The sequence below is a fragment of the Pseudomonas sp. MWU13-2100 genome (genome assembly GCF_023242365.1).
Lineage (GTDB): Bacteria > Pseudomonadota > Gammaproteobacteria > Pseudomonadales > Pseudomonadaceae > Aquipseudomonas.
The window spans coordinates 1-57671 of sequence record NZ_JALLIX010000034.1 but is presented as its reverse complement, the minus strand read 5'-3'; the positions used below and the strand labels follow the sequence as shown (position 1 = coordinate 57671).

Here is a 57671-nt window from a genome sequence, read left to right as displayed (position 1 = left end):
GCACATTTCCAGACCGCCGCCCAGGGCGATGCCATTGATCGCGGCGACAGTCGGCACGGCCAGGTCTTCAAAATCGCTGAAAATCTTGTTGGCTTCGAGGTTCGCGGCCACCAACTCGGCATCCGGCAACTTGAAGTTGTCGACAAATTCGGTGATGTCGGCGCCGACGATAAAGACGTCCTTGCCGCTGCTGACGATAACGCCCTTGACGGACGCATCAGCCTTGAGGGTGTCCACGGCCTGGCGCAATTCGCTCAGGGTTAGACGGTTGAACTTGTTGACGGACTCACCCTTGAGGTCGAACTTCAGTTCGACGATGCCACTTTCAAGAGCCTTAACCGTGATGGCTTTACCTTCGTAAATCATCAACTGATCTCCACGATATGGAAGCTGAACAGTACACGTCGGACGCGGGCGGATGGTACGGCACTGACGTTACCGTCGATGCTACGCCAAGCCGCCTGGCACACCCGCCAACGCGATAGTCGGGATTCTGTTTGGAGCCGTCTGATCAGACAAACGCTCAATTCATACGCCCGTTTGATTTGGGTGTGGACACCTTCACGGAATTCTCAGCAATTGTCAATTGCCGAAAACGTTGCGAAAAAAACGACTTCCCGGTCATATTCCGGGCGCGAAAGCGCTTGGGCGCCGGGGTTTATGGCCGCCCATTCAGCGATTCAATAGTGTAGCGGCGCGCGGCCAATCCTGCGTCAGGCGAGAGCCTTGAGGACTGCCGCGATGGCGTGCAAGGCTTGGGCATCGCCGCGCTCGCCCCAATACACGGCGATCATCTGCTTGTCCGCCTCGATCTTGTAGGCGTTATCCGGCAACGTGCGCAAATGCACCAGCAGTTTGTCGTCGGTCAAGATTTCCCGCCATTGGTTGGCCCAGACTCCGGGGGCGGTTTGCCAATAACACCAGCACGGACTGTCGGCGCGCAGACGTGGCCGATGGTATTGCGCACAGGGGCTAGGCGGCTCATGAGGCAGCCAGTGCGGCCACTCCTGGGGCGCCAACTGCATCCCCAGGCCTATGCGTCGCGCCTCCATGCGCACGGCCATCATCCCGCTCTGGCGGCGCGAAGGACGCAACCAGGCCAGAGGGCTCAACACCAGTGCCAGGATTGACACCACTATCCATACCGTCATATCTCTAACTCTCTCGATACTTGATGAGCGATTGGCTCGCCGATGAACCAATCCGCTTGAAACCAGCCATACTTAACGCTATTGCGATCTTCAGGAGTGCCTTTCATGAGCTACGAACACATTCTGGTAGCTGTCGACCTGACAGAAGAATGCGACCCGGTCATCAAGCGCGCACGCGAACTGTCGGTCAGCAGCGAAGCCAAGCTATCACTGGTGCATATCGTCGAACCCATGGCCATGGCCTTCGGTGGCGACGTCCCCATGGACCTTTCGCAATTGCAACAACAGCAATTCGACCAGGCCAAGGAGCGCCTCGACCGCCTGATCGTCAAGTACCCGGAACTCTCGAAAGACAGTTGCCACCTGACCTACGGCCAGCCGCGCCAGGAAATCCACCATCTGGCCAAGGAGCAGCATTGCGACCTGATCGTGGTCGGCAGTCATGGCCGGCACGGTTTGGCGCTACTGCTGGGCTCCACGGCCAATGACGTGCTGCACGGCGCGCCCTGCGATGTGCTGGCGGTGCACCTGGTCAAACGCCCGACTTGATCCTCGAATACGGGCCGACTGACCTTGGAATACCAACTGTAGGAGCCGGCTTGCTGGCGATGAGGCCCTTGAGTCGTGCATTGATCTCACTGACGCCATTGCCAGCAAGCCGGCTCCTACAGGTTTGTACAGACCACAGAATATCGGCACTGCCTCAAGGGATCGTTGCCACCAATGAAAAGCCCGGCCCCCACACAAGTTGGGGCCGGGCTTTTCGTTACTCGGCGATCGCTCAGGCGTCCAGCTCGGCCCAACGTTCCACCATCACTTCCAGCTCGGCCTGGAGTTTTTCCAGCCCGGCGATGACCGCGGCGGTCTCCGCCGCCGGACGCTGATAGAACCCCGCTTCGGCCATTTCGGCTTCAACAGCGGCAATCTGCTGTTCCTTGGCGTCAATTTCACCCGGCAACGCTTCCAGCTCGCGCTGCAACTTGTAGCTGAGCTTTTTCTTCGCCGCCGGCTGCTCGACAGCTGCCGCCGATGCCGGTGCAGCCGTCACCACCGCGGAATTGAGTTCGGCCTTGCCGGACTTGTTCTCCGTCACCCCCAGCAAACGCGGCGAGCCGCCCTGACGCAACCAGTCCTGGTAACCACCGACGTACTCGCGCACCTTGCCCTCGCCTTCGAAGACCAGGGTGCTGGTGACCACGTTGTCGAGGAAAGCCCGGTCGTGGCTGACCATCAGCACGGTGCCGCTGAAGGTCAGCAACACTTCTTCCAGCAACTCGAGGGTTTCCACATCGAGGTCGTTGGTCGGTTCGTCGAGTACCAGCAGGTTGGAAGGCTTGCTGAACAACTTGGCCAGCAGCAGGCGCGCACGCTCACCACCAGACAAGGCCTTGACCGGCGTACGCGCGCGCTGCGGGCTGAACAGGAAATCGCCCAGGTAGCTCAGCACGTGACGGCTCTGGCCGTCGATGTCGATAAAGTCGCGACCTTCGGCGACGTTGTCGATCACGGTTTTTTCCAGGTCCAACTGATGGCGCAACTGGTCGAAGTAGGCCACATCGATCCGCGTACCCTCTTCCACCGTACCACTGGTCGGCTGCAGGCCATTGAGCATCAGCTTGAGCAGAGTGGTCTTGCCGGTACCGTTGGCCCCGAGCAGGCCGATCCGGTCGCCACGTTGCAGGACCATGGAGAAATCCTTGATCAGGAACGGGCCGCCCGGGTGCGCGAAGCTGACGTTTTCCAGCACCATCACCTGCTTGCCGGATTTGTCGGCGGTGTCGAGCAGGATATTCGCCTTGCCAGTACGCTCGCGACGCTCGCTACGCTCCACGCGCAGGGCTTTCAACGCCCGCACGCGACCTTCGTTACGGGTGCGGCGGGCCTTGATGCCCTGGCGGATCCAGACCTCTTCCTGGGCCAGACGCTTGTCGAACAGCGCGTTGGCGGTTTCCTCGGCGGCCAGCGTGGCTTCCTTGTGCACCAGGAAGCTGGCGTAGTCGCCGTTCCAGTCGATCAGGCCACCGCGATCCAGTTCCAGGATGCGTGTGGCCAGATTCTGCAGGAAAGAGCGGTCGTGGGTGATGAACAGCACCGCGCCCTGGAAATCCTTCAAGGCTTCTTCCAGCCAGGCGATCGCACCGATGTCCAGGTGGTTGGTCGGTTCGTCGAGCAGCAGCAGGTCCGGTTCCGAGACCAGCGCCTGGGCCAGCAGGACGCGTCGACGCCAGCCGCCGGACAACTCGGCAAGGGTCTTGTCGGCCGGCAGTTGCAGGCGGCTCAGGGTGCTGTCGACCAGGGTCTGCAAGCGCCAGCCATCGCGGGCCTCGAGGTCATGCTGGACATGCATGAGCTTGTCCAGGTCGGCATCGGTGACGATGTTCTGGCTCAGGTGGTGGTACTCGGCGAGCAATGCGCCAACACCGTCCAGGCCCTCGGCAACCACATCGAACACGGTGCGGTCGTCGGCCAGCGGCAACTCTTGCGGCAACTCGCCGATCTTGAGGCCAGGCGCACGCCAGACGGAGCCGTCATCGGGCTTTTGCACGCCCTTGACCAGCTTCAACATGCTGGACTTTCCTGTGCCGTTGCGGCCGATGATGCACACCCGCTCACCACGGGCGATCTGCCACGACACCTTGTCTAACAACGGCATGGCGCCGAAGGCAAGGGACACATCGCTGAATTTGAGCAGGGTCATGAGCTTCTCCAAAAACCGGGGGCGCATTCTACCTGACTTGAGCCAGGAGGCGGCCGGCATTTTTATCGGCACCTCGGTTCAAGATGACAATTGGTATCAAGTTACGTACGGCAACCGGTAAAACGTTCTCCCACGGATAGCAAACAGCTAAGCTATTAGTAATCAGCCGCGGAACTTTCCACGGTTTGTCAGGTTTTATTTTCTCGGAACTCCCATGCGCAGCCGTCTGTTCAATTTTCTATCGTGTCTGCTTCTTTCTACCTGCGCCGTCCAAGCCGCCCAGGCTGTAGAGCTCTCCCAGCAACGCCAGTTTTACGATGAGGCCAAGCGCGCGCTCGCCAACGGCGACTCGGGCCCCTACTTCCGTTACCAGGACGCCCTCCGGGACTACCCGCTGGAGCCCTACCTGGCCTACGACGAGTTGACTGCGCGCCTGAAAACCGCGAGCAATAGCGAGATCGAACAATTCCTCGCCGCACATGGCGATCTGCCCCAGGCCAACTGGATGAAGCTGCGCTGGTTGCGCTGGCTGGCCGAACGCGGCGACTGGCAACCCTTCGTCAAGTACTACGACCCCAAACTGAACTTCACCGAACTGGACTGCCTCAACGGCCAGTACCAGCTCAGCCATAATCTGCGCGTCGAGGGCTATGCCACGGCGGAAAAGCTCTGGATGACCGGCAAGACCCAACCGAGCGCCTGCGACGCCTTGTTCGGCAGCTGGGCCGCCGATGGCCAGTTGACCGAACAGAAACGCTGGCAGCGCCTGAAACTGGCCGCCGATGCACGCAACTATGGCCTGGCCAGCAGCCTGGTCAGCGGACTGACCACCCTTGCCCCCCAGGGACGCCTGCTGATCGACGTGGCGCAGAAGCCGGAACTGCTGAGCCAACCCTCGCGCTTCCTTCCAGCGGACGAGGCCATGTCCGATGTCGTCGGCCTCGGCCTGCGCCGCCTGGCCCGCCAGGACCCGGACAAGGCCATGCCCCTGCTCGACAGCTATGCCGCGAGCATGCACTTCTCCCGTGACGAAAAGGTTGCGATCGCCCGCGAAATCGGCCTGACCCTGGCTCGCCGCTACGACAGCCGCGCACTGGAGATCATGACCCGGTACGACCCCGAGTTGCGCGACAACACCGTGACGGAATGGCGCCTGCGCCTGCTGCTGCGCCTGGGCCGCTGGGAAGACGCCTACCAACTGACCCGCCGCCTGCCGCAGGACCTGGCGACCACCAATCGCTGGCGCTACTGGCAAGCCCGCAGCCTGGAGTTGGCGGAGCCGGAAAATCCGCAAGCCCTGGTACTGCTGAAGAATGTCGCCCGCGAGCGCGACTTCTATGGATTCCTGGCCGCGGACCGCTCACAGACGCCTTACCAACTGACCAACCACCCCCTGCTACTCAGCCCGCAGGTAATGAACAAGGTCCGCAATACACCGGGCATACTCCGCGCGCTGGAGTTGCATGCCCGCGGCCAGGTCGTCGACGGACGCCGCGAGTGGTACCACGTCAGCCGCCTGTTCAACCGTGACGAAATGGTCGCCCAGGCCAAACTGGCCTATGACCTGAAATGGTATTTCCCGGCCATTCGCACCATCAGCCAGGCGCAATACTGGGACGATCTGGATATCCGTTTCCCCATGGCCCACCGCGACACCCTGGTACGTGAAGCCAGGGCACGCGGACTGCACTCGAGTTGGGTATTCGCCATCACCCGCCAGGAAAGCGCCTTCATGGATGACGCCCGTTCCGGCGTGGGCGCCAGCGGCCTGATGCAACTGATGCCGGGGACAGCCAAGGAAACCGCACGCAAGTTCAGTATTCCGCTGGCTTCGCCTCAGCAGGTCCTGGACCCGGACAAGAACATCCAGCTGGGAGCCGCCTACCTGAGCCAGGTGCATGGACAGTTCAACGGCAACCGCGTGCTCGCGACGGCCGCCTACAACGCCGGCCCCGGTCGCGTCAGGCAGTGGCTAAAAGGCGCCAACCACCTGGGCTTCGACGTATGGGTGGAAAGCATTCCGTTCGACGAAACCCGGCAGTACGTGCAGAACGTCTTGTCATACTCGGTGATCTACGGTCAGAAGCTCAATGTGCCGCAACCGCTGGTGGACTGGCATGAGCGGTATTTTGACGACCAATGATTGGTTTTTGCAGGAGCCGGCTTGCCGGCGATGGCGTACGCGAGATCAATGCAAGACTCCAGAGCCCCATCGCCGGCAAGCCGGCTCCCACAGTGAGCGAATTATAAGGTCAAGACCGTGAAGCCCTGCTATTCAAGCACCGTCACCGGCATCCCGACCTCTAGCAGCCCCTGACCATCATTGACCAGGTTCTGCCCGAACATCACGTCACCACCCCGCTCGCGATAGGTCTTGAGGGTCGTCAACGGCTCACGATCGGCGCTGCGCTCACCGGTCTGCGGATCGAGGGTGGTCAGGATGCAGCGTGAGCAGGGTTTCACCACTCGAAACTCGACCTCGCCGATACGGATGCGCTTCCAGCCGTCTTCGGCAAAGGCGGGACTGCCCTCGATCACCAGGTTTGGCCGGAAACGCAACATTTCCAGCTCACGCCCGACCTTCTGCGAAAGGTCATCCAGGGAAGACTGGCCGATCAGCAGCAGAGGGAAACCATCGGCAAACGCCACCCGATCCTCTTCCTTGCCGTAACCGGCTTCGGTGAGGCGGGCCCGTTCCAGTGGCACATGCACCAGACGGGTCGGCTTGCCGATAAACCCGCTCAACCAGGACGCCGCCTCATCGCCGGCATCCGGTACACGCAAGGTGTCGCTCCAGATGGTCACGCCGCGCAAGGTGTCGTCCTTGCCGGGCAACGCCACATCCAGCGCCGAATGGCCGGGAGCACTCAGGGTCAGGCCACCGGCGGTATTCCACAGCGCCGACAACTGGCTCATCTTGCCCACCGCGCGCTGGGTCAGAAAGCGCCCGCTGGCCTCGTCCACCAGCATCCAGCGCCGATCCCCGGCCAGGCCCAATTCATCCAGCGGGCTCTGGCGCAAGGCCTCACCCCTGGCGGACTTCAACGGATATCGATACAGCGCGCTCAGACGCAACATGCCCAGCTCCTGGAGAGACAAAACAGCGATTCTACAGGAGGGTGGGCACGACGGCATTTTTGCGCTGGAACGCGATTTTGTGGGAGCTGGCTTGCCGGCGATAGCGTCCGCCAGTTCAACGCAAGGCCTACGGGCCTTATCGCCAGCAATCCGGCTCCTACAAGGGGGGATCAGGCGTTATCCAGCATCAACCGCTGGCGCACCACATCCACCAACTTGTCCGGCTGGAACTTGGAGAGGAAGTTGTCACAACCGACCTTCTTCACCATGGCATCGTTGAAGCTGCCGGACAACGAGGTGTGCAGGACCACATACAGCCCACGCAAGCGAGGGTCGTTACGAATTTCGGTGGTCAGGCGGTAACCGTCCATTTCCGGCATTTCCGCATCGGTGAAGACCATCAGCAGCTTGTCGGTCATCACCGCCCCCCCATCCGCCCACCCCTTGAGCATGTTCAAGGCCTTCAAGCCGTCACTGGCGATATGCATTTTCACCCCCAGTTGCCCAAGGGTATCGCGCAACTGGGACAAGGCCACGTTCGAATCATCGACCAGCAACACTTCGCGGCCACGGGCCTGCTCCATGATCGGGTCGTCGAGTTTTTCACGGGATACCTTGGCGTTGTACGGCACAATCTCGGCCAGAACCTTTTCCACGTCGATGATTTCCACCAACTGGTCATCCACCTTGCTGATGGCGGTCAGGTAATGCTGGCGACCGGCGCTGGTCGGTGGCGGCAGGATCGCTTCCCAGTTCATGTTGACGATGCGGTCCACGCCACCGACCAGGAACGCCTGCACCGAACGGTTGTACTCGGTGACGATGATGGTGCTGTCGGGCCCGGGCACCAGCGGACGCATGCCGATCGCCTGGGAAAGATCGATCACCGGCAGGGTCTGGCCGCGCAGGTTGACCACGCCGCAGACGAACGGATGACGCTGGGGCATCAAGGTCAACTTGGGCAGTTGCAGCACCTCCTGAACCTTGAACACGTTAATCGCGAACAACTGGCGCCCCGCCAGGCGAAACATGAGAATTTCCAGCCGGTTCTCACCCACCAGTTGCGTACGTTGATCTACTGTGTCGAGAATGCCGGCCATTAATGACTCCTGGGCTTGCTGCTGAAAGTGACATTGAATAGGTTATCGGCGGAGAACATCGGAGCTTGACCCTCCGACCAAATACCTGTCAAAAGCATTGATGTCACATTAGCATCATGCTTTACTGAGTTCATCCCCCTCCGTCGCCATCGGCGACCGCAAATGCCAACTATAGTTCCTCATGCTAGGGGAATCCCCTAGCGACAATCAGGTCCAACCTGATATTCGCGATATCCAATAGCCATTAATGTGACGCCATTCTCATTGCATGAATGGAGTCAGGCTTTTGCTTTCGATTGCAGGACCTCGGCCAGACAGCCCGATGAACACCCTCACTGATCGTGCTCAAGCCCTCTGGACCGCCGTTTCCGCGGAATGTCTGCGAGCCTGCCCGCGGGGCTTTTGGGTGCCCGCCAGCCTGCACCTGAGAACAAAATGCAATAACCGCAATTCGAAACAATCAGAAACAGACTACAGACACACACGGCCCGTCGGCATTAACTTTAAAACCGTTCGCCCCGCGCGACCTTCTATCGCCTGCCTATGCAATCAAGGAGATAAAGCATGCTGAACGGTAAAGAGCGGCAAGCCAGCCTGCCGGAATTTCTAGTGGAAGCCCAAGCCCTGCAAACGAAGATGCAGGAGTGCTGCCAGCACCTGGAACTGATCCGCAACGACAAGGACGCCATTGACTGCCTCGTCATCTCGCTGCACACCCTGGCCAATTGTGCGCAAGGCCTGGGCGTGCGCTGCATGGCCCGGTTCTCGCGACAGATCCACGCCCTCTTGAGCCAGCCCCAGGACCCGCTCAACCTCCATGAAGACGCCTTGCTGGCCTTGCGCAACTGCCTGACGCTGCTGGCCTGGCAGGTTGAACTGATCGATCCGCAAACCGGCCAACTGGGCCTGGACGACGACGAAGAGTCCGAACTGATCACTGCCCTCGCAATCCAGACCGGCCAATACGGATCAGCCGCTACCGAGCCAAGGACCTTCACCCTGATCACCTTCCCTGAACGGTCCGCTTGAACAACCCGCCGCCCTCGCAGCTTCGACCCGCCTTCTTCCTATCCAAAAACGACACTAGCAACTCACCTCGGACTTTCCGGTTCCAGGCGCTGCCTTTTAATGCAAAAAAGAATAACTAGTGTCTACGCGACTAAAGTATCGGAACAGCATTCCGACTTCAGTTAAAGTAGGCTGGCTTAACAGCACCTTGTGGAACAATCGTACTAAAAAAGTTGACCGTTCAGACATATATCAACCGACAGCGACCGCCCCCGGATGGCGTGGTACTATGCCTTTGATTCGCATATGTACTTGTACGGCTTAGTAATTTTACCAATAGATATCAAAATGACATCATTGCGCAAAGTTTCTCACCCTGACACTGTTTCACGACGAACACACACCTTTAAAGCGTACCTGTTTTTCAAACTTGGCCTGTCGGTTGTCCTGACGGTCTACCCGTAGCGAACATTCATTGGCTCCATACGCTATGTACGCCAGCCTCAAGTCATTCAAGCCTTGGCTACCCTCTCGCAAAAATGCCCGCCGGCTGACAGCCGCGCTGTGCATCAGCTCGGCCATTGCCAGCCTGCTTATCTTCAGCACCGGCGCCCACTTCCCCTCGGGGTTACTGATCCTCAACCTGGCCGCGCTGGCCAGCGTCTGGCTCCAGCACCGCAACGCCGGCACCTCCATCCAGTTCCAGCCGCAGGAGCTGGCCGATCGCCTGCTCCAGGTGCAGGAAAACGAACGACATCGCCTCAGCCGCGAGCTGCATGACGATATCGGCCAGTTGCTCACGGCAGCCAAGCTCCAGGCCCAGTGGTTGCAACGGCGCTTGCCCGACGACCTGCAAAGCCACTTCGAGACCCTGGACCACACTCTGGACGAAACCCTGGCCAAGGTCCGCGACGTCTCGGCCATTCTCAATCCCCGCCAGTTGACCAGCCTCGGTCTGGAAGCCAGCCTGCGCGCGCACTTGCTCAAGACCCTGGAAAACACCAGCGTGCTCTGGAGCCTGGAGTGCCACCAGCGGCTGACCGGTATCCCCGAGGAGATGGCACTGACCGCGTTCCGCGTGACCCAGGAAGCCATCACCAACATGCTGCGCCATGCCCAGGCGCGTAACCTGCTGGTGCGTATCAAGCGCTTGCCCGAAGGTCTGTCCCTGCATATCGCTGACGACGGCCTGGGCTTTTCGCCGGTCCGCAATCCCGGCGAGGCAGGCCAGCGTGGCATGGCCGGCATGGCCGAACGCGTCGAACAGGCGGGCGGAACATTGACAGTCACCAGCGGACCCGGCAAAGGTACGCAGATCGAAGCACTGCTGCCCTGGGCGCCACGCGCCCTGGAACGCGCCAGCAAGAATAAGGCTCCATGACCTGCACTCTACTTCTGGTGGATGACCACTCACTGATCCGGGCCGGTGTTCGCGCCCTGGTACTGGATATCCCGGGCTACACCGTGATCGGCGAAGCCAGCGATGGCGCGCAGTTGCTCGACGCCGTGGAACGGCTGAACCCGGACATCATCCTGCTCGACCTGTCCATGCGTGAAACCGGTGGCCTGGATGCCCTGCGCAAGCTCAAGGCGGTGCGACCCCAGAGCAAGGTACTGATCCTGTCGATGCACACTGACCCGCAGTTGATCATGCAGGCCCTGGAAATCGGCGCCCACGGCTACCTGCTCAAGGACACCACTGCCACCGAACTGGCCCAGGCCCTCGACGCGCTGCGCAGCAACGAACGCTACCTGAGCCCGGCCATCGCCCACACGGTGATCAACCAGGCCCTGACCCAGGTCCAGCGCAACCTGCCGGCCGAACGAGCGGTCAACCACAACCTGACCGGGCGCCAGCTGGAGATCCTGCGATTGATCGTGCGCGGCAAGTCGACCCGGGAAATCGCCAATGGCCTGGGCCTGAGCATCAAGACCGTGGAAACCCACCGCTCGCAGATCATGAAGCGGCTGCAGATCTTCGACGTCGCCGGCCTGGTGCTGTTCGCGGTGCGCGAGCAGATCATCAGCCTCGACGACTGAGCGGCGGCGACCCCTCCGGCAGGTGCACCCGCAGGGCTGCCGACCGTTGCCGATGCCCAACGCCAGCAGATCGCCCTTCCAATGGAAGTCCGGCCCCTGCAGCTCGCCATAGGCGGCATGCAGTTCACTGAAACGACCAAGGCCAGTGAACAGGGCAAGCAAAAAACCCCACAATCCGTAAAATCTATCTGAACTCCATGTAGTCACAATACGAAAGAACTAGTCGGATTTTTTTTACAACAAATTATCGTTTGGTTAGCATCCTGATGCTTCATGGGCTTTACTCAAGCCCATGCCACCGTACCAGAGAGGCAACCTGAAGCACCAAACCGATGAAAATCCAAAAACGACTAGAAAAAGGATTCACTTGGTTTGACAGTCCTGAACCCGCATTATGATCGGCCACCAGGGATGGGCTTAGCGCCAATAAAACCCAGGCTTTTCAACAAGACAACTGCCACGATGTTTCGTAATTACCATTTCGTGATGGTATGACGGGAGGGGGTTTATGCGCCTGCAGCCGGTTGACAGCCTGTTCCTGACCCGACCCAGCATGGTCGAGTACTTTCTGTTCGGCATCCGCCTGGTCCATGGCCTGACCGCGATGCTGCCTGGCTTGCTGCTGCTGGTGTACCTGCGCGAGCAAGACCCTGTCGTCGTCAAGAGCTACCTCACCCTGCTGCTGTTCTTCGGTTTCATCAGCGTTCTGATCTTCCAGGCGTTGGGGGTGTATGCCGAGACCATCTTCAGTAACCTGCTGCGTTTCCAGCTCACCCTCTTCGCCTGGTCGTCGGCGTTCTGCCTGCTGCTGTTCATGCACCACGGCTTGTCACTGTTCAACTTCCTGACCAACACCGAACTGTTTATCTGGTTTGTCTCCAGCCTGGTGCTGTTCGGTATCGAGCGCCTGGTGCTGCTGACCCTGTTCCGACAACTGATGCGGCGGGGCTTTTTCCTGCAGCACGCGGTCATCCTCGGCGCCACTGAAAACGGCCAGCGTCTGGCCGAATACCTGGCCCAGCATCAGGACATCCGCTCAGGGGTCATCGGCTTTATCGACGACCGCATCGGCCGCCTGCCCAAAACCCTGGTCAACCTGTCGCTGCTGGGCAACTCCTGTGACCTGGAACGCCTGATCCGCGAAGAAAAGGTCACCCAGGTCCTGGTCGCCCTGCCCTGGTCGGCGGAAAACCGCATGGACTACATCATCCGCGAACTGCGCCGCCTGCCGGTCAACGTACTGCTGGTGCCGGACATGGTTGCGTTCCGGCACGCCCACAACCGCATCACCGAAGTCGCCAACCTGCCGATGTTCAACGCCTCCGAGGTCCCTCTGCGTGGCTGGTCGCCGATGTTCAAGCGCCTGGAAGACATGATCCTGTCGACCCTCGCGCTGACCCTCTTGTCGCCGATCATGCTGCTGACGGCCCTGGCGATCAAAATCGACTCGCCGGGCCCGGTACTGTTCCGCCAGAAGCGCTACGGCTACAACAACCGCCTGATTGAAGTCTTCAAGTTCCGCTCGATGCACCAGCACCAGAGCGATGCTAACGCCGAAACACAAACCACCCGCGGCGACCCACGGATCACCCGGGTCGGACGTTTTATCCGCAAGACCAGCCTCGACGAGCTGCCGCAATTGTTCAATGTCTTCATCGGCAGCATGTCGATGGTCGGCCCGCGCCCCCACGCCACGGCCACCAAGGCGGCGGGCATCCTGTTCGAGGAAGCGGTCAAGGAATACACCTCGCGACACCGGGTCAAGCCAGGCATCACCGGACTCGCCCAGATCAATGGCTACCGCGGTGAAACCGACACTCTGGAAAAAATCGAAAAACGTGTCGAGTTCGATCTGGAGTACATCGAAAACTGGTCGATCTGGTTCGACCTCTACATCCTGTTCCGCACTGTCCCGGCAGTGCTCATGACCCGCGAGGCCTACTGAATGGGCGCACTCATTCCCTGCATCATCGCCGGTGGCGCCGGCACCCGCCTATGGCCGGTCTCCCGCGAGGCCATGCCGAAACCCTTCATGCGCCTGCCCGATGGCGAAAGCCTGTTGCAGAAGACCTTTCTCCGGGCCACCGGGCTGGCCGACGTCCAGCGGATACTGACGGTGACCAACCGCGAGGTGTTCTTCCGTACCCTGGATGACTACCGCCTGCTGAACAAGGGCGATGCGGCGCTGGACTTCATCCTCGAACCCTTTGGTCGCAACACCGCCCCGGCCATCGCCGCAGCGGCCTTGCATGTGGCCAGCCTCTACGGCGACGACGCACAACTGCTGGTGCTGCCGGCCGATCACCTGATCAAGGACCTGGATGCCTTCGCCAAGGCGGTCGATAGCGCTCGACTACTGGCCGAGCAAGGCTGGCTGGTGACCTTCGGCCTGGTACCGACCCAACCCGAGACCGGCTTCGGCTATATCGAAAAAGGCCAGGCCTTGGGCGACAAGGCGTTCCAGGTCGCGCGCTTCGTCGAGAAGCCCGATGCGAAGACGGCGCAGCAGTACCTCGATGGCGGCCGGCATCTGTGGAATGCCGGCATGTTCTGCCTGCGGGCCGACGTCGTGCTGCGCGAACTGCGCGAACATGCCCCTGATGTCCTCGATGCCATGACCGAGTGCCTGGCCCTCAGCCACAGCCGCGAAGGCAGCCAGGAACTTCAGCTGGAACTGGATGGCAAGAGCCTGGCCAGGGCGCCGGACATTTCCATCGACTACGCGCTGATGGAGCGCTCGCGCAAAGTCGCGGTGGTGCCCTGCCAGCTCGGCTGGAGCGATATCGGCTCGTGGCAGGCGGTACGTGATCTGACACCGGCCGATGCCCAGGGTAACCAGTGCAACGGCGAGACGGTACTGCATGACGTCAGCAACTGCTACATCGATTCGCCCAAGCGTCTGGTGGGCGGCGTCGGGCTCAAGGACCTGATCATCATAGACACCCCCGATGCCCTGCTGATCGCCGACGGCAAACGCAGCCAGGATGTCCGGTTGATCGCCCAGGAGCTCAAGCGCCAGGGGCACGACGCCTATCGCCTGCACCGTACCGTGACCCGCCCATGGGGCACCTATACCGTGCTGGAGGAAGGCAAGCGCTTCAAGATCAAGCGCATCGTGGTCAAACCCAACGCTTCGCTGTCGCTGCAGATGCACCACCACCGCAGCGAACACTGGATCGTGGTCAGCGGCATGGCACGGGTCACCAACGGCGACAACGAATTCATGCTCGATACCAATGAGTCGACCTTTATCAAGCCGGGCAAACAACACCGGCTGGTCAACCCGGGGGTGATCGATCTGGTGATGATCGAAGTACAGAGCGGCGAATACCTCGGCGAAGACGACATCGTGCGTTTCACCGACGTTTATGGGCGGGTTCCCGTCGAAACCAGCAAGACCTGACACATCTGAAACACCTGAAACAGTAGGAGCGCCCGCCTGCACGGACCCAGGTCCGTCAGGGGGTAACCATGCACAAAGGGAAGACTGATCAATGAACAAACTCCTGCTGATCCTCAGCGTTTTATTAATCAGCGCGTGCAGTATCCCGGCCAAGGTGGCATTGCCGGACAACGACGTTCTGCGCGAAGGTCACCGGGCCGGCGACTCCCTGGCCGGCAAGCCACTGCCGGACCAGCGCATCCGCGCCGGCGACACCTTGCGTATCGTGCGCAATACCGGCGAAGCGCCGTCCATTTCGGCCTTCACCGCCAACTCGATCTACGAGCTGACGCTGTTCGTCGTGATGAACGACGGCAGCTTTTCCTACCCCTATGTCGGCAACATCAAGGCCGCCGGCCTGACACCGCAACAGCTGACCCTGATCCTCGAAGACAAGTTGAAGAACATCTACCAGGATTCGGCCCTGACGGTGAATATCTCCCAGGCACCGAGCAACACCGTGTTCGTCGGTGGCTCGGTCCGCACGCCGGCCAGCCTGCCGGTAACCACCGCCACCACCCTGGAACAGGCCCTGATCGGTGCCGGCGGCCTGTTGCCGGTGGGCGACAGCCGCAACGTCGCCCTGCTGCGCCAGGATGATGACGGCCGCTACAAAACCTACTTCTTCGACTATCGCGACACCATGCTCGCCGGCGCCAGCAACCGCGCCCCGGTGCTGCTGCAACGCGGCGACGTGGTGTTCGTGCCCAAGTCCCATGTGGGCAACGGCATCGAGTGGGTCGACTTGTATCTGAACCAATTGATTCCATTCCAGAAATCCATTGGTATCGGCGCCAACTACAACTTGAACAACTCCACCAGCACTGGCAACTGATCGTTAAGGACAACAGACATGATCAATATCCGCTCCTTCCGCGATTTGTTGCGCCTATTCTTCATTTTCAAGCGCGAAGTGAAAATCACCGTGCTGGTGACCTTCGTCGTCATCCTGCTCGGTGCCTTCCTGTTGCCCAACCGCTACGAGTCCACCGCCCTGCTGCTGGTCAAGCCGGGCCGGGATACCAGCACCTTGCCGATCGAGATCTCCGACCGCCAGGCGACCATTATCCCCAGCGCCCAGCGCGACCCGATCATCGATGAGGAACGCATCCTCACCGGGCGTCCGATTGCCCGGCTGGTGGCCGAACAATACCTCGACGAACTGTCCCGGGTACCGCCCCAGGAGGGCTTCATCGCCACCCTCAAGACCCTGGTCAAGAGCACCGTACAGGGCCTGTTGGATGTCGGCCGCGGCCTGTTGCAACTGCTCGGCCTGGTGGAGAAGCAGACGCCGGTCGAACGCCTCACGGACCAGCTGACGAAGAACTTCAGCGTGACCCACGCCGCGGGCTCCTCAGTGATGGAAATCAGCTTTACCTGGAACGACCCCCAGGTGGCCCAGACCATCGTCAAGAGCTGGATCGAGCAGTATGAGCAGGAACGCACCCGCACCCTGGGACGCAAAAGCCTGTACACCTTCTACGAAGGCGAAAGCACCGCGACCACCAAACGCATCCTCGACTACAAGAAACAGATCGAGGCCCACCTCAACGAACTGGGGGCGGTGAGCATCGGTGAACGCCTGAACGATATCTCGCGCAACCTCAACAACCTGCGCGGCGAACACCTGAACACCACCCGCGCGGTGGCCTCGACCAAGAGCGGGCTGGACCGGATCAAGGCCCAGCTCGACAGCATGAAGAAAGAAATCAGCATCGGCCGACAGATGAGCATCAACCCGGACCGCCAGGACCTGCAACAGCGGATCAACGCCAAGCAGATCGAGCGCCAGGAAATGCTCCGCACGTTCAAGGAAGGCGCACCGCCAGTGAAGGCCATGGACAAGGCGATTGCCAACCTGGAAGACCTGCTCAAGTCGCAGAACGCAGTGGTCCAGCGCACGGATAACCTGGCGCCGAATCCGGTCTACACCCGCCTGCAGAACAGCTTCGCCGACCAGCAGGCCAGCCTCAGCCGCTTGCAGACCCAGGCCAGCCAGCAGGAAACCCAGCTCAACCAGTTGGAACAGGACCGCCGTCAGGCCCTGGCCCTGGAGCCGGAAATGGCCCGTCTGCAACGTGAACTCGATGCCGCGGAAAAGAACTTCGCCCTGTACAGCACCAGTACCGAGAAAGCGCGGATCGACCGCGAACTGGACAAGAGTCAGATCAGCAACATCGCGGTGATCGAACAGGCCACCCTCAACGAAAGCCGGGTCTTCCCGAAAAGCCTGACCATGCTGTTGCTGGCCATTCCGCTGAGCCTGGGGGTCGGTCTGCTGGCCCTGTATTTCTTCTATCTGCTGGACCAGCGCATCCACGACGGCGACAAGATCGAGTCGCGCTTCGGGGTCAAGATCTGGACCAGCCTGCAAGACATCAGCGATGGCAGCACCCAGCGCCGCACCGCGTTCACCGCCAGCATGTACCGGCTCTACGGGGTCCTGCCACTGGAGCAGGTCGCCGAACACGGCCTGGCCATCGGCCTGACCTCGGCCCGGCGTGGCGAAGGGGTCAGCTTCGTCATCGAGCACCTGGCCAACCTGCTGCGCGAGCGCGGCCATCGGGTTCGTGTCGACGGCCACGGTCCGGCCCATCCGGGGGAAATCCTGCTGCTCAACGCTGGCGCGTTCTTCTCCAATCAGGAAGCCTTCGTGACCCTGCGCCAGGCCGACCTGATCGCGCTGATCATCGAAGCGGAAGCCACCACCGTACCGATCCTGGAAAATGCCCTGTCGACACTCAATACCGCGTTCAAGCGCGTCGACGGCATCATCCTCAATCGGCGGCGCTTCGAAATCCCCGACCGCGTACTCAACACCCTGGCCCGCATCCGGAGCCATGTCTGATGCATATCGCCCTGATAGCGCCCCTGCCACCGGAACAGAATGGCATCGCCGACTACGCCGGGCACCTGAAGACGGCGCTGGAAAACCTCGGGGTGCGCGTCAGCACGCCCCTGGCGGGACTGGGCAACGACCCGCAACGGGCCAGGGCGCTGGTGGCCCAAGCGTCGTGGGAAGGCATCGATCTGGTCCACGCCGAAATCGGTGGCGGGCGCCTGGCCGAGTTCCACGCCTTGAAGGCCCTGCGCGAACGTTTCCCGGCGCTGCCGCTGACCGCGACCTTGCATGACCCCGAACGCCTGGTCTGGCGCCGCGAGCGCTTGCCCTGGCCGCTCTCGCTGGCCGCACGCCTGCCTTCACCGCTGCCACAGATGGCTACGGTGCTGGCCGATCCGCTGTGCCTGTACGAAGAGCGGCAACTGGCCCGCAGCCTGACCCGCCTGGTGACACTGACCCATTCGGGCGGCCATTGCCTGCGCCAGCGCATGGGGCTGCGCAACGAACAGATGGCGGTGATTCCCCACGGTAACCTGGCCATCGCGGCCAAGCCGCTGCCCGCGCTGGAACCGCTGCGACTGCTGTACTTCGGTTTCATCTATCGCGGCAAGGGCATCGAAGACCTGCTCGACGCCCTGGCCATCACCTTCGCCCAGCAGCCGGACTTGCGCACCCGCTTGCGCCTGACCCTGGCCGGGGGCAGCGAGCCGGAGATGGCCTTCGGCCCTTCGGGCAGCTACCTCGATCAACTGCGCCGGCATATCCAGAGCCTCGGCCTGCAAGACAGCGTCGACTGGCAACTGGACCTGCCGGCTGCCGATATCCCCACGGTGATCCAGGCCCACCATGTCATGGTGCTGCCATACCGCGAGTCGAGCAAACTCAAACTGCTGGGCAGTCTGCGTGGCACCAGCGGCGCACTGTCCTGGGCCGTTGCCTGCGGGCGTGGCGCTATCACCTCGGACGCGCGCTCGTTTGCCGAGGAAGTGGCCCAGGGTAATGGGGTGATTTTCCCCCAGGGCAACGTCGCGGCCCTGGCGGCGCAGTTGAGTCACTTGTGTGCCAAGCCGGAACTGGCCATCCGCTGGGCCGAGCATGCCAGCGTGATCGGCGAACAGCGGCTCTGGAGCCACACCGCCGAGCGCTTCCTGCAGCTGTTCCAGCAAGCCTGCGGAGGGTATGAAGATGTGGCGTAAAGCCTTTTTATGGCTGCCGGCCCTGTTGCTGATGGCGGTCGCCGTCGGCCTGATCCCCTGGAGCCCCAAGGTCGCTGCCCAGACCACGCTCAAGGCGCCCCGCGCGGTGGAGTGGAAAAACTTTCTCGGGGTCAACGCACAGTTCCAGTATTTCGATCCGGACACCTACCAGAAACAGATGACGCAGCTTGATGCGCTGGGCCTGAACTGGGTGCGCCTGACCCTCCACTGGTTCATCATCGAACCCGAACAGGGGGCTTTCCAGCTCAACGAACTCGATGCGGCCATGGCGGCGATGAAGAGCCATGGCTATAACACCGTCGCCTACCTGGTCGGCTCACCGCCGTTCGCCAGCAGCGCCCCGGCCGGCACGCCGAGCAGCGACCAGTATCCGCCGACCGACTTCAAGCTGTTCGCCTCGCGCATGGTCACCCTGGCCCAGCGTTACCCCCAGGTAAACACCTGGCAGGTGTGGAACGAGCCGAACATCATCTGGCGGCCCAAGGAAGACCCCGCGGCCTACTACCAGTTGCTGACCACCACGGCCGATGCCATCCGCACCCAGGTGCCGGGCAAAGCCATCGCCAGCGCCGGCGTCGCTTATTTCGGCCAGATGCACAGCACCCCCGGGCTGATGCTCGACGCCCTGGTGAACCAGGGCCTGGCCGGCCAGAACATCATCGCCGCCTATCACCCCTATACCCAGTTTCCTGAAGGCGACAACGCCGCGGCCCAGGACTTCCTGATCAGAGGCAATGCCATGAACAGCAACCTGCACGGCAAGGGCGTCACCCAGGTATGGGCAACCGAATGGGGCTGGTCAAGCTATGCCGGCCCCAAGGAAATGCAGGCACTGATCGGCGTCGACGGGCAGGCCGACTACACCCTGCGGCGCCTGGCCCTGATGAGCGCCATGGACTACCAGCGGATCTTCCTGTTCAACCTCAGCGACCTGGATCAGCGGGCGACCCCGCGCGACCAGTATTACGGGCTGCTCGACCTCAGCGGCAAGCCGAAGCCGGTGTATAACGCCCTGAAGAACTTCCTCACGGTCACCGGCCCGGTGCTCCAGCCGGCCGATGCCCCGGCGTCGAACAATGCGCCCGCCGATCTCTACAACATCACCTGGACCCGCAACGACGGCGCCCACGTCTGGATGTTCTGGAGTGCCAGCGGCCAGAGCCTGCAGTTGCCCGGCGTGACCCAGGCGACGCTGTTCGACCCGCTGGCCGGCACCCAGACGAACCTGAGCGACAGCACAGCCATTACCGTGCCGCTGAAAACCAGCCTGCAGCTATTGGTGTGGACGCCATGAAAATCCTCTGGACCCTGCCCTACCTGCCCTGGCCCACGACCAGCGGCGGCAAGACCCGGCAATTTCACCTGCTGCGCAGCCTGGCGGCACGCGGACATCGGATCACCCTGCTGGTGCAATCGAAAAACGATATCGACGAAGCCACGCGCCATGCCCTCGCGCCGATTGTCGAGCGGCTGATCGTGGTCCCGCGACGCTCGTTGCGCAGCCTGAAAACCCTGCTCGGCGTACTGCTGGCGCCCTACCCGATGCTGGCCACGATCAACGGCCTGGCGCCACAGTTGCAGGCACAATTACGCACCTTGCTGGAAGAAGACTGGGACGTGATCCAGATCGAACACAGCTATAGCTTCCAACCTTTCGAACAACCGCTGCTCGACGCCGGCAAGCCTTTCATTCTTACCGAGCACAATGTCGAATCGGCCCTCGGCGCCGCCAGTTATGACCGCCTGCCGGGCTGGATGAAACCCTTCACGCAGTATGACCAGCGACGTTATCGACGCTGGGAAAGCCGGGTGTTTCGCCAGGCCAGCGAACTGGTCGCCGTGACCCGCGAGGACGCCACGGTATTGCGCCAGCAGACCGGCAAGCCCGTGGCGGTGGTGGTCAACGGTGTCGACACCGACCTCTATGCTGGCGTCCAGCCCGACCTGCATGCCCGGCGCCTGCTGTTTATCGGCAACTACGAATACAGCCCGAACCTGGATGCCGTCGAATGGGCCCTGGAGGAAATTCTCCCGGCCCTGTGGCAGCTCAATCCGGGGGTGCGTTTCGCCATTGCCGGATTCGGCTTGCCGGATGCCTGGCGCTCGCGCTGGACCGATCCGCGGATCGAATGGCAAGGTTTCGTTCCCGATCTGCGCACCCTGCAAAGCCAAGCGTCGGTGTTCTTCGCACCGCTACGCCAGGGCGGCGGCTCCAAGCTCAAAGTACTCGAAGCCATGGCCGCCGGCCTGCCGGTGGTCACCACCGGCCAGGGCGTGTCGGGACTGCGGGTCGAAAACGGCCGGCACTATCTGGGCAGCGAAGACCCGCAAGCCCTGGCCCGGATGCTCGCCGAACTCCTCGAACACCCGTCACGCCTGCGGCAGATCGCCGAAGCCGGCCGAGCCTACGTCAAGGCCGAGCACGATTGGTCCGTGGCCGCCGCACAACTGGAAGCGGTCTATAACCGCCTCCCCCACCTCAAGGAAGCACAATCCGTATGCGCATAGGTCTGGATTATCGCCCGGCAGCGGGTTACACCCACAGCGGCATCGGCCGCCAGAACCTGGCCCTGGAGCAGGCGCTGCGCGCCCATCCCGAGGTGAGCCTGCAACTGTTCGGGGTGGCCCCGGAGGATCATCCGATCCGTCGTCGCGTCCACTGTCCGAGATGGGGCTCGCCCTTGTTCGGCGTGCACCGCCTGCCGATACGCCTGCGCTTCGAGGCCGGTTTCCTGCCCGGTGCGTTGCGCGAAGCCGGGATCGAGGTCTACCTCTGCAACTTCAACATGGGCCTGCCACCAGGGCGCAAGCCCGCCGGCATGCGTTATGTGCTGCAACTGCACGACCTGTTCCAGCTGACCCTGCAAAACAGCCACGGCTCGAAACTCAAGGAACGCGTCTACCGCGCCACCGACCGCCTCTCCATCGGTCATTCGGTGAAGGTCGCCGACAGAGTCTGGACACCCTCGCAATACACCGCCGACGAACTGCTCAAGCTGTTTCCCGAGGCCCGCGACAAAGTCCGCGTATTGCCCAATCTGGTCACCGGCTTCGTCGGCGAAGCCGCCGACATCAGCGACCTGCAAGTCCCCGAGCGCTACTGGCTGGCCGTCGGCACCCGTGAACCGCGCAAAAACATTCCCTGGTTCGTCAGCGCCTGGCAGGCTGCCCGCCAGCAATCGCCACAGGTGCCGGAGCTGGTGCTGATCGGCGTCCCCGAGGACCTGCCCGCATCGCTGCAACACCTGCCGGGCCTGCATTACCTGAGCGGCCTCAGCGATGCCCAACTCCACGGGGTATACCAACAGGCCGAGCGTTTGTGGCAACCGTCCTATGCCGAAGGCTTCGGCCTGCCGGTGATCGAAGCCCTCAGCGTCGGTACCCCGGTGGCCGTCGCCAGCGGCTCGGCGCTGGACGAAATCACCCCACCACACAGCCCGCGCTTCTCGCCCACCGACGGTCCGGCCCTCAGCGCACTGATGATCGGCCTGGCCGATGCCCCCGCCGAGGATCCCGAGGCACTCCGGACCTGGGCCGCGGGTTATGGCACGGCGGCCTACCAGGAGCGCTTCAACCGCCTGATCGAGGAGCTGAAATAATGCCCTTGGCGTTGCCCATCGCCGTGTTGTCCGGGCTGCTCTTCGGCATCCTCGCCTGGCTGCTGCCGCCGTTCAAGGTGGCGGTCGTGCTGGTTGCCATCGGCGGCGTGGTGACCATCATCCGCCACCCGCTCTGGGGCCTGCTGCTGTTCAGCGTGCTCGCCACCTTCCTGCCCTACTCGACGATCCAGGTCGGCCTGCGCACCACGGTGTCCGAGGCCCTGATCCTGCTGGTCTGGGGCAGCGTGCTGGTGCAAAGCCTGTTCAACAATCTGCCGCAAAAGCCGCCTCTCCTGCGCACTGAACGTTGGCTGGTGGCCTTGATGCTGTTCAGCGCGCTTCCGTTTGTCGCCGGACAATTGATGGTCAACGCCGAAGGCAATGGCCCGGTGAACTGGATACGCTGGCTGCTCAACCTGTCGGTGCTGTTCCTGGTACCTCGTCTGCTGGACCAGCAAAAGGCCCGCGAACAAGTGGTCACCGGCCTGCTGCTCGGTACCCTGCTGCTGTTACTGCTGTCGATCCCGGTGTTCCTCAAGAACGGCAGCGCCACCGGCATGACCCCGATCCTCGCCGCGCTCGGCTACGGCAGCATCCAGGTGCTGGGCGACAGTCTGTCGGCGCTGTCCAATCGCATGGGCTCGCCCTGGATGCACCCCAACGCCCTGGGCGGTGCCATGACCCTGCTGTTGCCGTTGGCGTTCTGCTACGGGTTTGCCCGCCAAGGCTGGAGGCGCGCCCTGGGCCTCGCAGTGGCGAGCCTGGGCGTAATCGGCCTGCTGCTCTCAGGTTCGCGCGGAGCGCTGGTCAGCCTGCTGGTCGTCCTGCTCTGGATGGCCCGCAAGCGCGTGCCCTACACCGGCCAGGTGATCCTGGCCGGCCTGGTGTTCGGCAGCTTGCTGCTGATGTTCTACCCGCCACTGCAGGACCGTCTGCTGGGGCTCTTCTCCAGCCACGACGCCAGTACCAACGTGCGTTTCGACGAATACTCACACTTCCCCAACGCGGTGGCCATGTTCCCCTTCGGCATCGGCTTCAAGGTCGAGCCGCCCGTGCCCGGCACCGGCCTGTGGGGTATCTCCAACCTGTGGCTGAACTTCATCTACAAGCTCGGCGTGCCGGGCCTGATACTGTTTGCCGCGGTGATCTGGAGTTGGTGGAATGAAACCCGCTCCTCCCTGGTCACCCTCCAACTGAACGAAGACAACGCGATCTGGCTCGGCACCACCTGCGGCTTGATGGCAGCGCTGCTCAGCGGCTTCTTCGACCACTATTTCAGCTTTACCAATGTGCTGATCGCCCTGTTCTGGCTGATGCTCGGCCTGAACCTGCACGAAACACGGCGTCTCAAGCTCAAGGCCACCCCCCTGCCAGGAATCCACCCATGAAACACCGCATATTCCACTCGTTGAACCTGAGACAGGCCCTGCCCGAATACGCCGAGAAGATGGGCGTCAGCCTGGAGGAACTGGAGAGCAGCTACCAGTGGATGCTGGAAAACGACGTGTGTTTCGAGCAGCCGCTCAAGGGCAATATGCTGTGTTTCATCAGCTACCTGAACATCGAAACGCGAATCGAACCGCCCCTGGCACGACGCTTCTATGCCTTGCTCGGCCGCGAGGTCAAGGGCACGCTGATCCCCTTGTACGGGATCAACTGGCCGACCCTGCGCGACCGCATGCTGCGCGGCTGGGAACTGGCCTACAACATACTTATCTGCAAGATTCCCAGCCACACGCTGAGGCTGCTCTGGCTGCGCGCGGGCGGGGCGAAGATCGGCAAGGGCTCGACGGTCTGGCGCAACACCGAGGTGCTGGGGGTGGACAACCTGCGCATCGGCAACGACAGCACCGTCGGCTGGCATTGCCAACTGGATGCCCGGGGCGGGCTGATCATCGGCGACCATGTGACCATCGCTTCACACGTACTGATCATTGCCGGCGGTCATGATGTCCAGGCCCCGGAGTTCTGGGCGGTCGGCGGGCCGATCCATATCCGCGACTACGCCTGGATCGCCAGCCGCGCCTTGCTCTCGTTCGGTGCGGACATCGGCGAAGGCGCGGTGGTCGGCGGCCAGTGCGTGGTCTCCAAACCGGTTCCGGCCTATGCCATCGTCGGCGGGCCGGATGCGGCGATCAAGGGCGAACGTTGCCGCGGCTTGAACTACAAAGTGGGCGGCAAAGGCCTGTTCACTTTGTTCCATTGAGCCGCAGGCATGCCTGACTCGAAACTGCTCGGTTCCACCCTGTGGCTGACCCTGGCGACCCTCACCGGCCTCGTCGCCGGGTTCGCCCGCGAGTGGCTGCTGGTCGCCGCCTGGGGCGCCGGCGGGCGTAGCGACAGCTTCCTGGTGGCGCTGTTCCTGCCCGAAGCCCTGCGCATGGCCCTCGCGGCCGGCCTGCTCAGCGCCGCGGCGCTACCGCTCTACCAGCAACGCACGGCCACCGAACAAACCGCCTGGCTCGGCGCGATGGCGCCCCGACTGCTGCTCTGCGGCCTGCTGCTGGCGCTGGTGCTGGGCGCAGGTTCGCCGCTGTGGGTCCGGCTGATCGGACCAGGGCTCGACAACCAGGGTTACGCACTGGCCGGGGCCAGCCTGCACTGGCTGGCTTGGTGCGCCCCCGGCTTTATCCTGCATGCCTTGTTCTGTGTACCCTTGCAGGCCCGTTCACGCTTTGTCCTGGCCGGGCTCGGTTCACTGCTGTTCAACCTGCCGCCGGTGTTGTACCTGGCCATCCTGCGCCAGGCCGCGACCCCCACCGGCCTGGCCAGCGCCTGCGTACTGGGCAGCCTGCTGATGCCCACGCTGCTGTTGCCAGCCTTGTACCGTAGCGGTTGGAAACCCTGGCAACTCGGCCACGCCCCCGGCGCCGTGAAAGAGTTGCTGCAACGCATCGGCCCGCTGCTCAGCAGCAACCTGGCCAGTCAGGGCCTGGCCCTGCTCGAGCGCATGGTCGCGTCATTGCTCGGCGAAGGTGCCGTGACCTGGATCAACCTGGCGCGCAAACTGATCAACCTGCCGCTGATCGCCCTGATGAGCCTGAACCAGGTGCTCCTCGGCCTGATGAGCGGCAGCCAGGGCCGCGAACGCCTGGGCCTGCTGCGCAAGGGCCTGGCCAGCGCCAGCCTGCTGACCCTGCCCGCCGTGGTCGGGCTGATCGGTGCCGCCGGGGCGCTGGTCAGTCTGCTGTTGCCCCACCAGGCGGCCGACAGCCCGCTGCCGGAACTGCTGGCCTGGTTCTCGATCCCCCTGGTCTTCGGCGCCTGGAACGCCCTGCTCGCCCGCTATGCCTACGCCGCCGGCGACACCCGCCTGCCACTCACCTGCGAACTGAGCGGCAGCCTGCTCAATGCCCTGCTGCTGGCGCTGCTACCGTACTTCCTCGGGTTGATCGGCATCGCCCTGGCCGCCATCTGCGGGGTGATACTCACCGGCCTGCTGCTGATCCGCCGCCAACAGTTGCAGGCCCAGGTGCCGTGGCGCAGCCATGGGCTACTGGGGTTGGCGGTGATGGTCATAGCCGCGCTGGCCCTGCATCCGCTGCACGGCATCTGGCTGCAATTGGGCCTGAGCAGCTTGTGCAGCCTGATCCTGCTGATTGCCCTGGCGGCATGGCTGCGCCCCTGGCGCGCCCTGCCCGGCTGAACCTGGAGAGCAAACGATGTCGACCCCTCAAGTGGCCGTAGTGATTCCAACCTACAATGGACGCCGTGACCTGGAACGCCTGCTTGACTCCCTGGCGACCCAGACCGCGACGTTCGACACCCTGATCGTCGACTCCAGTTCCAGCGACGGTACCTTCGAGCTGGCCTGCGCGCGCTGCCCGCGGGTGCAACGCATCGACAGCAAGGACTTCAACCATGGCGGCACCCGCCAATGGATGGTCGAGCACAACCCCGGCTACGAGCTCTACGTGTTCATGACCCAGGATGCCTACCTGGACGACTCCGAAGGCATTGCCAACATCGTCCGGCCGTTTGCCGACCAGCAGGTCGGCGCCGTCTGTGGCCGGCAGTTGCCGCACCTGGACGCCACGCCTCTGGCCGAGCACGCCAGATTGTTCAACTACCCCCCGGGCTCCCAGGTCAAGAGCCTGGCCGATGCCCCCCGGCTGGGGATCAAGACCGCCTTCATCTCCAATTCCTTTTCCGCCTATCGGCGCCAGGCCCTGATGCAGGTCGGCGGATTCCCCCAGCATGTCATCTTGTCGGAAGACATGTACGTCGCCGCGAAAATGCTCCAGGCCGGATGGACGGTCGCCTACGAAGGCAGTGCGCGTTGCAGGCACTCCCATAACTACAGTCTCGGTGAAGAGTTCCGACGCTACTTCGATATCGGGGTCTTCCACGCCCGTGAGCCGTGGATTCGCCAGCAGTTCGGCGGGGCCGGCGGCGAGGGCCTGCGCTACGTGATCTCTGAGCTGAAGTTCCTCGGCCCCGCCCGCTGCCTGGCCTGGCCTGGCTCACTGTGGCGCAACGCGGTGAAACTGCTCGCCTACAAACTGAGCCAGCAGGAACGACATTTGCCCAGACGGCTGAAAAAGAACCTGGGCATGTACAAGCGCTACTGGGACAGCCCGCACGCCTGAATTGGAGAACCTTCAAACGATGAGGAATTTTCCGATAATCACCAGCGAACAACCTCAATTGACCCAGAAGCGAAATAAGGCGAACTTCTTCAAGCTCTTTTTATCGAGCGAATAACACTCTGGATCTGAACCATCGAGGAAGCATATTCACATGGAAGTCGAGCTACAGCACTGCGCGGCACCGCACTTGAGCGCTTCGGCCCACGAGCCGGGCCATCACGACGCCAAACCGCAATTCCCGCCCCGCCATGACAAGGCCAAGACGACCCGTACCCCTGGAGGCGATGCTATGGAACCCCGAATCACAGAGCTGGAAACCCGCTTCGAATACATCCACCGCGACCTGAATGAGGTACGCAACGATGTCAAATCCATCAAGAACCGACTGACCTACATGGCCGGTGCCGCCGCAGTCATCGGCGCCCCCCTGGCCTGGATTGCCAACAATCGCATGGACCAGATCCTGCAATTGCTGACCTCCTGAGCCCACCCTGTTGCTGTGTCGCGCCGCCGGGGCGCGACCGCGAACCGCGTGACCTCAAGCCTTGCCGCCAACGGCGGGCGGGCTTACAACGAAATGGGCTTACGCCCGGCAAACGAATGCGCCAGGGTTCCACCGTCTACCAGTTCCAGTTCCCCACCCAACGGTACGCCATGGGCAATGCGCGAAGTGATCAGGCCTTTGTTGGCCAGCAACTGGGCGATGTAATGAGCCGTGGCTTCACCTTCAACCGTCGGGTTGGTGGCGAGGATGATCTCGGTAAAACGGCCCTGTTCTTCGATTCGCGCCAGCAACTGCGGGATGCCAATGGCTTCCGGACCGAGGCCATCGAGCGGCGACAGGTGCCCCTTGAGCACGAAGTAACGGCCCCGGTAACCCGTCTGCTCCACGGCATAGACATCCATCGGCCCTTCGACCACACACAGCAAGCTGTCATCACGCCGAGGGTCGGCGCACTGCGGGCAAAGATCGTCTTCGGTGAGCGTACGGCACTGGTGACAGTGGCCGACGCCTTCCATGGCCTGGCCAAGGGCCTGGGCCAAGCGCGAACCGCCACTGCGATCACGCTCGAGCAGTTGCAGGGCCATGCGCTGGGCGGTTTTCTGGCCGACGCCGGGAAGCACCCGCAAGGCATCGATCAGTTGGCGAATCAGGGGGCTGAAGCTCATGACAAAGGGTCCGACAGAACACAAGACGCGGTTTATACCCGCGCCTCCAACCAACGTCCAGAGGCGACGTTGGAATACAAATCCCCGTAGGAGCGGAGCTTGCTCGCGAAGAGGCCCCTGAGAGCGCTAAAAGCTTCGCGGGCAAGCACCGCTCCCACGCAGGGCAGGCGGTAGCCCCTTAGAACGGCATCTTGAAACCCGGTGGCAGTTGCATGCCCGCGGTCATGCCGGACATCTTGTCCTGGCTGTTGCTTTCAATCTTGCGCGTTGCATCATTGAACGCCGCGGCGATCAGGTCTTCCAGTACTTCCAGGTCTTCGTCCTTCAGACTCGGGTCGATGCTGACGCGCTTGACGTCATGACGACCGGTCATCACCACGGACACCAGGCCGGCGCCGGACTGGCCGGTCACTTCGGCGTTGGCCAGCTCTTCCTGCATCTTGGCCATTTTTTCCTGCATCTGCTGCGCCTGCTTCATCAGGCCGGCCATGCCACCTTTCATCATGGGAATCACCTCAAGAGTTACATGTACAAAGAGACGCAAGGCACAGGCCTGGCGTCGTTCAGTTATTAGCCCTGGACCACCTGGGCATCGACAGGTTCGATTGTATCGCCACGGATCACCGCGCCGAACTGTTGCATCATCTGCCGGATGAGCGGATCGGCATGAATCGACGCCACCGCTTCGTCCTGCCGTTCGTGGCGCCGACGGGAAGCGGCCTGGGCCGGGGTTTCCTGCTCGGGTTTGATCAGCTCGATGGTCAGCTTCAGCGCACGCCCGTGATACTGGTTCAGGGCGTCATTGAGTCGACGCTGCTGCGTGGCATTGAACAAGGCGCTATGGGCCGGGTCCAGGTGCAGCAGCCAGTCATCACCGCTGACCGCTATCAAGGTGCAGTTGGCCGCGATGCTGCCGGTCATGCCGGAGACCGGCAGTTTCGGGAACAACTCCAGCCACTCCAGCGCCAGGCCGGTGGCCGGGGCCGCAGCCGGCTGTGGCTCGGGCTCCGGTGCCGGATCGGCGGCATGCTCGCTGGCCAGTTCGTCGAGATAACTGTAGGCCGAATCGATATCCGGCTCGATATAGTCTTCATCCAGCGGCGGCTCGTCGTCCGGGTCCAGCCCCGGCGTCGCGGCCTCCACCTGGGCGGGCGTCGGCTCGGGCAGGGTCGCGGCGACCCATTCGGGCGCATCCGGGACCACGCTGTCAGGGGTCGGCAGCGGCATAGCGGCCAGCTCCGGCTGTTCGGCGACGGTTTCCAGCACCGGTTCGACAGCCGGTTCCTGCTGCATTTCCTCGGGCTCGACCGGATCGTTCCACGGCAGATCCACGGCATCCACCGCCGGGGCGGCGGGCTCGGCCGGCGGCACCACCTCGGCCACCACGACAGCCGCCACTGGCGCGAACTCGACTGCGGCAGCAGCGGGCGCAGGTGGCACGACCATCGGCGGCGCTACCTCGGCGGGCACGGCAGCCATCATCGGCGGCGCGACAACGGCTGCGACCACGGGCGCCACAGGGGCGGCTGGCGCGGCCATGACTGCACCAGCCACGCTCTGTGCGGAATCAACTGTGGCCTGGCTGATCCCCACTGGCTTTAGCGGCGATCTCGGTGGCGCCGTGCTGTCGGCTGGGCGGAACGCCAGCATCCGCAGCAGGACCATTTCGAAACCGCCTCGTGGGTCCGGCGCCAACGGCAGGTCACGCCGGCCGATCAAGCCCATCTGGTAATAAAACTGCACATCTTCGGCCGGCAGGGCCTGGGCCAGCGCCAACACGCGGTCGCGGTCACCATGACCATTGTCGACACCCTCCGGCAACGCCTGGGCAATCGCCACCCGGTGCAGCACATTGAGGATTTCCGACAACACGCCATTCCAGTCCGGGCCCTGTTCGGCCAGATGCCGCACCGCTTCGAGCAGGCCCTTGGCATCGCCATCGATCAACGCCTGCAACACGTCGAAAACCTGGCCATGGTCGAGGGTGCCGAGCATCGCCCGCACATCGGCGGCCATGACCTTGCCTTCACCGAAGGCTATCGCCTGATCGGTCAGGCTCATCGCATCGCGCATCGAGCCGTCGGCGGCACGCCCGAGCAGCCACAGCGCATCATCCTCGAACGGCACGTTCTCGACCCCGAGTACATGGGTCAGGTGCTCGACCACCCGCTCAGGGGTCATGTTCTTCAGGGAGAACTGCAGGCAGCGCGACAAAATCGTTGCTGGAAGTTTCTGCGGATCCGTGGTCGCCAGGATGAACTTGACGTAGGGTGGCGGCTCCTCCAGGGTTTTCAACAGCGCATTGAAGGAATGGCTGGACAGCATGTGTACTTCGTCGATCAGGTAGACCTTGAAGCGACCGCGACTCGGCGCGTACTGCACATTGTCGAGCAGCTCGCGGGTATCCTCGACCTTGGTCCGGCTCGCGGCGTCGATCTCGATAAGGTCGACGAAGCGCCCCTCGTCGATCTCCCGGCAGACCGAGCAGGTCCCGCAGGGGGTCGAGGTAATGCCGGTCTCGCAGTTCAGGCACTTGGCAATGATTCGCGCGATGGTCGTCTTGCCGACACCGCGGGTACCGGTGAACAGATAGGCGTGATGCAGCCGCTGGCTGTCCAGGGCATTGATCAGAGCCTTGAGCACATGGGTCTGGCCGACCATTTCGCGGAACGAGCGCGGGCGCCATTTACGTGCAAGAACCTGATAACTCATCGATAACCATCACGTCGGGGAAGCGGAAGACCGCTAATGCTAGCGGAGCAGGGGTAAAAATGCATCCGGCATGGGATGCTAATCTGGCTAAGCTGCACTTTGTGTGAAAATTGGCGGCCTCGTTGTGCTCCCGCCGGAGAGTTTGCTGTCGAGTCAAACGGCACTGCGCCATAACATCGGCGGCTCAAATGTCTCGACCCAGGCCGGCACCTCGTCCGCCGCCATCGGCCGGGCAATGAAGTAACCCTGCGCCACATCGCAGCCCAGGCTCATCAACAACCGGCCATGCTCGGCGGACTCGAGGCCCTCGGCAATCACTTCGCGGCCAAAGGCCCGGGCCAGGCCGATCACCGCCGTGGTCAGCGCCAGGTCATCCTGGTCATGGAGAATGTCGCGCACGAACGAGCGATCGATCTTGATCGTCTGGCTGGGCAAACGCTTGAGGTAACTCAGGGATGAGTAGCCGGTGCCGAAGTCATCCAGGGAAAACCGCACCCCCAGCGTCTGGCAGTCTTGCAGGCACTGGCTCACCCGCTGGATGTTCTCGATGGCCACCGACTCGATGATTTCCAGATCGAGCATATGCGGCGGCACCTCGGCGTGGCGCATCAGCAAGGCACGCAGACGCTCGACGAAATCGCCGCGCTGGAAATGCCGGGCGGCGATATTCAGGCTGACCGGCCACTCGTACCCCGCCTGGCGCCAGGCCTGCATCTGCGCCATGACCTGGTCGATGACCCATTCGCCGATATCGATGATCACATCGGTCTGCGCCACCAGCGGCAAGAACGCCTTTGGCTGGAGCAGGCCCTCGTGGGGGTGCTGCCAGCGCATCAGCGCCTCGAATCCGACCACGCAACCAGTGCGCATATTGACCTTGGGCTGATAGACCAGGCGGAACTCACCGTTGGCCAGGGCCTGGCGCATCAACGCCACCGTCTGGTGGGTGGCCTTGACCTCCTGGTCCAGCGAAACATCGAACAAATGGAAACGATTACGCCCGCCCTGTTTGGCCAGATACATGGCCTGATCGGCATGGCGCAACAAGGTATCGGCATCTTCGTCATCGACGGGAAACAGCGTTACCCCGATGCTGGCATCCACATGGATGGTCTGGCCGAGTATCGAATAGGGGGCCGAAATGGCGCCAAGCACCCGTCGCAACGCAGCGTGCAATTGCTCGGCGTCGTGCACATAACGAAGGATAAGCACGAACTCGTCACCGGCCAGCCGCGCCACCACATCCTCCCCGCGCATGATACCGCGCAGGCGTGCCGCCACTTCCACCAGAAGCAGGTCGCCGCTGGCATGCCCATAGCCATCGTTGACCGCCTTGAAGCCGTCCAGGTCGAGCATGCACACCGCCAGCGGAATGGCTTGGCGTCGGGAAAATTCCAGGGCCTGGTTGAGCAGGTCCGACAGAAACGCCCGATTGGGCAGGCCGGTCAGCACATCGTGCCCCACCCGCCATTGCAAGGTATGCAGCAGGCGCAACTTTTCGCTGACATCGAAACGGATCGACACATACCTGCGCACCCGTCCGGTAGCCTCGTCCAGCAACGGCACCATGGTGCTGTCGACCCAGTACAAGGAACCGTCCTTGGCCCGATTGCAGACCTCGCCTTTCCAGACCCGGCCCTGGGCAATGGTGCGCCACATATCGATAAAGAACTCGGCCGGGTGGTGGCCGGAATTCAGGATCCGGTGATTCTGCCCCAACAACTCATCACGGCTATAACCGGAAATCACGCAGAATGGATCGTTGACGTAGGTGATCCGTCCATCCAGGTCGGTCTCGGAGAAAATGGCGGCGACGTCCACGACCCTGCGATACGTCTCATCCATGAGTCAGCTTACCTGGGCAGCTAGAGGTTGTTCCGAATTCGCAGCACAACCGCGCCTGGCGGCATCGCCTGGCCGTACTTCGACGAAGATCAACTAGGATTAAATGAAGGTCATCATTAGCCGGGACAGGGATTCGTGGCAGTCCTGAGACAATGCTTTGCTCAAGGCTTATGACCGTCATGGCATGGGCACCGAAGAAATGCGCGGTTTTCCCGTTTCACAAATATTCCAGCTGAAACTGGATCACCAAATACCTGTCCTAGGTGCCAATTCTACGAATTACATCACATTATGCAACAGAAGGTGATGATACATGGCGTTGTCTAATGTAAAGATTTATCGTTAAGTTCTTGATTCTAAATGGGAATTGAGCGATGAAAATTTCAAGTTTGGGTGCAGCCATCAGGCGCTACCGCAAGGTAGCGGGGCTAACTCAGGCTGAACTCGGAGAGAAAACCGGTTTTGACCCTAAAACCATCAGCCGCTTCGAAACCGGCAGTTACACACCCAGCGTGGAGGCCTTGTTCCTGTTTGCCGACGTACTGGGCGTGAAGCTAAAAGCCTTTTTCACGGATCTGGGTGACGAAGACGAGCAGCGTGCCTACCTGTTCGGCGTCATTCACAACGCTCCCCCGAAGGACCTGGGAAAGCTGATCGCTGCGGTCGATCTGGCCTTGTCCAAGCCTTAGCCTCACGCCTGTCACCCACCGATATGCGGTCGCAAGACTGCAAGATACCTGGAACCTGCCGGAGCCGGATGGGTCCGCGAAGAGGTCTTCAAGACCGCCCGACACTTCGCTGACCAAGCCCGCTCCCGCGGGGCTGGGCGGGTTGTCGCCGTCCGTCCAGATTGAGCGCCGGCACGCTGCCCAGGACAATCGCGCCGGCGGGGCACTGACTTCAAAAAATGCCTCGCCCACCTTGCAGATGGGGACGAACCCGCCTGAAACCTGGCCATACCCAAGTTTGGTAATACAAAGTCACTTCCGTTATCCTGCCGGCAAAATTATTTCCAATTGTAAGGGATTACGATGAAACATCATCTGCGCCAGCTTTTCGCCGCGGTGGCACTCAGCCTCGCGGTGCCTGCCCTGGCCGCCACCTCTCCCACTCCGGCGCCGACCGCCAGCACCCAACCGCACCAGACCACAGAACAATGGTTGGCCACCCTCAAGCAGCAACACGGCAATATCACCCTGCCCAGCGGCATTGCCACACTGCAACTCAATGACGATTTCTACTACCTGTCGCCAGCCGACACCGAACGCCTGCTGACCGAGGGCTGGGGCAACCCGCCCGGTCACAAGACCCTGGGCATGATCATTCCCAAGGCAATCAGCCCGCTGGCGGACAATGGCTGGGGCGTGATCGTCAGCTACAAGAACGACGGGCACATTTCCGACGATGACGCGGCCAAGATCGACTATGCCGACCTGCTCAAGCAAATGCAGGCCGATGACGAAGAGAACAACAAAGAACGGCGCAAGCAGGGTTATGCCGGCTTGTCGCTGCTGGGATGGGCTGAACCACCGAGCTACGACCAGGGCAGCCACAAGATGTACTGGGCCCGCGAGTTGAAGGCCGACGATGCGCAACAGACCACCCTGAACTACAGCATCCGGGTGCTGGGTCGCGAGGGTGTTCTGGAACTCAATGCCGTGGCGGCGATGGCCGATTTGCAAACCATCAAACAGGAAACACCCAAGATCCTCGCGTTCACCAACTTCACCGACGGCAACCGTTATGCCGACTACGACTCGAAGACCGACAAGCTGGCACCTTATGGGTTAGCGGCGTTGGTGGCGGGCGGTATTGCGGCCAAGGCCGGGTTGTTCGCCAAGATTGGTGTGATGTTGCTGGCGCTGAAGAAATTTATCGTGGTGGGGCTGGTGGTGGTGGCCGGGTTCTTCCGCAAGCTGTTCAAACGCCAGTGACACACCAACCCTTGCCGGCGATAAACGTCAACGCTGAAGCGGAGCGCCTGGCCCCCAGAGTGCTCCGACGACTATCGAGCGTCGACCAGCCGCTCCCGCAAAAATCACCCTGAGCGTTTCGGCACAATGGCTGAGCGCAGCGGCACAACGGTCACCTCCCAATCTCAATAAACTCGTCTCTCCTCTCCCACCAAGACGAGACCAGCATGAAAACACGATTTCTCCTCACCACCCTCACCCTCGGCCTGAGCCTTACCGCCCACGCCGCCGACTTCACCCTCAACAGCCGCGACATCGCCAACGGCAAGCCGCTGAGCAGCCGCGAGGTGTTCCAGGGCTTTGGCTGCGAGGGCGGCAATACCTCGCCTGAACTGTCCTGGCAGAACGCGCCGGCCGGCACCAAAAGCTTTGCCATCACCGTCTACGATCCCGATGCCCCAACCGGCAGCGGCTGGTGGCACTGGACCGTCGTCAACCTCCCGACGACCACCCACGAACTGCCCTCCGGCGCAGGCAACCCCACTGCTAGCCAACTGCCAGCTGGTGCCGTTCAGGGTCGCACCGACTATGGTCAGGCAGGCTTCGGCGGCGCTTGCCCACCCGCTGGCGACAAACCGCATCGCTATCAATTCACCGTCTGGGCCCTGAAGGTCGATAAGCTGCCGGTCAATGAACAATCCAGCGGCGCCATGGTAGGTTACATGCTTAACGCCAACGTACTGGCCAAGGCCACCCTCACCGCCCCCTACGGACGCTAGGAACCATGAACGCCTCCGCCGGCATCCAGCATCACCAACGCAGAATCGGCGCCAGTGTCATACAGGCGCGCCAGCCCCATGCATTGCAAAGGGTGCCGATTTTCGTCACCACCCTGTGCCGTGTCCGCCAGGGCGAAAAGTGGATGGGCTGGGATGATCGGCAAATGCGCGTGGGTTCACGGCATCTGATCCTGATGCCGGCGGGGTGCGAAGTGGGTATCAGCAACTACCCAGGGACACAGGGTTACTACATCGCCGATGCAGTGACCTTTCCCACGGAGCTGCTGCGGACCTTCAGCGTTCGTTACAGCCAGCAGCTCAATCCCCTTCCCGGACGCGCGGTGACGCAAGAGTTATGCATACCGCTGGATCGGCATACGACCCAGGCCTGGGAAAACCTGCTGGACTGCATCAACGCCGACTCGCCGGACGTCTTGCGCAACCATTACGCGGAAGCCGTGCTGCTGGCGCTGGCCCTGGGAGGATGGGCCGGGCCGTTGTTGCTGGATCGCCACGATCCGCTGTGCGAGCGTGTGCAGCAGACTCTCATGACCGACCCGGCGCGGGACTGGACCGTGGCCATCGTCGCCGAGCGCCTGAACCTCGGCGCTTCGACATTGCGCCGACAACTGGCTAACGAGGGCGATAGTTTCAGCAATATCCTCGAGAACGTCAGGCTGGGGATGGCGCTGCAATGGTTGCAGGTGACTCCACGCCCCATCGGGGAAATTGCCGCGGCCAGTGGCTACGCCTCGGCCTCACGGTTTGCAGTGCGGTTTCGCAAGCATTATGGGTTGTCGCCACGGGAGTTGCGGGCGGCACTCTAGCAACCTCCGCACACGCCTCAACTACGGCGCAATAACTTCAAACACTTTCTCGCGCAACTCTTTTAGCGCAGAAATATTTCATCATGCTTGATAACTTGTCCGTCCTCCGATCAATAAAATAACATTCTCTCCAATCACAAAGTACTACACGCCCACCAACACTTTCCTTGTCGTTGGGCGTTTATTCAACCGTTGGAGATCATTATGAATAACCACACTCTTATTTTTAGGAGTTATCCGACAGAACCTATCGCTGGGAGAGCGATAAATAATGTTTCAGGGTTCATCACGGACCAAGCGAACAGCAATAATCCACAGCGCTGCTGGAGCTGAACATGCTGAATGTCAACTGTGGGCATTGCACTCTCGAGACGCCAACGCGGCTCATGGCACTTCCAAATCTGCCGATGCCGCATTGCTCGGCGTGCCGAAGACTGGTGTGCCACCTTTGTCGAGAGAATCTGGCGCTGCTGGGCTGCCACCACAGCAACTACAAGCCTGCAAGCGTCGTTCTCTCCGGCTCGTCGACACGGCAGCAGGCTGCCGTCCTCAGCGCCCTGCAAACGGTAACGGTGGTTGTCGGCACGAAGAGGACAACGCATACCTACAACTGCCCACCCGGTAGCTACCCTCCCGAGTCAGGCGACGTGCTCGCCATCTGGTCAGCCACGGAGGGCAAGTCCTTTTCCCCTCCCTTGAAGGCCGCCACCAATGGAAGCGGCGGCGGCAAGGTACTCACCAGCAACTCCGCGGTATTCAACTTGCGCCAGGGGGCCTCTGGACTGACTCATTACGGCGCCTATGATCATTTCCACGTGGCCCTTCCCGGAAACGCTCTGGGCAGCACCGAGCGGGTCTGGTATTACGTCGATACCACCACCGTTCCGGCCACCATCAAGTTCAGCCAGGTGTTGAGTAACTAACGTGATGCTTCAGAAGCGGGCTGCGTGATTTTTAGATGCAGGAAAACGAAGCGCCGACCTTGATCTGGCACTGGGTCTGTATTTTTAAGGGGGGGGTGGAAACGGCTTGGTGGACGTTATGGAGGCGACCCCACCAGCCACACCCCGGCACACAATGTTCCCGCTGTGGCTGCTTCCTTCCGGATCTGACCAGGTTCACGGGTAATCGTTGCGGGGGGACCGATGGGATCACCATAACGACGCTCGCCTCTCGGCAAGCCGCGCCATTGTACCGATCTCACCGGAAGTTACAACCGTTGGACCCAGATAAAAAATGCCAGGGGGCTCAAGTACTTGCCCACGGCCTTTGGCTTCCCCCCACCCCCTGCGGGAGCAGGCTTGCCCGCGCCCACAGGGGATGGGATAAACCGACAGAATCAGTGCTTGGGCACACTCAGCCGAGCATATTGGTCCTGGCTGATCCAGCCGGTGAAGGAGCGGCCCCTGGCATTGATGAACTCGACCTGGGCCGCACCATTCTTGAACGCCAACACCCCGACGACATCGCCCTTGACGATATAGGGACCCCGAGTGTCCTTGGCGTCCGGAGTCTTCTGCAGCCAGGCCTTGTCAGCCGAGACGGTCACCAGACCGATCCACTTCTTGCTCGCGGTCTGGGTCAGCTCCAGGCCCGTGGCAATCTCCGGCATCAGCACATTCATGCACCCCGGATGCTGCTGCCCCTGCTCGACTGTCAGGGTCACGCCATCAGCCGAGGGTTTCACCGCTCCCGGATAAACCTCATCAAGCCAGGTGGACACCGACACATCCTTCCCGGCCCCGACCTTGCCCTGCAGGTAGAAGGCGCAACTGAAGGTCGGGCCATCGCCCCGCTCTTCCGCGTAGAACCCCTCGATTTGATGCTCAGGCGTCACCGCCAGCATCAACTGCTCGTATTTGCCAGAATGCAGAGCCAAGTCCACAGCGAAGGCTGGCGTACCGACACAACATGACATCGCGGCTGCCACCAGCCAACGGGAAGTGAGAAGCTTGCACACCATGTTATTTTTTTCCTTCAAGTGCTTCGTAGGCTTTCTTAATGCGCGCGTCATAATCGCCATAATCCTTGCCGTTATAGTTCAACGCCATGCTGACGTAATCCTTGTTTTTCATTGCCTTGACTAGCGCCGGGCTTTTGCTGCAAAAGCCCAGAAATGCCTTTAGCTGGTTACCCGCATTAATCTTCAGGGCAGCCGCGAACTCAAAAACCGTCTTGTAACCACACGCAGCGAAGTTGAAACCCATTATTTGAAACATGCCCCATGACGCTGACATCAGCGCCGCTTCCTGATCCAAACCGAAAGCGGTCGCCATGGTTTCCCAAGCCTTGGCCTGATCCTTGTTGTTGGCCTGCCACTGGGGCCCGGCCTTTTTTACATAGGGGTAAGACAACAAAGGATGTGTCTGGTCGTATTTGTACTGGGTGTACTTGCGAAACAGATGGCCTTCAAAGGCAATGACCGGCAACTTGGCCGGGCCAAAGCCGGAACGCCCTCCGGATTCCACCGTGGCAAAAGCCTTGATGATATTGACCGAAATACCGCTGCCCAACTGTGTCGCGGCGTTCTGAAAGTCACTGTCAGTCAGACTCATGCCACCGTCGCACGTGGCCTGGAGCACCATCTGCCGGTTGCGCCGTTCGGCTTCGATCATCGCTCGCATACGGTCCAGGTAGTGATTGACGGTAGCCTGGACCATGTCGCTGCCGGTGTTGCCGAACACATTGAGGAAAGTCGGCAGGCGCAAGGCGGGGTTCGGCTTGACCGGCACCTTGATCGCTTCTTCGATCAGACTGTTGAAGGTACGGCCGGTCGGATCGATGACACCATCGGGGTGGGCATACTTGAGATGGCGGAATTGATATTGACTGATGCACTGCACCAACTGACCATCGCACTTGCCATTCTCAGGCAGCGGGAATCCCATCTTCGGAATGATCAGGTTAAATAAGTATTGGATGCACTGAACATCAACAGGCAAGTTTCGAGCCTTGCCAGGCGCACCTACCGAAGCACTGATAAGACAGGGCAAACCCTGCAGGCTTTTCATCATAGACATCCTTGCCAATTATAGATAACGACAAAAAAGTGCCATCACTTTAATATCATTCTTGCGCTGCTATCACACCTCTAAAGAGGTGACCGGGGAAACTAACAAGCTGTTTTGGGGTTGTCCAGAGGGCGTATGGAAAGCGGTGAAATGGCCAGCATCCTGGGCGTTTCGGCACAATGGCCGATATGACCAACAAACCCGATGCAAACTATCTTACCGACCGTGCACATTTCTGGAGTTGGCTGTGAAGAAGGTTCTACTGGGCATCCTGCCGGCATCCATCCTGATGCTGCTGACATCCGTGGTTTATGCGGAGGACGATGCCAGCACCTCTCCGGAGGCCGGAACACGTACCTATGGGCAAAACCACAAGGACATGGTCCTGGCAACCTGCATTGCGAGCGCCTACAAGGGCGACAAGCAGGCCTCCGCCCGCCCTCCCTCCTCCTGGATCACCAGGTGGATAAAGTGCAGTTTGGCAATGGTCGTCGGTGGCAGCACAAAGGGGTAGAAGTCCGGCTGGCCCATGCTGCGGGACAGCTCGTTGAGCATGCCCGCCAGTTCGATCCAGGCATTAACGAAGGATAGGAACGCCGGCCCTTCCGGATGTTGCGGGTCATAGAGCGCGCTCAGGGGAAATGACGGGTAGTCAAAATCTGACTCCCTGGCACTCATGCCAAAGCCCAGCGCCGTGTCCACCGCATCCATCATGTGCAGGTAATGCGCCCAGGTTTCCGCCCAGTCTTCCCAGGGATGCATGGTGGCGTAGGCGCTGACGAAGTGTTGCGGCCAGTCCTGCGGCGCTCCCTGCTGGTAATGGCGCTCCAGGGCGTCGGCATAGCTGACGCGCTCGTCGCCGAACAGGCTGCGAAACGGTTCCAGCCAGTGGCTGTTGGCAATCAGCCGGTCCCAGTAGTAATGCCCCACTTCATGGCGGAAATGACCGAGCAAGGTGCGGTATGGCTCGCGCATCTGCACGCGGACTTTTTCCCGGTGCTCATCGTCGGCTTCCTTGATGTCGAGGGTGATCAGGCCCTTGGCGTGGCCGGTCATGGGCGTCTTGCCTTCCAGGTCGACACCAACGAAATCGAAGGCCAGGCCGCTCTCTTCGTTCCAGGTTTTCGGGATGACTTGCAGGCCCAAGGCGATCAACTGGGCGACCAGGCGGCGCTTGGCGGTTTCGACCTTGCGCCAACGCTCGGGGTTTTCCGCGATGGACAGGTCGGGGATGGTGCGGTTGAGGGCGCACGCGGTGCACAGGCTGCTGCCGTGGGCATAGGCAATCAGCCAGTTGCAGGCGGCCGCGGTGTCGAGGTTGGCGCAGCGGCGGAACAGGCCCGCGTCAGGGTCGGTGTCCAGTTGCCAGCTGTCCGGGTAAGGGCCGGGCTGGAGGGATGACAGCGTACTGTCACGCGGTTCGTAGCCCAATGCTGCGGAACAGGCCAGGCATTGGCTGTTGCGGAAGAAGACCGATTGGCCGCAGCGGCAATGCCAGACCTTGCTGCTGCGCGAGGGCTCGCTGACGAAGGGCGCGGCGATGCGGGAACTGAGTTGTTCGAAGAACCGGTACATGGCGATCTCTCCAGGGGCCTGCCTAGACTAGATCATTGGGCACGGTGGCGGGTTCCCTGATGCAGGGAAAGCAACGCGGCCCGCAGGAGCAGAGTTTACTCACAGAACTTTTGGTGACCTCAAGGGCCTCTTCGCGGGCAAGCTCCGCTCCCACATGTAAGTTTTGAGCCGGACGCAATTGCTGCGAATGACGAAGAACTTGTGGCAGCGGTGCTTGCCCGCGAAGCTTTTGCCGATCTCAAGAACGCCATCGCCAGCAAGCCGACTCCGACACGGGATCGCGGTGCGCTCAGCGCTGGCGTGGCGGTTCAGACCTCGATGCCATGTCCTTTCAGAAACACCACGAACGCCTCTTCATCCAGCACCTTGAGGCCCAGCTCGTTGGCCTTCGCCAGCTTCGAACCAGCGCCCGGCCCTGCCACCACGCAGTGGGTCTTGGCCGAGACCGAGCCCGCCACCTTGGCCCCCAGGCTTTCCAGCTTGTCCTTGGCCACATCGCGGCTCATCAGTTCCAGCGAACCGGTCAGCACCCAGGTCTGCCCCGCCAGCGGCAAGCCTTCCACCGCCTTCTTCTCGCTGTGCCAATGCATGCCGAAATCACGCAACTGCGCTTCAATCGCCAGGGCACGCTCAGCATTCCCTGGCTGAGCAAAGAATTCACGCACGGCGTTGGCCGGCTTTTCACTCAACGTCTGACGCAGATCGAGCCAGTCGGCCGCGATAACGCCTTCGACCGAACCGAACTTGGCCGCCAGCTTTTCCGCCGCCGTCGGCCCCACCGAGCTGATATCCAGTTTGGCGATCAATCCACCCAAGGTAGTGCTGGCGGCAAACTCGGCGCCCAGTTCGCCCTGGTCCTGCAACTCCAGACCGCGCTCCAGCAGTTGCGCTATGACCGTGCGGTTGTGTTCATCTTCGAAAAAGCTGCGGATCTCGTAGGCCACTTCCATGCCGACATCCGGCAGGTAGGTCAGTACCGACGGCAAGGCCTGCATGACCCGCTCCAGCGAGCCGAGAGAGCGCGCCAGGACCTTGGCCGTTTCCTCGCCCACATCGGGAATGCCCAGGGCATAGATAAACCGCGCCAGGCTCGGCTTCTTGCTGGCGGCAATCGCCTCCAGCAGGTTGCGCGTCGACAGCTCGGCAAAGCCTTCCAAATCGACGAGCTGTTCGTACTTCAGAATGTAGAGGTCCGCAGGCGAAGCGATCAGCTTTTCGTCCACCAACTGTTCGATGGTCTTATCGCCCAAGCCGTCGATGTCCATGGCCCGCCGGGAGACGAAGTGGATGATCGCCTGCTTGAGCTGCGCGCCACAGGCCAGCCGGCCGACGCAGCGATACACCGCGCCTTCGCTGACCGTCTCGCGGCCCTTGCTACGCTTGACCAGTTGTGTGCGCTCGACATGGGAGCCGCATACCGGGCAGCTTTCCGGGATCTGCACGGCGCGGGCATTTTCCGGACGCCGGTCGGTGACCACCTGCACCACTTGCGGAATCACGTCTCCGGCCCGGCGAATGATCACGGTGTCGCCGATCATCAGCCCCAGGCGCGCCACTTCGTCCATGTTGTGCAAGGTGGCGTTGGAGACGGTCACGCCCGCGACCTTGACCGGCTTGAGCCGGGCCACGGGGGTGACCGCACCGGTACGGCCGACCTGGAATTCCACGTCGAGCAGTTCGGTGAGCTCTTCCATGGCCGGAAATTTGTGGGCAATCGCCCAGCGCGGTTCGCGGGCACGGAAACCCAGTTCACGCTGGGACGCCAGGCTGTTGACCTTGAACACCACGCCGTCGATTTCGTACGGCAGCGCGTTACGCCGCTCACCGATGTCACGGTAATAATCCAGGCACTCGCCAATGCCTTTCGCCAGCTTCAGTTCGCGACTGACCGGCATACCCCAGGTCTTGAGTTGCTGGAGATTGCCGATATGGGTGTCGGCAATTTCGGCGGACACCTGGCCCAGGCCATAGCAGCAGAACTCCAGCGGACGGCTGGCGGTGATCTTCGAGTCCAGCTGGCGCAGGCTGCCGGCCGCGGCGTTGCGCGGGTTGGCGAAGGTCTTGCCGCCGGCTTCCAGCTGCGAGGTGTTCAAGCGCTCGAAACCGGCCTTGGACATGAAGACCTCGCCGCGCACTTCCAGGGTCGCCGGCCAGCCGCTGCCGTGGAGCTTGAGGGGGATATTGCGCACGGTGCGCACGTTGACGCTGATGTCTTCGCCGGTGGTGCCATCGCCACGGGTGGCGCCACGAACCAGGACACCGTCCTGGTACAGCAGGCTGACCGCCAGGCCGTCGAGCTTCGGTTCGCAGCTGTATTCGACCTCGGCACCGGCGCCGAACAGATCGCCGGCCGGCAGGTCCAGGCCTTCGCTGACCCGGCGATCGAATTCGCGCATGTCGGTTTCTTCAAAGGCGTTGCCCAGGCTCAGCATGGGGATTTCATGCCGGACCTGGGTGAACGCCGACAAGGCGGCACTGCCGACGCGCTGGGTCGGCGAGTCGACGCTGACCAGTTCCGGGTGCTCGGCCTCCAGGGCCTTGAGTTCGCGGAACAGGCGATCGTACTCGGCGTCCGGAATGCTCGGCTCGTCGAGGACGTGGTAACGGTAGTTGTGCTGATCCAGTTCAGCGCGCAGTTCTTGAATCCGGGTGTGGGCGGCGGTCATGGAGTTCTCTCATAAAGCAAAAGAGCAGCCGAGGCTGCTCAATATGTTAGTGCGGTAGGAGCCGGTTCGCTGACGCTGAGCGCAAAGCGCTCAGCCGTTCAACGCTTCTGGGTCAAGGCGCGACGTTCGAATTCGACGATACGCTGACGATAGTGCTCGATGGTCTGAGCGGTCAGCACACTACGCTGGTCGTCCTTCAGTTCGCCATTGAGCTCTTGCGACAATTTGCGCGCAGCGGCCACCATCACGTCGAACGCCTGCTTCGGATGACGCGGACCTGGCAGGCCGAGGAAGAAGCTCACCGCCGGGGTGGTGAAGTGGTCGATATCGTCGAGATCGAACACACCCGGTTTCACCGCGTTGGCCATGGAGAACAGCACTTCGCCATTGCCGGCCATGCTTTCGTGACGATGGAAGATATCCATCTCACCGAAACGCAGGCCGCTTTCCAGGATGTTCTGTAACAGCGCCGGCCCTTTGAAACCGTTGGCATCGCGACTGATCACGCTGATCACCAACACTTCTTCCGCCGCCGGCTGTTCCTTTTCCTGACGCGCCGCCGGCTTGTTGCCTTCCTCTGGGAAGTCATCGTCACGGCTGCTGAAGCGTGGACCTTCATCCAGGTCCAGGTTCAAATCGCCCTGGCTCGGCTCGCCACCACGCTTGCCGCGTTTGGACGGTTTCTCACGGCTTTCACGCGCCGGCATGCTTACCGACGGCAGGTCATGCTCGTCCAGCTCAGGTTCCTTGTGGGTGTCCAGCACACGAGCCGGCCCCAGCAATTCAGCGCTGGTGTCTTCGTCGGGCAGGTTCGACAGGCTCCGATCCAGACGGAACTTGAGCTTGCCCTTGCCACCGCGCATCCGGCGCCAGCCATCGAAAAGAATACCGGCAATGACTATGATGCCGATGACGATCAGCCACTCGCGCAGACCGATTTCCATGTAATCCCGTGCCTCTAAATAAATGGTTCTATGAAGAAAGGGCTGAAACCCCTTTAAAGCGTGGCGCCAACTCTATGTTCTGACAGGCATTTTTTCCCACGCACAAGAAAACTTGACATTAAATTAACACGACACAAGGAAACTTTACACCGTCTGTCGTACAGGCTTGCATTTATAAGTCCCCAAGGATCAGTGCTAGTTCCCACAACGACCAAGGAAATCCCCTTACGCACCGAATATCTTTGCCTCATCAGCGGACGATTCAGGCGTCCACCAGGGCCATGGCCTCCTCCACATCCACCGCCACCAGCCGTGAGCAACCCGGCTCGTGCATGGTCACCCCCATCAGTTGATCGGCCATTTCCATGGCGATCTTGTTGTGGGTGATATAGATGAACTGCACCGTTTGTGACATCTCTTTGACAAGCCGGGCATACCGTCCAACGTTAGCGTCATCCAGCGGCGCGTCAACTTCGTCGAGCATGCAAAACGGCGCAGGATTCAATTTGAAAATGGCAAACACCAGGGCCAGGGCGGTAAGGGCTTTCTCCCCGCCGGAGAGTAAATGGATGGTGCTGTTCTTCTTGCCCGGCGGCCGCGCCATGATGGTGACCCCGGTGTCGAGCAGATCATCGCCGGTGAGCTCCAGGTAAGCACTGCCGCCGCCGAACACTTTTGGAAACAAAGCCTGGATCCCGGCGTTGATCTGATCGAAGGTGTCCTTGAAGCGATTGCGGGTTTCCTTGTCGATCTTGCGAATAACGTTTTCCAGGGTGTCGAGGGCTTCCACCAGGTCGGCGTCCTGAGCATCCAGGTAACGTTTACGCTCGGATTGTTGCTGGTATTCGTCAATGGCCGCGAGGTTGATCGCGCCCAAACGCTGGATGCGCGCGGCAATGCGCTCGAGTTCTTCCTCGGCCTCCTTCTCGCCGGCCTCGGCGGTCAGAGTGGCGAGCACGCCGTGCAGGTCGTAGCCGTCTTCCAGCAACTGGTCCTGCAAGGTCTTGCGTCGTACGTTGAGAGCCTGCCACTCCATGCGTTGCTGTTCCAGCTGGCCGCGAATCAGCTGCGACTGCTGCTCGGCCTGGCTGCGGCGCTTTTCGGCATCACGCAGTTCGCGGTCGGCATCTTCCAGGGCGATCTGTGCGGTCTTGAGTTCGACGTCGACGCTCAGGCGCTTGTCGAGCAACTCCTCGAGCTTGAGGCGCAGTTCTTCCAACGGCGCCTCGCCCTCCTCCAGGTTCAGACTCAGTTGCTCGCGCTTTTCGCTCAGGCGCTCGGATTGCAGCTCCAGGCGCTCCAAGGCCTGGCGGGTGGAGTCGTGCTGAGCCTTGAGGGAACCGAGGCGCACCGCCAGTTGATGGGCATGATCCTTGTGCTGGCGAGCCTCCTGGCGAACCCGATCGAGGCGTTCGCGCAGGCTGTCGCGCTGGGCCAGCAGCAACTCGCGCTGCTCGGTATCGACGGCCATGGTGTCGAGGGCCTCCTGCAGTTGCAGGCGCGCCTCGCCGACCTCTTCGTGTTCCTGGGCGCGCTGCTCGGCCAGTTCACCCTGCTCTTCATCGAGACGGGTACGGCGCAATTGCAGCTGCTCGGCCTTGGCCTTGCTGGCGGACAGCCTGGCCTTGAGTTCGCCCTGCTGGCGCGCTTCGTCCTGCAGCAAGCGACGCAGATGTTCGCGTCCGGTTTCCTGCTGGCGCTGGGTGGCGCGCAGGGTTTGCAAACGGGTTTCAAGGCTGGCCAGGGTTTCTTCGCGCTCTTCACGCTCCAGCCCCAGGCGCTGGATTTCCTGGCCGCGGGCAAGCACGCCGCTCTCGGCCTCGCTGGCCCGACGCACCCGCAGGAAATGCCGCCCGACCCAGAAGCCGTCGCGGCTGATCAGGCTTTCCCCGGCCGCCAACTGGCCGCGCTGGGACAAAGCCTGTTCGAGACTTTCAACCGGCTTGACCTGACCCAGCCAGGGTGATAGATCGATATCCGCCTCGACCTTCTCCAGCAGGCTGCCCGGTACCCGGGTGCCGTCCGGCGCCGGGCTGAGCAGACGCAGGTCGCCCTGCTGGAAGCCCGCCAGGTCGAGGCCGGCGAAATCATCCACCAGCACGGCCTGCAAGTCGGCGCCGAGCACGGTTTCCACCGCCAGCTCCCAACCCGCCTCGACCTGCAAACCTTCGGCCAGACGCGGGCGCTGCGCCAACTGCTGCTCACGCAGCCACTCGGCGGTGCCGGTGCCCGGATCGAGCGCCGCCTGCTGCAAGGCCTCCAGGGAGGCCAGGCGGCCATTGAGGCGCTGCAAGTCGCCCTGGGCCTGTTGCTGGTCCTGCATGGCCTGCTGCAAATCCTGGCGCAGTTGCTCCAGGCGTTCGACCTGGCCTTCTTCACTGGCCTGCAAGTCTTCCAGGGTCTGCTCGCTCTCGGCCAATTGCTCGCTGAGTTCGAGGATCGCCGCGTCTTCCGGGTCCGCGGACAGCAAGGTGCGCTCCTCGGCCAGACGCCGCTGGCGCTCGGCCAGGCGCTCCATGCTGGTTTCCAGCTGCTGGATGCGCGATTGCTGGACTTCGGCCTGGCGCCGCGGCTCGGCCGAGCTCAGGTTGAAATTGTCCCACTGCTCCTGCCAGCCGTGCATGGTGGTTTCCGACTCTTCCAGCGCGGCGGCGGCCTCTTCGGCGGCGGCGCTGGTCAGCTCCTGCTCGGGTTCGAGCATGGCCAACTCTTCGCCGAGGGTCGCCAGCAAGGTGCGGTCATGGCCCAGATGGGATTCAGTTTCCAAACGAGCGCGCTCGGCCTCGCGCAGGTCGTCCTGCAATTGCCGCAAACGCTGCTGGCCGTGCTGGATGCTCTGCTCGACCCGGGCGATATCGCCGCCGACCGAATAGAAGCGTCCCTGCACCAGATTGAAGCGTTCGGACAGCTCATGGTGCCCGTCCCGCAGGCGTTCGATGCTGGCATCAGCGTTGCGCTGCTCGGCCACCAGGGCTTCGAAGCTGATTTCCTGGTTGCCGATAATCGCTTCGCGCTGGCCGACCTGTTCATTCAACGCCTGCCAGCGCAAGGCCGACAGCTGGGCCTTGAGCTGGCGCTCCTCGCCCTTGTATTCCTGGTATTTCTCGGCGGCCTGGGCCTGGCGGTGCAGGCGTTCGAGCTGACGCTCCAGTTCTTCGCGCAGGTCAGTCAGGCGCGCCAGGTTTTCATGGGTACGGCGAATACGGTTTTCAGTCTCGCGCCGGCGCTCCTTGTACTTGGAGATGCCCGCCGCTTCCTCGATAAAGTTGCGCAGGTCTTCGGGCTTGGCCTCGATCAGCTTGGAGATCATCCCCTGCTCGATGATCGAGTAGCTGCGCGGGCCCAGGCCGGTGCCGAGGAAGATATCGGTGATATCCCGGCGCCGGCATTTGGTGCCGTTGAGGAAATAGCTGTTCTGACTGTCGCGGGTGACCTTGCGGCGGATGGAGATTTCCGCATAGGCGGCGTACTCGCCGACCAGGGTGCCGTCGGAGTTGTCGAACACCAGTTCGATGCTCGCCTGGCTCACCGGCTTGCGGCTGGTGGAGCCGTTGAAGATGACGTCGGTCATCGACTCGCCGCGCAGGTTCTTCGCCGAGCTCTCGCCCATCACCCAGCGGACGGCGTCGATGATGTTCGACTTGCCGCAACCGTTGGGACCGACCACCGCCGCCATGTTACTGGGGAAGTTCACCGTGGTCGGGTCGACGAAGGATTTGAACCCCGCCAACTTGATGCACTTGAGCCGCACGCTTAGTCGACCGCCAGGGCAGACAGGACGATGTCGCAGCTACGCTGGGCGTAGTTGGCCAGGACCGTACGGATCAGCGGCAGGTCGCGGGCCACGACGGCGGCCAGCAGTTGCGCGAACAGATTCAGATATTCGCTCATTTCCGCCTTGCGCCGTTCCAGCGCCAGGTAATAGGCACGGCTCATGGCCGGCTGCAGGTTCTCGACGGTTTCCTGCAGATACGGGTTATCAGCAAACGGAAACGCCGCACGCATCACATTGAAGCTGTCTTCGACGAAGGTGCGGATATCCGCGCGCTCGAAGCTGGCGCCCAGACGCTGCTGCAATTGCAGGAACGGCGCGAGATCGGCCTGCTCCTTCCAGCGTTGGGCGACGGCGTTGCCCAGCAGGATGTACAACTCGCTCATCAGGGTGCACAGGCTCTGCACCTTGTGCGCGGTGAGTTCGGTGACATGGGCACCGCGCCTGGGCAAGATGGCAATCAGATGGCGGCGTTCGAGTATCAGCAACGCTTCGCGTACGGAGCCACGGCTGACATTGAGCGCCAACGTGACCTTTTGTTCCTGGATGCGCTCCCCGGGCTTGAGATCGCCGCGAATAATGCGTTCGGCGAGGTGATGAGCAATTTGCTCGGCGAGGCTGTCCGGCGCCTTGAACGTCATGGTTTTCCTTCAAAATCTTCGATCAGTGCAAGCGGCGCAGTGTAGCGCACTTGATACGTGCTGGCGCAGCGCTGCAAGGATGGAATTTGGCACGAATCCCGCAATTATTTCAGCAGCTAGACTGGGAGAAAGCGCTCCATGCTTTCAATCGCGAGATTTCCTGACCCTTAGGTCAGATATTTGTTGACCAAAAAGTCAGATATCACTAGATTCTGCTCATCGGTCAACAACAATAATGAGTCTGCGAGGCCTTCCGTGATCCAGTTTTTACTCAACCAGGAGCTCCGTCGCGAGCACGCCCTGGACCCGAATCTGACGGTGCTCGAGTATTTGCGCGAACACCTGGGCAAACCCGGTACCAAGGAAGGCTGCGCCAGCGGCGACTGTGGTGCCTGCACCGTGGTGGTCGGCGAGTTGCAGTGCGGCGACTCGGGCCATGATCGGATTCGCTATCGCAGCCTCAATGCCTGCCTGACCTTTGTCTCGTCCTTGCACGGCAAGCAACTGATCAGCGTTGAAGACCTCAAACATCAAGGCAAACTGCACAGCGTGCAGCAAGCCATGGTCGACTGCCACGGTTCGCAGTGCGGTTTCTGCACGCCGGGCTTCGTAATGTCGCTGTTCGCCCTGCAAAAGAACAGCGACGCACCGGACCGCCACAAGGCCCACGAAGCCCTGGCCGGCAACCTCTGCCGCTGCACCGGCTACCGGCCGATCCTCGCCGCCGCCGAGCACGCCTGCTGCAACAAGCCGGCCGACCAGTTCGATGCCCGCGAAGCCGAAACCATCGCTCGCCTCAAGGCGATTGCGCCGAGCGAAACCGCCGAACTGAACAGCGGCGACAAGCGCTGCCTGGTGCCCATGACGGTCGCCGACCTGGCCGCGCTTTACGATTCCTATCCGCAAGCCCGGCTGTTGGCCGGCGGCACCGACCTGGCGCTGGAGGTCACCCAGTTCCATCGCCCCTTGCCGGTGATGATCTATGTCGGCAACGTGGCTGAACTCAAGCGCATCGAGACCTTCGACGATCACCTGGAAATCGGCGCCGCTACCCCGCTCTCCGATTGTTACACAGCCCTCAAGGCCGAGTACCCGGACTTCGGCGAACTGCTGCAACGCTTCGCCTCGCTGCAGATCCGCAACCAGGGCACCCTGGGCGGCAATATCGGCAACGCCTCGCCCATCGGCGATTCGCCACCATTACTGATTGCCCTCGACGCACAACTGCGCCTGCGCAAGGGCGACAGCACTCGGACCCTGGCGCTGGAAGACTATTTCATCGATTACCGGGTCACCGCGCGCCAGGACAGCGAGTTCATCGAAAGCATCATCGTGCCCCGAGCCAATACCGCGTGGCAGTTCCGCGCCTACAAGGTTTCCAAGCGCCTGGATGACGATATTTCGGCAGTCTGCGCAGCCTTCAACCTGCGCCTGGAAAACGGCGTGGTGGCCGAGGCACGGATCGCTTTCGGCGGCATGGCGGCGATTCCCAAACGAGCCCGCTCCTGCGAACGCGCCCTGGTCGGCCAGCCCTGGAACCAGGACAGCCTGGAACGTGCCTGCGCGGCGCTGGGCGAGGATTTCACCCCGCTGTCGGACTTCCGCGCCAGCAAGGAATATCGCCTGCTCAGTGCCCGCAATCTGTTGCGCAAGTACTTCATCGAGCTGCAAACACCGCACATCGAGACTCGGGTGACCGCTTATGTCTAATCCTCACGCCGTGGAAAAAACCCAGGCCGAGATGGCCGAGCTGTTCGCCCGCGACCTGAACACCGGCGTCGGTCGCAGCGTCAAGCACGACAGCGCCGACAAGCATGTGGCCGGCGAGGCGGTGTATATCGACGACCGCCTGGAGTTCCCCAACCAGTTGCACGTCTATGCGCGGATGTCCGACCGCGCCCACGCGCGCATCCTCAGCATCGACACCGCGCCGTGTTATGCCTTCGAGGGGGTACGCATCGCCATTACCCATGAAGACATTCCCGGCCTCAAGGACATCGGCCCGCTGCTACCGGGCGACCCGTTGCTGGCCATCGATCTCGTCGAGTTCGTCGGCCAGCCGGTGCTCGCCGTGGCGGCCCGCGACCTGGATACCGCACGCCAGGCGGCCATGGCCGCGCTGATCGAATACGAAGACCTGGAGCCGGTGCTCGATGTGGTCGAGGCCCTGCGCAAGCGCCATTTCGTGCTCGACAGCCATACCCACAAGCGCGGTGATTCGGCCGCGGCCCTGGCCAGCGCCGAACAGCGTATCCAGGGCAACCTGCATATCGGCGGACAGGAGCACTTCTACCTGGAAACCCAGATTTCCTCGGTGATGCCCACCGAAGACGGCGGTATGATCGTCTATTGCTCGACCCAGAACCCCACCGAAGTGCAGAAGCTGGTGGCAGAGGTGCTGGACGTGTCGATGAACAAGATCGTGGTCGACATGCGCCGCATGGGCGGCGGTTTCGGCGGCAAGGAAACCCAGGCCGCCAGCCCGGCCTGCCTGTGCGCGGTAGTGGCGCGCCTGACCGGGCAACCGACCAAGATGCGCCTGCCCCGGGTCGAAGACATGTTGATGACCGGCAAGCGCCACCCCTTCTATATCGAGTACGACGTCGGTTTCGACAGCAGCGGGCGCCTGCACGGGATCAACCTGGAACTGGCCGGCAACTGCGGCTGTTCGCCGGACCTGTCGGCGTCGATTGTCGACCGGGCGATGTTCCATGCCGACAACGCCTATTACCTGGGCGACGTTACCGTCAACGGCCACCGCTGCAAGACCAACATCGCCTCCAACACCGCCTATCGCGGCTTCGGCGGCCCACAGGGCATGGTCGCCATCGAGGAGGTGATGGACAGCATCGCCCGACACCTGGGCCTCGATCCGCTGGCGGTGCGCAAGGCCAACTACTATGGCAAGACCGAGCGCAACGTCACCCATTACTACCAGACCGTCGAGCACAACATGCTCGAGGAAATGACCGCCGAACTGGAAGCCAGCAGCCAGTACGCCGAACGGCGGGAAACCATTCGCCGCTACAACGCCCACAGCCCGGTGCTGAAAAAAGGCCTGGCGCTGACGCCGGTGAAGTTCGGCATCTCGTTTACCGCCAGCTTCCTCAACCAGGCCGGGGCGCTGGTGCATGTCTACACCGATGGCAGCATCCACCTGAACCACGGTGGCACGGAAATGGGCCAGGGCTTGAACACCAAGGTCGCACAGGTGGTTGCCGAGGTGTTCCAGGTGGAAATCGAGCGGGTGCAGATCACCGCCACCAACACCGACAAGGTGCCGAACACCTCGCCCACCGCCGCCTCCAGCGGTGCCGACCTGAACGGCAAGGCGGCGCAGAACGCGGCCGAGATCATCAAGCAGCGTCTGGTGGAATTCGCCGCGCGGCAGTACAAGGTCAGCGAGGCGGACGTCGAATTCCGCAATGGCCATGTACGGGTGCGCGAGCAGATTCTGAGCTTCGAGACGCTGATCCAGCAGGCGTATTTCGCCCAGGTGTCGCTGTCGAGCACCGGTTTCTACAAGACGCCGAAGATCTACTACGACCGCAGCCAGGCCCGGGGACGGCCGTTCTATTACTTCGCCTATGGCGCGGCCTGCGCCGAGGTCATCGTCGATACCCTGACCGGCGAGTACAAAATGCTGCGCACCGACATCCTGCATGACGTCGGTGCCTCGCTGAACCCGGCCATCGATATCGGCCAGGTCGAAGGCGGGTTTGTCCAGGGCATGGGCTGGCTGACCATGGAAGAACTGGTGTGGAACGCCAAGGGCAAGCTGATGACCAACGGCCCGGCCAGCTACAAGATCCCGGCGGTGGCCGACATGCCCCTGGACCTGCGGGTCAAGCTGGTGGAGAACCGCAAGAATCCGGAAGACACGGTGTTCCATTCCAAGGCCGTGGGCGAGCCGCCATTCATGCTTGGGATTGCCGTGTGGTGCGCGCTCAAGGATGCGGTGGCGAGCCTGGCGGATTATCGGGTCCAGCCGAAGATCGATGCCCCGGCGACGCCGGAACGGGTGTTGTGGGGCTGCGAGCAGATGCGCCGGGTCAAGGCGGAGCAATCCTTGAGCAACGAAATCGAGTTGGTCTCACCATGAAAAGCTTCGCGGCGGTGCGGCGACCCGACAAGCTCCGCTCCCACAGTATTTGTGTCAAGCCGCAACCCTTGAGTACGCCCCATCGGTTGTGGGAGCGGAGCTTGCCCGCGAATAGGCCGGAACAGACAACAGAGAGGTGTCTATGAACGACTGGATCAGTGCCCTCGCCGACCTGCAAAGCCAGGGCGAACCCTGCGTGCTGGTGACCATCATCGAAGAGCTCGGCTCGACACCGCGCAATGCCGGTTCGAAAATGGTCGTCAGCGCGGCCAACGCCTTCGACACCATCGGCGGCGGCCATCTGGAATACAAGGCCATGCAGATCGCCCGGGACATGCTCGCCCGCGGCCAGCAGAGCACCCACCTGGAGCGCTTCAGCCTGGGCGCCAGCCTCGGCCAGTGCTGCGGCGGGGCCACGGTGCTGCTGTTCGAGCCCATGGGCCAGGTCCAGGCGGAGATCGCGGTATTCGGTGCCGGCCATGTCGGCCGCGCCCTGGTGCCCTTGCTCGCCAGCCTGCCCTGCCGGGTGCGCTGGATCGACTCCCGCGAGCAGGAGTTTCCGGCGCAACTGCCCAGTGGCGTGCGCAAGATCGTCAGCGACGAGCCGGTGGAGGAAATCGATAACTTGCCCGCCGGCAGCTACTGCATCGTCATGACCCATAACCACCCGCTCGACCTGGAGCTGACGGCCGCGATCCTCAAGCGCAACGATTTCGCCTACTTCGGCCTGATCGGCTCGAAGACCAAACGGGTCAAGTTCGAACACCGCCTGCGCGAGCGCGGCTTCGACGCCAGCCTGCTGCAACGCATGCGCTGCCCGCTGGGCCTGGCCGAAGTCAAAGGCAAGTTGCCGGTGGAAATCGCCATCTCCATCGCCGGCGAGATCATCGCCACCTATAACGCGAATTTCGGCCAGCACAGCGCGAGCGCCGAACCCATTGCCAGACTGCTGCCGGCTTCGCGCCGCAGCCAGGCCACACACTGAGAAAGACCATGCCTTCGACCCGCAAAGCCTACCGCGCCGCCCTCCTGCACAGCCTCGCCGATCCGGCCGAGGTCGGCATCGAGGCCTCCTATGAATATTTCGAAGACGGCCTGCTGCTGGTCGAAAACGGCCGCATCAGTGCCCTGGGCGCGGCCAAGGATCTGCTGCCGACCCTGTCCGCCGACGTTGAAGTCATCCACCACGTCGACGCCTTGATCACCCCGGGTTTTATCGACACCCATATCCATCTGCCGCAAACCGGCATGGTTGGCGCCTATGGCGAGCAATTGCTGGACTGGCTGAACACCTATACCTTCCCCTGCGAAAGCCAGTTCGCCGACCGGGCCCATGCCGAGGAAGTCGCGGATATTTTCATCAAGGAGTTGCTGCGCAACGGCACCACCACGGCCCTGGTCTTCGGCAGCGTGCACCCGCAATCGGTGGAGGCGTTCTTCGAGGCTGCCGAGAAGCTCGACCTGCGAATGATCGCCGGCAAGGTGATGATGGACCGCAACGCGCCGGACTACCTGACCGACACCGCCGAATCCGGCTATCTGGAGAGCAAGGCGCTGATCGAACGCTGGCATGGCAAGGGTCGCCTGCACTATGCGGTGACGCCGCGTTTTGCACCGACCTCAACCCCGGAGCAACTGACCCTGGCCGGTCAACTGCTGGGGGAGTACCCGGACCTGTACATGCAGACCCACATCAGCGAGAACCTGCAGGAAGTGCAATGGGTCAAGGAGCTGTTCCCGGAGCGCAAGGGCTATCTGGACGTCTACGACCACTACCATCTGCTTGGCGAGCGCTCGGTGTTCGCCCACGGTGTGCACCTGTGTGACGATGAATGTGCCCGCCTGGCGCAGACCGGCTCGGCGGTGGCGTTCTGCCCGACGTCGAACTTCTTCCTCGGCAGCGGCTTGTTCAACCTGCCGATGGCGGAGAAGCACAAGCTGAATGTCGGCGTGGGCACGGACGTGGGTGGCGGGACCAGCTTCTCGATCCTGCAGACGCTGAACGAGGCTTACAAAGTCATGCAGCTGCAAGGCGCGCGATTGAGTCCGTTCAAGTCGCTGTACCTGGCGACCCTCGGCGGCGCCCGGGCGCTGCGCCTGGAAGACAAGATCGGCAGCCTGCAACCGGGCAGCGACGCTGACTTCCTGGTGCTGGACTATCACGCCACGCCACTGCTCAGCTATCGCCTGAAACAGACCAGGAACATTGCCGAGACCTTGTTCGTGCTGATGACCCTGGGGGATGACCGGACGGTGAAGCAGACTTATGCGGCGGGAAACCTGGTGCACCAGCGCTGAATCAAGTGCCGAATGCAGCCCTGATGTGGAAATGTTGCTTGTGTGGGAGCGGAGCTTGCCCGCGCAGAGGCCCTCCAGGACGCTAAAAGCTTCGCGGGCAAGCTCCGCTCCCACAGGTTCTCCTGCGCTCAGGTCCTACAGTTTTGCCCCGGAGCGCCCCGGCTTCTTCGCCAGCATCAAGTGCGAGAACACTGCATGCAGGTCATCCGACGCACTCTCTTCATCGAGGTTGAGCTTGCTGTCGATATGGTCCATGTGGTGCATCATCAAATCCACCGCCAGCACGGCATTCCGGGCCTCGATGGCATCGATCAACTGGGTGTGTTCATCATAGGAACAGTGCGAGCGATTACCGCTTTCGTACTGGGCGATGATCAACGAAGTCTGCGATACCAGGCTGCGCTGGAAGCTGATCAGCGGGGCATTCTTCGCCGCTTCCGCCAGCTTGAGGTGGAACTCGCCGGAAAGACGGATTCCCGCGCCACGATCGCCACGGGAAAAACTGTCGCGCTCGTCGTTGACCATCTGCCGCAACAGGGCCAGTTCCTCGGCCGTGGCGTGCAAGACAGCCAGCTCGGTAATTGCTTTCTCCACCATGCGCCGGGCCAGGAACACCTGGCGGGCTTCCTCGACACTCGGGCTGGCCACCACCGCGCCACGGTTGGGACGCAACAGCACCACCCCTTCATGGGCCAGGCGTGACAAGGCACGACGAATGATGGTGCGACTGACCCCGAAAATCTCTCCCAGCGCTTCTTCGCTCAACTTGGTGCCAGGCGCCAGCCGTTGTTCGAGGATGGCCTCGAAGATATGCGCGTAGACGATATCGTCCTGGGTCCCGGTGCGCCCAGCCTTGCCGGCACGCGGTTGTTTCTTGAGGGGCTGCAACTGTTCGTTCATGGGCACTCGGATCGGAGACGGCGGCGAATGGACCCCGACTGGCGAACGGCACAGCGGGTCACTGACAAGTAGCGCGTAAAAGCATGGCACATTGTACACAAAGCCGGGTGCCAACACGACTGTACGGCCGTTTGCCGCGCCGGCTGTATTGCAATCAGCCCTCACCTTTACGTTTAGTCTACCCGGACTGTTACCGCTTGTTTCCCCTGTACAAGGAATGCCGTCCCATGACCGACCTCACCCAGGCACGCCTGCGCCCATTAGCCGACACTTCGCCTTCCGCCGTGGTCGCCGGTTTTATCGCGATGATGACCGGCTACACCAGCTCCCTGGTGTTGATGTTCCAGGCCGGACAAGCCGCGGGACTGAGCAGCGGCCAGATCTCCTCGTGGATCTGGGCGCTGTCGATCGGCATGGCGATTTGCAGCATCGGCCTGTCCCTGCGTTATCGCACGCCGATCACCATCGCCTGGTCGACGCCCGGTGCGGCGCTGTTGATCACCAGCCTGTCCGGGGTGACTTACGGCGAGGCGATCGGTGCCTACATCACCTGTGCGCTGCTGGTGACGATTTGCGGCCTGACCGGCAGTTTCGAGAAGCTGGTCAGGCGCCTGCCCTCATCGCTGGCGGCGGCACTGCTGGCCGGCATCCTGTTCAAGATCGGCAGCGAGATCTTCGTCGCCGCGCAGCATCGCACCGGGCTGGTGCTGGGGATGTTCTTCAGCTACCTGATCGTCAAGCGCCTGTCACCACGTTATGCCGTGCTCGCCGCGCTGTTGGTCGGTACCGCCCTCTCGGCCCTGTTGGGTTTGCTGGATTTCAGCGGCTTCCACCTGGAAGTGGCGACGCCGGTGTGGAGCACGCCGTCGTTCTCCCTGGCCGCGACCATCAGCATTGGCATTCCGCTGTTCGTGGTGGCCATGACCTCGCAGAACATGCCCGGCATCGCCGTGCTGCGCGCAGACGGTTACAACGTCCCGGCCTCGCCCCTGATCAGCGTGACCGGGATTGCCTCGCTGCTGCTGGCCCCCTTCGGCTCCCACGGGATCAACCTGGCGGCCATCAGCGCGGCCATCTGCACCGGGCCGCATGCCCATGAAGACAAGAGCAAGCGCTACACGGCCGCGGTGTGGTGCGGGATTTTCTACGGGATTGCCGGGACCTTCGGGGCGACCCTGGCGGCCCTGTTCGCCGCACTGCCCAAGGAACTGGTGCTCTCGATCGCGGCACTGGCGCTGTTCGGTTCGATCATGAACGGTTTGAACCTGGCCATGCACGAACCCAGGGAGCGGGAAGCGGCGCTGATCACTTTTATGGTGACCGCGTCCGGGTTCACGCTATTTTCGGTCGGCTCAGCTTTCTGGGGGATTGTCGCGGGGGTGCTGACACTGCTGATCCTCAATTGGCGCAAGGCCTGAGCACAACATACAACCTGTGGGAGCGGAGCTTGCCCGCGAAACTTTTTGGCGTGTTTGAGGGTCTCTTCGCGGATAAATCCGGCTCCCACAATCTCCGCGGAACGCCGAACGTTCGCATACGACTCAAGACTGTGGGAGCGGTGCTTGCCCGCGAAACTTTTTGGCGCGCTTGAGGGTCTCTTCGCGGATAAATCCGGCTCCCACAATCTCTGCGGAACGTCGAACGTTCGCATACGACTCAAGACTGTGGGAGCGGTGCTTGCCCGCGAAGCTTTTAGCGCCCTGAAGGGCCTCTTCGCGGATAAATCCGGCTCCCACAATCTCCGCGGAACGC

46 protein-coding genes, 1 other RNA gene and 1 pseudogene (1 of these 48 running past the window's edge) are annotated in these 57671 nt (G+C 61.9%); 28 read left to right on the top strand and 20 right to left on the bottom strand.

The genetic code is table 11. The features are described 5' to 3' along the window. Positions 1-366 carry the beginning of a fatty acid oxidation complex subunit alpha FadB gene (fadB, locus tag M5B99_RS21470; RefSeq protein WP_248805906.1) on the bottom strand. 1782 nt of this gene lie to the left of the window's left edge, so 366 of the gene's 2148 nt are visible here — the first part of the coding sequence; its start codon is at positions 364-366; its stop codon lies off the left edge, out of view. Positions 367-713: 347 nt separating this feature from the next. Further along, entirely contained in the window at positions 714-1151 is a 438-nt protein-coding gene (locus tag M5B99_RS21465; RefSeq protein ID WP_248805905.1) for a hypothetical protein, read from the bottom strand. 105 nt (positions 1152-1256) lie between these two features. Between M5B99_RS21465 and M5B99_RS21460 the strand changes: the two genes are divergently transcribed. Continuing rightward, positions 1257-1700 carry a universal stress protein gene (locus M5B99_RS21460; RefSeq protein ID WP_248805904.1) on the top strand — a complete coding sequence of 148 codons (444 nt, stop codon included), beginning with the start codon at positions 1257-1259 and terminating at the stop codon, positions 1698-1700. A gap of 232 nt (positions 1701-1932) precedes the next feature. Here M5B99_RS21460 and M5B99_RS21455 read toward each other — a convergent pair whose 3' ends face one another. After that, complete coding sequence (locus M5B99_RS21455) at positions 1933-3849, bottom strand: ATP-binding cassette domain-containing protein (protein ID WP_248805903.1); 1917 nt, start codon at positions 3847-3849, stop codon at positions 1933-1935. 214 nt (positions 3850-4063) lie between these two features. Between M5B99_RS21455 and M5B99_RS21450 the strand changes: the two genes are divergently transcribed. Continuing rightward, positions 4064-5992, top strand: coding sequence for a transglycosylase SLT domain-containing protein (locus M5B99_RS21450; protein ID WP_248805902.1), 1929 nt, complete (start codon positions 4064-4066; stop codon positions 5990-5992). A 128-nt stretch (positions 5993-6120) separates the two neighbouring features. Here the strand turns inward: M5B99_RS21450 and M5B99_RS21445 are convergent, their stop codons facing one another. Together M5B99_RS21445 and M5B99_RS21440 are read right to left on the bottom strand one after the other, a co-directional pair. Beyond that, a complete protein-coding gene (locus tag M5B99_RS21445; protein ID WP_248805901.1) occupies positions 6121-6927 on the bottom strand; it encodes an MOSC domain-containing protein in 807 nt (268 codons plus the stop codon). 170 nt (positions 6928-7097) lie between these two features. Beyond that, complete coding sequence (locus M5B99_RS21440; protein ID WP_103496718.1) at positions 7098-8027, bottom strand: chemotaxis protein CheV; 930 nt, start codon at positions 8025-8027, stop codon at positions 7098-7100. A gap of 564 nt (positions 8028-8591) precedes the next feature. Here M5B99_RS21440 and M5B99_RS21435 point away from each other — a divergent pair. From M5B99_RS21435 to M5B99_RS21425, 3 genes are all read left to right on the top strand, one after another. Further along, positions 8592-9056: a hypothetical protein gene (locus tag M5B99_RS21435; RefSeq protein ID WP_248805900.1), complete on the top strand. Its 465-nt coding sequence runs from the start codon at positions 8592-8594 to the stop codon at positions 9054-9056. Between the two features lie 469 nt (positions 9057-9525). Further along, complete coding sequence (locus M5B99_RS21430; RefSeq protein ID WP_248805916.1) at positions 9526-10416, top strand: sensor histidine kinase; 891 nt, start codon at positions 9526-9528, stop codon at positions 10414-10416. Further along, positions 10413-11075, top strand: a complete 663-nt coding sequence (locus M5B99_RS21425; RefSeq protein WP_248805899.1) for a response regulator transcription factor — start codon at positions 10413-10415, stop codon at positions 11073-11075. The genes M5B99_RS21430 and M5B99_RS21425 overlap by 4 nt, the downstream gene beginning before the upstream one ends. A gap of 27 nt (positions 11076-11102) precedes the next feature. Here the strand turns inward: M5B99_RS21425 and M5B99_RS21420 are convergent. Beyond that, positions 11103-11234, bottom strand: a pseudogene (locus tag M5B99_RS21420) (lipid kinase YegS); the annotation flags it as partial. Positions 11235-11583: 349 nt separating this feature from the next. Here M5B99_RS21420 and M5B99_RS21415 point away from each other — a divergent pair. The 13 genes from M5B99_RS21415 (at position 11584) to M5B99_RS21355 (ending at position 27248) form a co-directional block, all read left to right on the top strand. Then, positions 11584-13020, top strand: coding sequence for an undecaprenyl-phosphate glucose phosphotransferase (locus M5B99_RS21415; protein ID WP_248805898.1), 1437 nt, complete (start codon positions 11584-11586; stop codon positions 13018-13020). Next, positions 13021-14478 (top strand): mannose-1-phosphate guanylyltransferase/mannose-6-phosphate isomerase, encoded by a 1458-nt coding sequence (locus M5B99_RS21410; protein WP_248805897.1) that lies wholly within the window; start codon positions 13021-13023, stop codon positions 14476-14478. A gap of 91 nt (positions 14479-14569) precedes the next feature. After that, positions 14570-15352 carry a polysaccharide biosynthesis/export family protein gene (locus M5B99_RS21405; protein WP_248805896.1) on the top strand — a complete coding sequence of 261 codons (783 nt, stop codon included), beginning with the start codon at positions 14570-14572 and terminating at the stop codon, positions 15350-15352. An 18-nt stretch (positions 15353-15370) separates the two neighbouring features. Continuing rightward, on the top strand, positions 15371-17365 hold the full coding sequence (locus M5B99_RS21400; RefSeq protein ID WP_248805895.1) for a GumC family protein: 1995 nt from the start codon (positions 15371-15373) through the stop codon (positions 17363-17365). Beyond that, positions 17365-18555 (top strand): glycosyltransferase, encoded by a 1191-nt coding sequence (locus tag M5B99_RS21395; RefSeq protein WP_248805894.1) that lies wholly within the window; start codon positions 17365-17367, stop codon positions 18553-18555. Before M5B99_RS21400 ends, M5B99_RS21395 begins: the two co-directional genes overlap by 1 nt. Continuing rightward, entirely contained in the window at positions 18545-19870 is a 1326-nt protein-coding gene (locus M5B99_RS21390) for a cellulase family glycosylhydrolase (RefSeq protein WP_412548753.1), read from the top strand. Before M5B99_RS21395 ends, M5B99_RS21390 begins: the two co-directional genes overlap by 11 nt. Further along, on the top strand, positions 19867-21084 hold the full coding sequence (locus tag M5B99_RS21385; protein WP_248805893.1) for a glycosyltransferase family 4 protein: 1218 nt from the start codon (positions 19867-19869) through the stop codon (positions 21082-21084). The genes M5B99_RS21390 and M5B99_RS21385 overlap by 4 nt, the downstream gene beginning before the upstream one ends. Continuing rightward, positions 21075-22175 (top strand): glycosyltransferase family 4 protein, encoded by a 1101-nt coding sequence (locus M5B99_RS21380; protein WP_248805892.1) that lies wholly within the window; start codon positions 21075-21077, stop codon positions 22173-22175. The genes M5B99_RS21385 and M5B99_RS21380 overlap by 10 nt, the downstream gene beginning before the upstream one ends. Continuing rightward, positions 22175-23563 (top strand): O-antigen ligase family protein, encoded by a 1389-nt coding sequence (locus M5B99_RS21375; protein WP_248805891.1) that lies wholly within the window; start codon positions 22175-22177, stop codon positions 23561-23563. The genes M5B99_RS21380 and M5B99_RS21375 overlap by 1 nt, the downstream gene beginning before the upstream one ends. After that, positions 23560-24381, top strand: coding sequence for an acyltransferase (locus tag M5B99_RS21370; RefSeq protein ID WP_248805890.1), 822 nt, complete (start codon positions 23560-23562; stop codon positions 24379-24381). The genes M5B99_RS21375 and M5B99_RS21370 overlap by 4 nt, the downstream gene beginning before the upstream one ends. A 24-nt stretch (positions 24382-24405) precedes the next feature. After that, complete coding sequence (locus M5B99_RS21365; protein WP_248805914.1) at positions 24406-25821, top strand: lipid II flippase MurJ; 1416 nt, start codon at positions 24406-24408, stop codon at positions 25819-25821. A 16-nt stretch (positions 25822-25837) separates the two neighbouring features. After that, entirely contained in the window at positions 25838-26764 is a 927-nt protein-coding gene (locus tag M5B99_RS21360) for a glycosyltransferase (protein ID WP_248805889.1), read from the top strand. A 151-nt stretch (positions 26765-26915) separates the two neighbouring features. Continuing rightward, complete coding sequence (locus M5B99_RS21355; protein ID WP_248805888.1) at positions 26916-27248, top strand: hypothetical protein; 333 nt, start codon at positions 26916-26918, stop codon at positions 27246-27248. An 83-nt stretch (positions 27249-27331) separates the two neighbouring features. On the opposite strand, the gene recR is transcribed toward M5B99_RS21355, so the two are convergent. The 4 genes from recR to M5B99_RS21335 all read right to left on the bottom strand — a co-directional run bounded on the left by recR (position 27332) and on the right by M5B99_RS21335 (position 32491). After that, on the bottom strand, positions 27332-27934 hold the full coding sequence (recR, locus tag M5B99_RS21350; RefSeq protein ID WP_248805887.1) for a recombination mediator RecR: 603 nt from the start codon (positions 27932-27934) through the stop codon (positions 27332-27334). Between the two features lie 178 nt (positions 27935-28112). Next, positions 28113-28439, bottom strand: coding sequence for a YbaB/EbfC family nucleoid-associated protein (locus tag M5B99_RS21345; RefSeq protein WP_100939147.1), 327 nt, complete (start codon positions 28437-28439; stop codon positions 28113-28115). 65 nt (positions 28440-28504) lie between these two features. Continuing rightward, complete coding sequence (gene dnaX / locus M5B99_RS21340) at positions 28505-30646, bottom strand: DNA polymerase III subunit gamma/tau (RefSeq protein WP_248805886.1); 2142 nt, start codon at positions 30644-30646, stop codon at positions 28505-28507. Between the two features lie 153 nt (positions 30647-30799). Then, positions 30800-32491: a putative bifunctional diguanylate cyclase/phosphodiesterase gene (locus M5B99_RS21335; RefSeq protein ID WP_248805885.1), complete on the bottom strand. Its 1692-nt coding sequence runs from the start codon at positions 32489-32491 to the stop codon at positions 30800-30802. 374 nt (positions 32492-32865) lie between these two features. Between M5B99_RS21335 and M5B99_RS21330 the strand changes: the two genes are divergently transcribed. The 5 genes from M5B99_RS21330 (at position 32866) to M5B99_RS21310 (ending at position 36933) form a co-directional block, all read left to right on the top strand. After that, a complete protein-coding gene (locus M5B99_RS21330; RefSeq protein ID WP_100939143.1) occupies positions 32866-33180 on the top strand; it encodes a helix-turn-helix domain-containing protein in 315 nt (104 codons plus the stop codon). A gap of 342 nt (positions 33181-33522) precedes the next feature. Beyond that, entirely contained in the window at positions 33523-34425 is a 903-nt protein-coding gene (locus M5B99_RS21325; RefSeq protein WP_248805884.1) for a DUF2167 domain-containing protein, read from the top strand. A gap of 206 nt (positions 34426-34631) precedes the next feature. Beyond that, positions 34632-35183, top strand: coding sequence for a kinase inhibitor (locus M5B99_RS21320; protein WP_248805883.1), 552 nt, complete (start codon positions 34632-34634; stop codon positions 35181-35183). Positions 35184-35188: 5 nt separating this feature from the next. After that, a complete protein-coding gene (locus M5B99_RS21315) occupies positions 35189-36010 on the top strand; it encodes a helix-turn-helix transcriptional regulator (RefSeq protein WP_248805882.1) in 822 nt (273 codons plus the stop codon). 335 nt (positions 36011-36345) lie between these two features. Then, positions 36346-36933, top strand: a complete 588-nt coding sequence (locus M5B99_RS21310; RefSeq protein WP_248805881.1) for a hypothetical protein — start codon at positions 36346-36348, stop codon at positions 36931-36933. 128 nt (positions 36934-37061) lie between these two features. Here M5B99_RS21310 and ffs read toward each other — a convergent pair. The 8 genes from ffs to M5B99_RS21265 form a co-directional block, all read right to left on the bottom strand. Beyond that, an RNA gene (gene ffs / locus M5B99_RS21305) (signal recognition particle sRNA small type) lies at positions 37062-37158 on the bottom strand. 191 nt (positions 37159-37349) lie between these two features. Further along, a complete protein-coding gene (locus tag M5B99_RS21300) occupies positions 37350-37973 on the bottom strand; it encodes a hypothetical protein (protein WP_248805880.1) in 624 nt (207 codons plus the stop codon). A 1-nt stretch (position 37974) separates the two neighbouring features. After that, positions 37975-39021, bottom strand: coding sequence for an N-acetylmuramidase family protein (locus tag M5B99_RS21295; RefSeq protein WP_248805879.1), 1047 nt, complete (start codon positions 39019-39021; stop codon positions 37975-37977). A 408-nt stretch (positions 39022-39429) separates the two neighbouring features. Further along, complete coding sequence (locus M5B99_RS21285; protein WP_248805878.1) at positions 39430-40596, bottom strand: putative zinc-binding metallopeptidase; 1167 nt, start codon at positions 40594-40596, stop codon at positions 39430-39432. Between the two features lie 308 nt (positions 40597-40904). Then, on the bottom strand, positions 40905-43262 hold the full coding sequence (gene ligA / locus M5B99_RS21280) for an NAD-dependent DNA ligase LigA (RefSeq protein ID WP_248805877.1): 2358 nt from the start codon (positions 43260-43262) through the stop codon (positions 40905-40907). Between the two features lie 98 nt (positions 43263-43360). Next, positions 43361-44206, bottom strand: a complete 846-nt coding sequence (zipA, locus tag M5B99_RS21275; protein ID WP_248805876.1) for a cell division protein ZipA — start codon at positions 44204-44206, stop codon at positions 43361-43363. A gap of 262 nt (positions 44207-44468) precedes the next feature. After that, the gene (gene smc / locus M5B99_RS21270) at positions 44469-47957 is read right to left on the bottom strand and encodes a chromosome segregation protein SMC (protein WP_248805875.1); all 3489 of its coding nucleotides are present in this window, start codon (positions 47955-47957) and stop codon (positions 44469-44471) included. 2 nt (positions 47958-47959) lie between these two features. After that, positions 47960-48619 carry a GntR family transcriptional regulator gene (locus M5B99_RS21265; protein ID WP_248805874.1) on the bottom strand — a complete coding sequence of 220 codons (660 nt, stop codon included), beginning with the start codon at positions 48617-48619 and terminating at the stop codon, positions 47960-47962. A gap of 255 nt (positions 48620-48874) precedes the next feature. Between M5B99_RS21265 and xdhA the strand changes: the two genes are divergently transcribed. The 4 genes from xdhA (at position 48875) to guaD (ending at position 55019) form a co-directional block, all read left to right on the top strand. After that, positions 48875-50329, top strand: coding sequence for a xanthine dehydrogenase small subunit (gene xdhA / locus M5B99_RS21260; protein ID WP_248805873.1), 1455 nt, complete (start codon positions 48875-48877; stop codon positions 50327-50329). Further along, positions 50322-52721, top strand: a complete 2400-nt coding sequence (gene xdhB, locus M5B99_RS21255) for a xanthine dehydrogenase molybdopterin binding subunit (RefSeq protein WP_248805872.1) — start codon at positions 50322-50324, stop codon at positions 52719-52721. Before xdhA ends, xdhB begins: the two co-directional genes overlap by 8 nt. Before the next feature lie 142 nt (positions 52722-52863). Next, entirely contained in the window at positions 52864-53706 is an 843-nt protein-coding gene (xdhC, locus tag M5B99_RS21250) for a xanthine dehydrogenase accessory protein XdhC (RefSeq protein WP_248805871.1), read from the top strand. Between the two features lie 8 nt (positions 53707-53714). After that, complete coding sequence (guaD, locus tag M5B99_RS21245; protein WP_248805870.1) at positions 53715-55019, top strand: guanine deaminase; 1305 nt, start codon at positions 53715-53717, stop codon at positions 55017-55019. A gap of 135 nt (positions 55020-55154) precedes the next feature. Here the strand turns inward: guaD and M5B99_RS21240 are convergent, their stop codons facing one another. After that, positions 55155-55919 (bottom strand): GntR family transcriptional regulator, encoded by a 765-nt coding sequence (locus M5B99_RS21240; protein WP_248805869.1) that lies wholly within the window; start codon positions 55917-55919, stop codon positions 55155-55157. Positions 55920-56146: 227 nt separating this feature from the next. Between M5B99_RS21240 and M5B99_RS21235 the strand changes: the two genes are divergently transcribed. Then, positions 56147-57337, top strand: a complete 1191-nt coding sequence (locus M5B99_RS21235; protein WP_248805868.1) for a benzoate/H(+) symporter BenE family transporter — start codon at positions 56147-56149, stop codon at positions 57335-57337. A 123-nt stretch (positions 57338-57460) separates the two neighbouring features. Here M5B99_RS21235 and M5B99_RS21230 read toward each other — a convergent pair. Next, positions 57461-57671 (bottom strand): hypothetical protein (locus tag M5B99_RS21230; RefSeq protein WP_248805867.1); only part of this gene is annotated, 211 nt, incomplete at its 5' end.

Coding starts and splice junctions, on each gene's coding strand:
- M5B99_RS21465 (WP_248805905.1), bottom strand. CDS start 1,151: ATGACGGTATGGATAGTGGTGTCAATCCTGGCACTGGTGTTGAGCCCT.
- M5B99_RS21460 (WP_248805904.1), top strand. CDS start 1,257: ATGAGCTACGAACACATTCTGGTAGCTGTCGACCTGACAGAAGAATGC.
- M5B99_RS21455 (WP_248805903.1), bottom strand. CDS start 3,849: ATGACCCTGCTCAAATTCAGCGATGTGTCCCTTGCCTTCGGCGCCATG.
- M5B99_RS21450 (WP_248805902.1), top strand. CDS start 4,064: ATGCGCAGCCGTCTGTTCAATTTTCTATCGTGTCTGCTTCTTTCTACC.
- M5B99_RS21445 (WP_248805901.1), bottom strand. CDS start 6,927: ATGTTGCGTCTGAGCGCGCTGTATCGATATCCGTTGAAGTCCGCCAGG.
- M5B99_RS21440 (WP_103496718.1), bottom strand. CDS start 8,027: ATGGCCGGCATTCTCGACACAGTAGATCAACGTACGCAACTGGTGGGT.
- M5B99_RS21435 (WP_248805900.1), top strand. CDS start 8,592: ATGCTGAACGGTAAAGAGCGGCAAGCCAGCCTGCCGGAATTTCTAGTG.
- M5B99_RS21430 (WP_248805916.1), top strand. CDS start 9,526: ATGTACGCCAGCCTCAAGTCATTCAAGCCTTGGCTACCCTCTCGCAAA.
- M5B99_RS21425 (WP_248805899.1), top strand. CDS start 10,413: ATGACCTGCACTCTACTTCTGGTGGATGACCACTCACTGATCCGGGCC.
- M5B99_RS21415 (WP_248805898.1), top strand. CDS start 11,584: ATGCGCCTGCAGCCGGTTGACAGCCTGTTCCTGACCCGACCCAGCATG.
- M5B99_RS21410 (WP_248805897.1), top strand. CDS start 13,021: ATGGGCGCACTCATTCCCTGCATCATCGCCGGTGGCGCCGGCACCCGC.
- M5B99_RS21405 (WP_248805896.1), top strand. CDS start 14,570: ATGAACAAACTCCTGCTGATCCTCAGCGTTTTATTAATCAGCGCGTGC.
- M5B99_RS21400 (WP_248805895.1), top strand. CDS start 15,371: ATGATCAATATCCGCTCCTTCCGCGATTTGTTGCGCCTATTCTTCATT.
- M5B99_RS21395 (WP_248805894.1), top strand. CDS start 17,365: ATGCATATCGCCCTGATAGCGCCCCTGCCACCGGAACAGAATGGCATC.
- M5B99_RS21390 (WP_412548753.1), top strand. CDS start 18,545: ATGTGGCGTAAAGCCTTTTTATGGCTGCCGGCCCTGTTGCTGATGGCG.
- M5B99_RS21385 (WP_248805893.1), top strand. CDS start 19,867: ATGAAAATCCTCTGGACCCTGCCCTACCTGCCCTGGCCCACGACCAGC.
- M5B99_RS21380 (WP_248805892.1), top strand. CDS start 21,075: ATGCGCATAGGTCTGGATTATCGCCCGGCAGCGGGTTACACCCACAGC.
- M5B99_RS21375 (WP_248805891.1), top strand. CDS start 22,175: ATGCCCTTGGCGTTGCCCATCGCCGTGTTGTCCGGGCTGCTCTTCGGC.
- M5B99_RS21370 (WP_248805890.1), top strand. CDS start 23,560: ATGAAACACCGCATATTCCACTCGTTGAACCTGAGACAGGCCCTGCCC.
- M5B99_RS21360 (WP_248805889.1), top strand. CDS start 25,838: ATGTCGACCCCTCAAGTGGCCGTAGTGATTCCAACCTACAATGGACGC.
- M5B99_RS21355 (WP_248805888.1), top strand. CDS start 26,916: ATGGAAGTCGAGCTACAGCACTGCGCGGCACCGCACTTGAGCGCTTCG.
- recR (WP_248805887.1), bottom strand. CDS start 27,934: ATGAGCTTCAGCCCCCTGATTCGCCAACTGATCGATGCCTTGCGGGTG.
- M5B99_RS21345 (WP_100939147.1), bottom strand. CDS start 28,439: ATGATGAAAGGTGGCATGGCCGGCCTGATGAAGCAGGCGCAGCAGATG.
- dnaX (WP_248805886.1), bottom strand. CDS start 30,646: ATGAGTTATCAGGTTCTTGCACGTAAATGGCGCCCGCGCTCGTTCCGC.
- M5B99_RS21335 (WP_248805885.1), bottom strand. CDS start 32,491: ATGGATGAGACGTATCGCAGGGTCGTGGACGTCGCCGCCATTTTCTCC.
- M5B99_RS21330 (WP_100939143.1), top strand. CDS start 32,866: ATGAAAATTTCAAGTTTGGGTGCAGCCATCAGGCGCTACCGCAAGGTA.
- M5B99_RS21325 (WP_248805884.1), top strand. CDS start 33,523: ATGAAACATCATCTGCGCCAGCTTTTCGCCGCGGTGGCACTCAGCCTC.
- M5B99_RS21320 (WP_248805883.1), top strand. CDS start 34,632: ATGAAAACACGATTTCTCCTCACCACCCTCACCCTCGGCCTGAGCCTT.
- M5B99_RS21315 (WP_248805882.1), top strand. CDS start 35,189: ATGAACGCCTCCGCCGGCATCCAGCATCACCAACGCAGAATCGGCGCC.
- M5B99_RS21310 (WP_248805881.1), top strand. CDS start 36,346: ATGCTGAATGTCAACTGTGGGCATTGCACTCTCGAGACGCCAACGCGG.
- M5B99_RS21300 (WP_248805880.1), bottom strand. CDS start 37,973: ATGGTGTGCAAGCTTCTCACTTCCCGTTGGCTGGTGGCAGCCGCGATG.
- M5B99_RS21295 (WP_248805879.1), bottom strand. CDS start 39,021: ATGAAAAGCCTGCAGGGTTTGCCCTGTCTTATCAGTGCTTCGGTAGGT.
- M5B99_RS21285 (WP_248805878.1), bottom strand. CDS start 40,596: ATGTACCGGTTCTTCGAACAACTCAGTTCCCGCATCGCCGCGCCCTTC.
- ligA (WP_248805877.1), bottom strand. CDS start 43,262: ATGACCGCCGCCCACACCCGGATTCAAGAACTGCGCGCTGAACTGGAT.
- zipA (WP_248805876.1), bottom strand. CDS start 44,206: ATGGAAATCGGTCTGCGCGAGTGGCTGATCGTCATCGGCATCATAGTC.
- M5B99_RS21265 (WP_248805874.1), bottom strand. CDS start 48,619: ATGACGTTCAAGGCGCCGGACAGCCTCGCCGAGCAAATTGCTCATCAC.
- xdhB (WP_248805872.1), top strand. CDS start 50,322: ATGTCTAATCCTCACGCCGTGGAAAAAACCCAGGCCGAGATGGCCGAG.
- xdhC (WP_248805871.1), top strand. CDS start 52,864: ATGAACGACTGGATCAGTGCCCTCGCCGACCTGCAAAGCCAGGGCGAA.
- guaD (WP_248805870.1), top strand. CDS start 53,715: ATGCCTTCGACCCGCAAAGCCTACCGCGCCGCCCTCCTGCACAGCCTC.
- M5B99_RS21240 (WP_248805869.1), bottom strand. CDS start 55,919: ATGAACGAACAGTTGCAGCCCCTCAAGAAACAACCGCGTGCCGGCAAG.
- M5B99_RS21235 (WP_248805868.1), top strand. CDS start 56,147: ATGACCGACCTCACCCAGGCACGCCTGCGCCCATTAGCCGACACTTCG.